The organism is Robinsoniella peoriensis, assembly GCF_000797495.1.
Classification (GTDB): domain Bacteria; phylum Bacillota; class Clostridia; order Lachnospirales; family Lachnospiraceae; genus Robinsoniella; species Robinsoniella peoriensis.
The window spans coordinates 115344-173014 of sequence record NZ_JTGN01000010.1; the positions used below are offsets into that span (position 1 = coordinate 115344).

Consider the following 57671-nt stretch of genomic DNA (forward strand, 5'->3'; position numbering starts at 1 on the left):
CGTTATAAACTGCCGGAGATACATGAAGATAAAGATATCTATGAGAAGATATTCGAGATATTAAACAGGCTGGAGATTGACAGCTTTATCTATATCGGCGGCAATGACTCCATGGATACCATTAAGAAGCTTTCCGACTATGCAATACTTACGGGACAGTCGCAGAAATTTGTAGGCGTGCCGAAAACCATTGACAATGACCTGGCACTTACTGATCATACTCCTGGTTTTGGCAGCGCGGCAAAATACATTGGAACATCCACAAAAGAAGTAATCCGGGACGGTCTTGGACTGTCATACAAGAAGGATATTGTTACAATCATCGAAATTATGGGAAGAAATGCAGGCTGGCTTACCGGCGCGGCAGCCCTTTCAAAAGGAGAGGACTGTGATGGACCGGACTTAATTTATCTGCCGGAGCTTCCATTCGATGTATCAAAGTTTTTAGATAAAATACGTTCCCTGATAAAGAAAAAACATTCCATAGTGGTAGCCGTTTCCGAGGGAATTAAATTAGCAGACGGAAGATATGTATGTGAACTTTCCCAGAATTCTGACTATATAGATGCATTTGGACATAAGCAGCTTAGCGGAACAGCGGATTATCTGGCGAACCTTATAGCAGCAGAGATTGGATGTAAGACAAGGGGCGTGGAATTCAGCACGCTGCAAAGAAGTGCATCCCATGTGGCATCCAGAGTGGATATTAACGAAGCGTTTATGGTAGGAGGTGCTGCCGTTAAAGCAGCTGACGAAGGAGATACGGGAAAGATGGTTGTCATTGACCGTGTATCGGATGATCCATATCAATGTGCTACCGGTATTTATGATGTGCATAAGATCGCAAATGATGAAAAACTGGTTCCAAGGGATTGGATATCCAAAGACGGAACGTATGTTACCAATGAATTTCTGGCATATGTGAAGCCGCTGGTACAGGGAGATTATCCTCCGGTAATGGTAGACGGTATCCCGAGACATCTGGTTTATAAATAAAAAAAGTGTAACATATTGTAATTAATATAAGCTCTGACGCGACAAAAAAACGCGGCAGGGCTTATATTTTTGCGGGATTACTGAAAAAAATACGTAATATAGGGTTATTAATGCGGTTTTTCACTTGACTAGACTAGGATATGTGTTAAAATAAAACTGTGCGCAAAGCTCGCAGATATGGTAGTTATGCAGGGATCAGATACTCTGTACTAACATATACAAATACATTTTAGGAGGAATTAGTAAAAATGGCAAAATGGGTTTACTTATTCAAAGAAGGAAACGCAAGTATGAAAAACCTTCTTGGTGGAAAAGGTGCTAACTTAGCTGAAATGACTAACTTAGGACTTCCAATCCCTCAAGGTTTCACCGTTACGACAGAAGCTTGTACTGACTATTACAATAGCGGCAAGAAAATTACAGAAGAAGTGCAGGATCAGATTTTCAAAGCAATCGGAGAACTGGAAAAAATTCAGGGCAAAACATTTGGTGATAATGAAGATCCATTATTAGTATCTGTACGTTCAGGAGCTAGAGCTTCTATGCCAGGTATGATGGATACAATTCTTAACTTAGGTTTAAATGATGTTGCAGTAGAAGGATTCGCTAAGAAAACTGGAAATCCAAGATTCGCATATGATTCTTATAGAAGATTTATCCAGATGTTCTCAGACGTAGTTATGGAAATGAGCAAAACTTTCTTTGAAGGTATCTTAACAGATGTCAAAGAAGAAAAAGGTGCTAAATTCGATACAGATCTTACAGCAGAAGATTTACAGGAAGTAATTGCAAAATATAAAGCAATCTACAAAGAAAAAATGGGCGAAGAATTCCCACAGGATCCTAAGATCCAGTTAATGGAAGCTGTTAAAGCGGTATTCCGTTCTTGGGACAACCCTCGTGCTATCGTATACCGTCGTATGAACGATATCCCTGGAAGCTGGGGAACAGCTGTAAACGTTCAGGCAATGGTATTTGGTAACATGGGCGAAACATCCGGAACAGGTGTTGCGTTTACACGTAATCCATCTACCGGTGACAATGGTATCTACGGTGAATACTTAATCAACGCTCAGGGTGAAGACGTTGTTGCCGGTATCCGTACACCACAGCCAATTTCTAAATTAGCAGAAGATTTACCGGAATGCTATGAAGAATTCATGGCAATCGCTAAAAAATTAGAGAATCATTACCGTGATATGCAGGATATGGAATTCACAATCCAGGAAGGTAAATTATACTTCTTACAGACACGTAACGGTAAGAGAACAGCTCCTGCAGCTCTGAAAATCGCTTGTGATTTAGTTGATGAAGGAAAGATCACAAGAGAAGAAGCAGTTTGCAGAATCGAAGCAAAATCCCTGGATCAGTTATTACATCCTACCTTTAATGCAGCAGCATTAAAAGCAGGCGAAGTAATCGGATCAGCTCTGCCGGCATCTCCAGGTGCAGCAGCAGGTAAAGTATACTTCACAGCAGACGAAGCAAAAGCAGCTCACGAAGCTGGTGAAAGAGTTATCTTAGTTCGTCTTGAGACATCTCCTGAAGATATCGAAGGTATGCATGCAGCAGAAGGTATCTTAACAGTTCGCGGCGGTATGACATCTCACGCAGCAGTAGTTGCACGTGGTATGGGTACAGCTTGTGTATCCGGTTGTGGAGAAATCAAAATTGATGAAGAAGCAAAATACTTCGAACTTGGCGGACACAAAATTGTAGAAGGAGATTACATTTCCTTAGACGGTTCTACAGGTAAGATCTATTTAGGCGACATCGCTACTGAAGAAGCATCCGTAAGCGGAGATTTCGGAAGAATTATGAGATGGGCTGATAAATTCAAAACATTGAAAGTTAGAACAAATGCAGATACTCCTGCAGATACAGCTAACGCTGTTAAATTAGGAGCTGAAGGTATCGGTCTTTGCCGTACAGAGCATATGTTCTTTGATGCTGACAGAATTCCTAAGATCCGTAAAATGATCCTTTCTGACAGTGTAGAAGCAAGAGAAGCAGCTCTTAACGAATTAATCCCATTCCAGAAAGCCGACTTCAAAGCAATGTATGAAGTTCTGGAAGGAAAACCAATGACAGTTCGTTATTTAGATCCTCCTCTTCATGAGTTCGTACCTACTGATGCAGAAGATATTGCTGCATTAGCGAAAGACATGGGCTTGACACCAGAAGAAGTAAAAGCTAAATGTGACGACTTACACGAGTTCAACCCAATGATGGGACACAGAGGATGCCGTCTTGCTGTAACTTACCCTGAAATCGCAAGAATGCAGACAAGAGCCGTAATGGAAGCAGCTATAGAAGTAAAAGCTGAAAAAGGTTACAACGTAGTTCCTGAAATCATGATCCCATTAGTTGGTGATAAAACAGAATTAAAATTCGTTAAAGATGTTGTTGTTGAAACAGCAGAAAAAGTAAAAGAAGAAAAAGGATCTGACATCGTTTACCACATCGGTACAATGATCGAAATCCCAAGAGCAGCTTTACTTGCTAACGAAATTGCTGAAGAAGCTGAATTCTTCTCATTTGGTACAAACGATTTAACACAGATGACATTTGGTTTCTCACGTGATGATGCCGGTAAGTTCTTAGATGCTTACTACAAAGCAAAAATCTACGAATCAGATCCATTTGCAAGATTAGATCAGAACGGTGTTGGCCAGTTAGTAGAAATGGCAGTTAAGAAAGGCCGTTCAACAAATGCAGGCATTAAACTTGGTATCTGTGGAGAACACGGTGGAGATCCTTCATCCGTAGAATTCTGCCATAAGATTGGTTTAAGCTATGTTTCCTGCTCACCATTCCGTGTGCCGATCGCTCGATTAGCAGCAGCACAGGCAGCTTTGAATAATAAATAGGAATTAATATAAGCTGAATACAGCCCTTATCATATATGATAAGGGCTGTACTTTAGTTTACAGAGAATTGTGAATCCCGGTTAAATCTACACCATCTCCCCGGTAATAATCTCCACCGGAATCTCATAAAACTGATCTTTTGGAGTCTGTTCCTTTACAAGAAAATCAAATAGTACCTTGATAAGCTGGTAGCCTTGTTCTTCTGCACTTTGACCCAGAACAAAATCAACAATGCCATTTTTTAATAAAGTACTTGACTCCGGAAGCAAATCGTGGCATATTAATTTTATACGACTCTTATTGTTAGATAATGACAGTGCGCTGGCAACGCCGGTGATCCCACCGCCAGCCAGGTAAATACCTTTCAGATTAGGGTATTTGTTGCAATATTCCAGTGTGATACGGAAGGCATCTTCTTTCCGATCCTGGTTCTCCTGAATATCGACAATGGAAAGGGGAATCTTACTTTCTGCAATTCGTGTTGTAAATCCCGATAAACGGTCCTGATGGCAGGACAGATTTTTTGTACTGATAATAACTCCGATGTCCCCCTCTTCCGGGACAATTTTTTCCATAAGTCCTGCGGCTATTCTTCCGCCTTTGTAATGGTCTTGTCCGATAAAGCAAATCTCATCAATGCCCCTTAATCTTGAATTAAAAGTTACGACTGCAGTGCCTTCTCCTGCTATTTGATTGATCTTAGCCTTTACCTGGGCATCGTCCATAGGAAGGATAGCCAGGCCGGAGATATGCATTGCCTGAAATTCATTCAGGATACTCATAAGTTCAACTGGCTCTAAAGATGTCAGCATTTTAACCGTAACATCTATTCCAAAGTGCGAAAATTCTTTTTCTGCTCTTCGGATTCCTTTGAGGGTATATTGTATGTAGGTGTTATATTCCGGTGTTAAAATAATCCCCAGTTTAAATGGATTTTTACTATTTACCAATGCCTTTCCGATCAGGTTAGGCTGATAATTTAATTCTTTCAGGATCGTCAGGATTCGTTCTTCTGTTTCTTTTTTTACACCCGGTCTGTGATGAATCACTTTATCTACAGTTGCACGTGACACATTAGCCAGGTCAGCGATTTCTTTGATCGTAACGGCCATAAACTTCTACTTCCTTTCGGTCAATCTCTTTTTTTCATATTATCATATAATTTCTGTGATGTCTATTCCTTTAGAAATCAAGAATATATGTACTTGAATTACAAATTCAATGACAAATTTTATCTTTGGTATATAGTTACAAATTCTAATATAAAAAATAGGTAAAATTAAACTATTGATATAAAATCTATTGCATGTTATGATTTATTTACCTAATGAGCACGAGCACAATTTGAAAGGAGATTGAAGAATGAAATTTGGAGTGTTATATTCCTACTGGGGAAATGAATGGAGATGCGATTATATCGAAACAGCTGGAAAGATTCAGAAAGCAGGTTTTGATATTATGGAAGTAGGGGCAGGACATCTGCTGGAGATGTCGGATTTACAGCTACTGGAACTGAAAAATACCTGTAGTGAACTGGGGCTGCAGATTACGGCGAATATAGGGCCGGCGAAGGAGAAAGATGTTGCTTCTAAAGATCCGTCAGTCCGGGAAGCCGGAATCTCTTATTTAACGGATATTATGAAAAATATGGTGAAGATAGGAGCGAAGAAAATTGTAGGAGTGATGTATACATATTGGCCTAATGATTTTTCGGACCTGAATAAAGATGAAATCTGGAGTAGAGGTGTTGAAAGTGTAGGAAAGATGGCTAAGACGGCAGAGGAACTGGGGATTGAGATGTGTCTGGAGGTAGTAAACCGATTTGAAACTCATATTCTCAACACCTGTGAAGAAGGAGTAAAATTCTGCAGGGAAGTCGGGTCACCTAACGTGAAGCTGCTGTTAGATACATTTCATATGAATATCGAAGAAGACAATATTGCAAAGGCTGTACGATGTGCCGGCAACTATATGGGAGAACTCCATGTAGGAGAAGGAAACCGTAAACTACCGGGGCAGGGAGCACTTCCCTGGGGAGAAATCGGCAAGGCACTTCAGGAGATTGGATATGAGGGAAGTGTTGTAATGGAGCCATTTGTGAAGATGGGCGGACAGATAGGTAAGGATATCAAAGTATGGAGGGATCTGAGCAATGGGGCTGATGAAGAGAGGCTCAGCAGAGAGCTTGCGGATTCTCTGGTCTTTCTGAAAAGTAAGTTCAAAAAGAAAACGATATAAAAGGAGGTTAAACGGATGGCAGATATATGGATTATGGGTGAGATGATTGTAGAGATTATGCGGATCGAAGAGGGGGTTTTGCTGGATCAGCCGGGTTTATTCAAAGGTCCGTTTCCAAGCGGGGCTCCGGCAATCTTCATTGATACGGCAGCAAGGCTGGGGCACAGCGCCGGGATAATCGGCGGAGTCGGAAAAGATGACTTTGGTAAAAATATTCTGAATCGTCTGAGAGGGGACGGAGTAGACTGTTCCTGTGTGATGGAAAGCGATACAGGGGCAACCGGAGTGGCATTTGTAACCTATTTTTCCGATGGATCCAGGAAGTTCATTTTTCATATGGGCAACACTCCTGCAGCCGAAGCTAAAATGCCCGGCAGGGAAGTAATGAATGGTGTCAGATTTTTTCATGTTATGGGATGCTCTCTTCTTTCTAATAAGAATTTTGCCAAAGAGATTCTTGATACCATGAAACTTGCAAAAAGCTTAGGGGCAAAGATTTCTTTTGATCCCAATATCCGCAAGGAATTAATGCATGACCAGGAAGTATCAGGGATTGTGGGAGAAGTCATGGCTAATACAAATATTTTTTTACCGGGCGTGGATGAGCTTCTCCAGATTACAGGGAAAAGCACAGTGGAGACGGCAGTAGAAGCCTGCTTTGAAAACCCGGAGCTGGAGATACTGGTGCTTAAAAACGGTTCCAGGGGATGCAGTATCCACACGAGGGAAGGAAAATCAGATATCTGTGCTTTTTCGATTGAACCGGTGGATGCAACCGGTGCCGGAGACTGTTTTGACGGAGCATTTATATGTGGTTTGCTGGAAGGCAGAGATTTAATTGAGGCTGCCCGGATGGCATCGGCCGCAGGAGCGTTGAATACAATGGCATTTGGTCCAATGGAAGGTAAGATCAGTCCGGATTCAGTAAAGGCGATGATGGAAGGGGTAAAGTAAGCAGGCAATTAGAACACACTGCGGAAAAGAGGAAGGAATGGAAAATAACGTAAAACTGGAATTAAGAAATATCTGTAAAAGCTTTCCCGGTGTCAAGGCACTGGATCACGTTAATATTTCATTGCGTAAGGGAACGGTACATGCCGTGATGGGAGAAAATGGTGCAGGAAAATCTACCCTGATGAAAATCATCAATGGTCTGTATCAAAGAGATTCCGGACAGATACTGCTGGATGGGAAAGAAGTGTTTTTTGCAAGCCCGCTGGAATCCTCGGCAGCGGGAATAGCAATGATTTATCAGGAATTAAATTTCTTTCCCGATCTTACCATTGAAGAGAATATTTTTATGGGAAAGCATCCCGGAAAGGCCGGAGTGGTTGATTGGAAGAAACTGCGTAATAATGTGAAATCTATTTTCCGGGAGAATGGTCTGGATTATGATCCGGGAATGAAAATTAAGGAGCTTTCCGTTTCTAATATTCAGATGCTTGAAATTGTAAAAGCAGTAGCATTTAAGGCGGAAGTAATTATTATGGATGAACCTACATCTTCCATCAGCAATCAGGAGGTGGAAGCTCTTTTTGAGACAATTAACCGTCTGCGCAGTAAGGGAATCAGTATTCTTTATATTTCACACAAAATGGAAGAAATTTTCCGGATAGCAGATGATATAACGGTGATTCGGGATGGACAATCGATTATCACAGGTCCGGCAGCTGATTTTAACAATGACACCCTGATTGCCCATATGGTAGGAAGACCAATTTCCAATATCTATCCCAAAGAGGAGGTTCCCCTTGGAAAAGTAATCTTTGAAGTTCGGGATTTATCCAGCAAGAATACCTTTGAAAAGGTAAATCTCACCTTAAGAAAAGGGGAAATTATTGGAATGGCAGGACTCGTGGGAGCGGGGCGGACGGAAGTCGCAAGGGCGATATTTGGACTGGACCCATATGATTCAGGGGAAATTATTTTAAATGATAAGAAAGTAGAGATTAAAAATGTTTCTCAGGCTATTCGTAACAAAATACTGATGGTATCAGAAGACCGCAAGAAAGAAGGGGTGGTGGGAATCAGAAGTATTCGGGAAAATATTGCGCTTGCCAGTCTCCGGGTAAGGAAGGGCGGTTTTCTGAACCTTAAAAAAGAAATGGAAGAAGCAAAATCAATGTCTTCCATGCTGAACGTGAGAGGCGCTGGTATAGAAACTGATCTGGGATCTTTAAGCGGAGGAAATCAGCAGAAAGTAATACTGGCAAGATGGCTCATGCTGGATGGTGAAGTACTGATACTGGATGAACCGACCCGTGGAATTGACGTGGGGGCAAAGCTGGAGATATATAATATCATGATGAAGCTGGTGAAAGAAAAAGGACTCAGTATCATTATGATATCTTCTGAGCTGCCGGAATTAATCGGAATGTGTGACCGCATATACGTTATGAATAAGGGGTATGTGACGGGTGTCATTGGAAGAGCTGAGTGTTCCCAGGAAAGAATTATGAAATTAGCTACAAAAACCGGGGGAAAAGGAGAAACGGGTGAAAGAAAATTTAAGATGGAAAGGTAGCCACACTGTGATACTTTCACCTTTACTATTTTGTGGCAGTATTGCAGACAGGCCTGCAATATGCAAGGGGTATAAAAATGAAAAGTAATGTAAAAACGAGAATACAAAAATTTTCTACATTTTTGATTTTGATTGTGATGGTGGTGATCTGTTCCTTTTTGTCACCGAAATTCATGACATCAACAAATCTAATGAACATATTAAAGCAAGTGAGCATTGTAACAATTTTGTCTTTTGCCCAGGGTATGGTAATTATCAGCGGTGAAATAGATCTTTCCATCGGAAGCCTTGCGGGAATGGCTGGAACTTATGCATGTATCTTATATGTGGCTACCGGCAATCTGTTCCTGGCTATTTTATTCGGACTTCTTCTGGGGGCTGTAGTTGGCGCTTTAAACGGGTTATTTGTAGCCCATTTTGGACTTCCTTCGTTTATCGTTACCCTGGCGATGCAGACGATAACCTTTGGCAGTATCTGTCTGTATACCGCTGGAAATAATGTCTATAAGATTGGCGATTTTAAGATTCTTGGACAGGGTACCGTATTTGGTGTAATTCCAATTACCGTAGTGTTTATGGCTGTTATGTGCCTGATCACCCATATTTTATTAAAATATACAAAGTTTGGAAGATACATATATGCAATTGGTGGAAATAAAGATGCAGCAAATGCAGCAGGTATTCAGGTTAGAAAGACAAAATGGGTCACCTTTATTATTTCAGGAGTTTTTGCAGCGATTGCCGGCATGATTTTAATGGGAAGATTAAATGCAGGAATTCCCAGTGAAGGAACAGGATATGAGACAGATGCCATAATGGCCACGGTTGTGGGAGGAACCAGTTTTGCCGGAGGTGTGGGTACGGCTTTTGGAACGCTGGTTGGTTCATTAATTATTGGAATATTAAATAATATTATGAATCTGTTAGGGGTAGAGTCTTATTCCCAGCAGATCATCAAAGGTTTTTTGATTATTATAGCGGTATTGTTTGATATTCGGTCGAAAAGAGGTAAACGGAAAATGAAGATTATGGAAACTACCTCTGAAATAGCTCAGAGTAGTAAATAAATATGAAATCAAGGAGGGTTTAAAATGAAAAGAAGAGTATTAAGCGTAATGTTAGCAGCGGTTATGATGGCGGCATTGTTTACAGGATGCAGCAGCGGCGGGGCAGAAGGAGCGGTAACGGAAAAAGAAGAAGCAAAAGAGACGGCAGAGACAGCAATGGAAGCAGTATCAAATGCTGCCAGTGATGCAAAGGGAGAGTTTGAAATTGCACTGCTTCCTACTGACATGTCAGCAACTTTTGCTGCCTGGCTGGCACAGGAACTTCAGATTGCAGTGAAACAATATCCCAATATGACCCTGACGATTCTGGATTCTAAGAATACATTATCTACCCAGCTGGCGAATCTGGAAAATTGTGTTACCCAGGGATATGATTATATTATTCTGCATCCATTGGAGCCCGATGCGGAAGCAGATCTGGTAGATCAGTATGTACAGGATGGAACACCGATTTTGATGGTTAACCAGAGCGACGGCGGTAGCCAGTACGCATCCAATGTAGATTGTGATCCCATAGAACAGGGGTCTATTGTAGCAGAAGTTGCAGCACAGAAAATCCCGCAAAATGGGAAAGTTGTAATCTTATTGGGACCATCCGGAAATTCTCATTCAATTGGAAGAAGAGAAGGTTTTCAAAAGACGTTGTTTGATGCAAGACCAGATATTGAGATTCTGGATGAGCAGATTGGAGACTGGGAAAAATCAAAGGGGATGAACTTTATGGAAGACTGGCTGCAGGCATATGATCAGATTGATGCAGTGGTTTCGATGAACGACGCCATGGCTCTTGGAGCCTTGGAAGCCGCGAAAGATGCGAAAAGGGCGGAAAATATGACCTTTTACGGTGTAGACGGATTGGCAGATGCAGTGTTGTCCATCAAAGATGGCGGGTTGACTGCTACCTGTGTCCAGAACGCAAAAGTAATGGCTGAAACTACATTTGGGATAATTGATAAAGTCCTTTCAGGCAAGGAAGAATTTGAAAAAACTTTAATTGAAGGACAGTTGATAGATGAGAAGAATGTAGATGAGTGGATTAAGATTCATACCGAAAACGGACAGATTAAATAGAACTGAAACTACTTATTATTGCAGTATCACAGGCGGGACCTGGGATATGTAGGAGGTATAAAGATGAAAATAGCAACATTGACAAATCCGGAAGAAATTTTAATTACAGAAACGACCAAACCTGCAGCAAAAGAAAATGAGATTGTGATTAAGGTGGATTATATAGGAATCTGTGGTTCTGATATTCATGCCTATTATGGGAAGCATCCTTTTATTACATGCCCGATTACTTTAGGACATGAATTCGTAGGCAGGGTGGTGGAAACCGGGAAAGAGGTCAAAGGGGTACTGCCCGGAGAACTGGTCACGGCAATGCCGCAGATTTTCTGTCACCAATGTGAGCCCTGCCGGAGCGGCAGATATAATATATGCGATACCCTGAAAGTAATAGGATGCCAGACTCCGGGAGCTGCGTGTGATTATTTTGCTTTTGATGCTTCTTTGGTGAAGAAAATACCGAAGGGAATGCCAAAAGAAATCGCAGCTACCATAGAACCTGCAGCAGTAGGTGTCCATGCGGTACATAGAGGCGCTGATGTTAAAGGAAAAAATGTAGTTGTTATGGGAGCTGGTACAATAGGGAATCTGACAGCGCAGGCAGCTCTTGCGGAAGGGGCTAAGCAGGTTCTGATTACGGATTTATCCGATTACCGGCTGGAGGTTGCCAGGGAATGTGGAATTTCGCAAATTGCAAATACGGGAAAAGTATCTGTGGAAATAGCAATGAAACAGGCATTCCAAGGGGACAAAGCAGATATATTTTTTGAATGCGTTGGCATTGGTGCTACCGTTAATCAGGCAATAGAACTGTCTAAAAAGGGACATGATATTGTTGTAGTGGGAGTATTTGGAAATCGACCGGAAATCAATATGAGTCTGGTGCAGGATAAAGAACTGCGGTTAATTGGGAGTCTTATGTACGTGGAAAAAGATTACGATCGAACGATTGATCTGATGAACAGAGGTATGATCCACACAAAGCCTCTAATTTCCAAAACTTTTGAATTAGCTGATTATGCAAAAGCTTTCCGGTATATCGAAGAACATAAAGACAGCAGCCTAAAGGTACTCATTCAGGTTTCTGAGTGATCATATTGGGGATCCGATAAGGAAGAGAGGTGTTTGAATGAATCCTGAGATAAGTTATAATAATATGAATGAAGACTTTACATTGGATGGAAAGAATGCGGTTATTACCGGTGCTTCCAGTGGCATAGGGTTGGAGATCGCTAAGATGTTCGCCAGAAAAGGTGCAGATATAATTGCATTTGATCTGGAAGATTCCCCGGAGTTGAAGGAATATGTATCCGGACAGGGAAAAAGATTTCTGTCTTGTTCCGGTGATATTACAAGTAAAGAAGTGGTTCAAGAGACGGTGAATGAAGCTATAGGAACATTTGGTAAGATTGATGTCCTTGTGAACTGCGCCGGCGTTGGCTATCTGGAATCTGCAGAGGAAAGTACGGAACATGTCTGGGATCTGACAATGGCAGTTAATTTAACAGGTGCTGTGCGCATGTCACTGACTGTTGGGAAAACAATGATAAGGAATGGCGGCGGAAGCATTATAAATATTGCTTCTCAGGCAGGAGTAGTGGCATTAGAACGTCATCTTGCATATGGAACCGCAAAGGCAGGTCTGATTCAGGCGACTAAGCAGCTTGCACTGGAATGGGGAAAATACAATGTGAGAGTGAATGCGATTTCCCCGACTATTATATTAACTCCTATGGGTTCCATGAATTGGAACAATGAGCAGGGAGATGCGTTTAAGCAGATGATTCCATCCAGACGTTTTGGTTATCCACGGGAAGTAGCAGCCTGTGCAGTTTATCTGGCAAGTGATGCCGCCAGTCTGTTTAATGGTGCCAATTTGATTCTGGATGGGGGATATACAATTGCTTAAACTATAATTAAAGAACTCTAAAATTACAAAAATAATGATAATTATAAATAATCAGACAGAATTAATTAGTTGAGAATATAAAACCAGTGCGAATGATAATCAGAAGAATCAGATCATGTGATGCTTCCGAATATCAACACTGGTTTTTTGTATATATTTTGTAAAAACATGAATAATTGTACTATAAATATCTTATGTTTAGCATGTACAAAAAGAAGAATTCATTGTATACTGATCTTCATGAGTATGAAAAAGGACAGGAGGGAAATGCATAAAATGAAGAAATTTTTAACGCTGACGACTGGCGGGACAATTGCATCTAAGGAGAGTGAGCATGGGCTGCTTCCGGCTCTGGGCGGCGATGAACTGCTTTCATATATACCGGATATCGAAGGGCTCTGCACGGTAGATACTTTAGAGATCTGCAATATCGACAGCACCAATATGAACTATAGTTACTGGTGTAAACTGGTAAGCTGTATCCAGGAAAATTATGATCGTTATGATGGATTTTTGATTGCTCATGGAACAGATACTCTGGCATATACGGCAGCTGCCATGTCCTATATGATACAGAATTCAAAAAAGCCTGTGATTTTAACCGGGGCACAAAAGCCGATCTCTTTCGAATCAACAGATGCAATGATGAATCTTCGTGACAGTTTCCATTATATGCTTCAGGATGATACCAGTGGTGTACAGGTAGTATTTGGACAGCGTGCAATTGCAGGAACCAGAGCTAAAAAAATAAATACGCTGAGCTATCAGGCTTTTTCAAGTATTAATTTTCCGGATATTGCAGTGATCCGCAATAGTCAGGTGATCCGTTACATTACCGCCCCCAGGGGAGGAAATGCCGTATTTGAATTAAACCTAAATCCCAAAGTATTTTTGCTGAAACTGACTCCCTGCAGCTCTCCGGAACTTATTGAAGAAATATACCGGCTGTATGATGTAATTATTATAGAAGGATTTGGTGTGGGAGGGATTCCGGATCAATTGCTGGATACTTTTTGTAAATGCCAGAACAGCTATAAGCCACAGGAGAAAGTGCTGGTAATTACAACCCAGGTTATGTCTGAGGGAAGCCATATTTCAGTCTATGAAGTAGGGAAACGACTGGAAGGAAAGATCCGCTATCTGGAAGCGAAGGACATGAATCTGGAGGCAGTTGTAACAAAATCAATGTGGATTATGGGCAAAAAGCCTGCGTCCTGGGAAGAAATAGAAACGTTATTTTACAGGACTATTAATTATGATATATTGGCAGGATCCGGAAGGTAGGCGCCAGAGCGTGTTTGAAAATTCATTCACCCATCTGCATGCCCGGCTTTGCGGCATATTTGCCCCGAATGCAGGTTACGTAGCCCGCTACGTGCCCTTCATCTTAGTACGTTAGTACGCTGAAATTAAATAAAGAATATTGGAGATGAATCCCCATGAATTTAATAGTTAAATATCTTAAAAATTACAAGAAAATGTTTTTATTAAACATTTTGTCTGTCTTTGGATTTGCACTGGTGGAACTTGGCATACCAACGATTGTAGCCAGGATGATTGACCAGGGTGTTTTGACAGGAGACAAGAATTACATTTTTAAAATGGGTGGCATTATACTGGTGATTTCCCTGTTAGGGGTTGCGGGTACCATACTGCTGGGATATTGCTGTGCTTATTTATCCACTGCCATTACCCGTGATATCCGTACAGAGATGTTCCGGAAGGTGCAGGGATTTTCACACAGTGAATATCACCAGTTTGGTGCAGCATCCCTGATCACAAGGACAAACAATGATGCATTCCAGATACAGATGTTTATGAATGTGCTGTTTCGTACAGCGCTTATGACACCGGTTATGATTTTTGTCAGCTTTAGTCTGGTACTGCGTACGTCACTGCCATTATCGCTGATCATTATTTCTACGGTCCCGGTCATTATAGTGGGTGTAATCGCAGTTGCTAAGATTTCTGAGCCGATCAGTGAAAATCAGCAGATGGCAATGGAGGCAATTAACCGTGTTTCCAAAGAAAATCTAAGCGGAATACGTGTGATCCGGGCATTTAATAACGATACACATGAGCAGCAGCGTTTTAATGAAGAAAACAATCAGTATATGAAATATTCCAAAAAGCTCTTTAAGCTAATGTCTATGACCCAGCCGACTTTCTTCCTGTTAATGAATATTGCAGGAATGGCTATTTTTGCAGTTGCAGCTAAAATGATTGACAAAGGAAATCTGGAAATCGGAATGCTGGTGGCATTTATGGATTACCTGTTTCATGCTATGTTTTCCGTTATGCTGTTTTGTCTAGTCTTCATGATGTATCCCAGGGCAAGAGTCAGTGCAAAACGTATTGAAAAAGTAATAAAGCAGGATGTAAAGGTAAAAAATCCGGAGAATGGAAAACAGATGGAGTGCGAGGTAGAGGAAATCAACTTTGATCATGTGACTTTTGTGTATCCGGACGGAGAGGAAGCAGTATTAAAAGATGTCTCATTTTCAGCTAAAAAGGGGGAAAAGGTTGCCTTTATTGGCAGTACCGGTTCCGGAAAAAGTACCCTTGTAAATCTGATACCCAGAGCATACGATGTGACTGCGGGCAGGATCACCATGAATGGCACAGACATTCGGGAATACGATCTGAAAAGTCTGCGTAATACGATCGGATTTATTCCACAAAAAGCAATGCTTTTCCGCGGTACGATTGCTGACAATATCCGCTTTGGAAACCCGGAAGCTACCATGACGGAGGTGGAAAAGGCAGCAAGAACTGCTCAGGCTTATGAATTTATTATGGAAAAGGGAGGATTTTCCGAAAACATTACGGAAAATGCAACGAATGTATCGGGAGGACAAAAGCAAAGGCTTTCTATTGCCCGGGCATTAGCAAAAAGGCCAAGAATCTACATATTTGATGATTCATTTTCTGCACTGGATTTTAAAACCGATGCAAAATTGAGGGAGGATCTGAAAAAAGAAACCGGAAATGCAATTGTCCTTGTGGTGGCACAGCGTATTGCAAGTATTATGGATGCGGACAGGATTATTGTATTAAATGAAGGAAAAGTTGTTGGCAGGGGAACCCACAGACAGCTTTTAAAGGAATGCCCGATTTATCATGAAATAGCAGCTTCTCAGCTGAGTGAGGAGGAATTGGATCATGAGTAGTAATAAAAAAGGCAAGTTTATTAAAAATCTGAAGCAGATGAAAAGGTATATTGCTCCGTATAAATGGAAATTTATCGGTGCTGTACTGATGGTTATTGTATCGGTAGCTGCCATGACGGTGGCTCCCAGAGTAGAAGGTATGATCACCACACAGCTTTCAAAAGATGCAATGGATATTATGAAAAAGCTGCCGGATGCAGGTGTTCACTTTGAGATAGTAACTAAAATTCTGGTTCTGCTGGCTGTAATTTATCTGATTAAAACATTTTCTCAGATCATCAGTGTATATTTGCTGACCGATTCTATTCAGAATGCCATGCATGACCTGAGAAATGATGTTCAGGACAAGATACGCAGACTCCCGGTACGCTATTTTGATACGAATAGTTTTGGGGATGTTTTAAGCCGGATAACTAATGATATCGACACCGTATCCGGAGCATTGCAGCAGAGTTTTAGTCAGGTCATCAGCGGGGTTCTGACATTGATTCTGGCGATTACAATGATGTTCACCATACAGCCGGTAATGGCATGTATGGCAATCTGCATTATACCATTGGCACTTCTGGTTACCAGATTTATTGTAGGAAAAAGCCAGAAGCAGTTCCGGGCGCAGCAGGATTCCGTGGGAGAACTAAACGGTACGATTACAGAAATGTATACCGGTTTTCAGGAGATATTATTTTTCAATAAGCAGGAATCTTCAGTGGAAGAATTTGTAAATATAAATGAGGATCTGCGTAAACATGCATTTAAAGCACAATTTATGTCCTCTGTCATGTCACCGCTGATATCCCTGATTACTTATCTGACAATCGGCAGTGTTGCAGTAGTGGGATCTGTTTTTGCCATCAGTGGAGGCATTTCAATAGGTAATCTGCAGGCGTTCATTCGTTATATCTGGCAGATTAATGACCCATTGTCCCAGGTTTCCCAGCTTTCTTCCCAGATTCAGGCTGCATTTGCAGCAATGGACCGTATATTTGAGATACTTGGTGAAGAAGAAGAGGTTAAAGAAGCAGATCCGGCTGTAGAGCTTCCGGATGTTCAGGGCAAGGTGGTATTTGACCATGTATATTTCGGATATGGGAAAAAGCCTGTTATCAAAGATTTTACGGTAGAGGTACATTCCGGACAGATGGTTGCCATCGTCGGTCCAACCGGTGCAGGAAAAACAACACTGATTAACCTGCTGATGCGCTTTTATGATGTAAACAAGGGCAGGATTTTAATCGATGGTGTAGATATCCGCCAGATGAAGCGCAGCAGCCTGCGTTCCATATTCGGCATGGTATTGCAGGATACCTGGCTCTTCTCCGGAAGTATTTTTGAAAATATTAAATATGGTAGACTGGATGCCAGAAAAGATGAAGTCATCGATGCAGCAAAGGCGGCAAATGTCCATCATTTTATCAAAACTCTGCCCGGGGGCTATAATATGGTCATTGATGAGGAAGGCGGAAACATTTCCCAGGGAGAGAAACAGCTTCTGACCATAGCCAGGGCAATTTTAAAAGATCCTGATATATTAATACTGGATGAGGCAACTTCTTCTGTGGATACCAGAATTGAAAAAATGCTGCAGGACGCAATGAAGAAGGTAATGGTAGGAAGAACCAGTTTCGTTATTGCACATCGTTTATCAACAATTAAAAATGCAGATTTGATTCTTGTCGTAAAAGATGGTAATATTGTAGAGCAGGGTACGCACAATTCTCTGTTGGAGAAAAAAGGTTTCTACGAACAGTTGTATCATTCTCAGTTTGCAGGGCAGCAGGCATAAACTAATTTAAATAATAGAAAGCTCTGGTAAGTTTTCTGTTATTTCGTTATGGAGGTAATGTAATGAAAAAATTCAAAGAATGGTTATCAGATAATTTAAGGTATTTCGTATTGGGGATTGCAGTAATTGCAGTGATTTGTATTTTATTTTTCGGTTATAAGCTGCTTGGGAATATGATGACAAACGGCGATGGCAGCAAAAAACAGACAGAAGAAACAAAGCCCGGCACAGAAAATGGAACTGAGAATAAGAAAGAAACAGAAAAGCAGCCAGAAACACAAAAGCAGACACAGAAATCAGAAACCAATAAATCAACAGAAAAAACAACGGAGAAAACAACAGAGAAATCAACAGAAACTCCCGGGGAATCTACAAAATCATCGGAGTCAGTAAACGGTGGGGGATCCACAAATGCCGGGGCTCAGGCTAATGCACAGACGAATGCACAGACGGAAGCAACAGATGCGGCAACAGCACAGACGCAGGCACCGCAGACAGATGCACCACCTCAGACAGAAGCTACAGAGGCACCCGTACCCCAGACAATTTACATGAATGCAGCAGCTTACATACGTGAAGCACCAAGTTATGACGGAGCCATCCTGGATACACTGCAGGCAGGACAGGCAGTTACATTTTTAGAAGATGTAGGCGGATGGTATAAAGTAGAAGCAAACGGACTTGTTGGTTATGTAGGAGCCAGATTTTTTAACTAAGAAAGGCAGCAGCTAAAGAAAAGGCAGGGAACAGCGCAAATAATCTGTTCCCTGCCTTTCTATGCATTGAATACAGTGCTAATCAGGCAATCCAGTTAATTCTTATATAATTATCAAGTATATTTGAAATGATAAAAGAACTGATAAGTGCCATAAAAAACAAAAAGATAAAGTTTTTATAGCCTTCATCACGGCTTCTTCGCAGACGCATAAGCAGCTTGATAAAACAGAGGAGAGATATAAAAACGGAAAGAATCGCAGGAACGTAGAGAAGGGAAGGATTACCTGTTGCTGTGACAAGCGCAGTTCCGGTATTCAATTCATCAATTCTTACTGACTGCCCGACAAAGACAGGAAGCAAAAGAGAAGCACCCCATGCTATAATTCTCAGACAGGAATTACAAAGAGCCAGTGCCAGAATGATCATTTTGGTAAAAGGGTTTTTAAAACGGATTTTGCAAAACAGTAAGGTGAATATGACTGCCAGCGTAAGTGTCAGCAGAACACTAAAATCCATAAGTGTCTTAATATCCAGATCCAGATTCATGCGGAAACCGGAATCTCTGGGGTAGAGATACACATTGCCAATTCGTCTGAAACCTGTACTTACAGACTGACCAAGCCGTGCCATGCTAAAACCGTGAATACATTCATGGAGAAATGTAGATAGTAGAAAAATAATATTGCAAATGGCAAACCATATGTATTTTCTCTTTGACATGGATTTCACCTCCTTTTTTCGTTACTGTTATTTTACATCTGCCATAGAATAGAAGCAAGTTATATTTCTGTTACAAGTTTATGGGAAAAATTAAAAAAGTTTGAAGATATATATGGAAAAATGATTAATTTTGTTGAAATATACCTACAATTTTGTTAAACTGATTTTAACTCTGTTCTTTTAAGCAGAGGGTAAGACAATCTTAATTGGAGGGCAAAATGGAGAAAAAAGGACAATGGGCATCTAGCCTGGGTTTTATCCTGGCAACTGCGGGAGCAGCGGTTGGGCTAGGAAATCTGTGGAAGTTCCCGTATTTGATGGGAAAGAACGGTGGATTTCAGTTTTTAATTACGTATTTAATTTTTATAGCGGTATTAGGGCTTCCGGTTATGATTACGGAGATGAGTATTGGAAGAATGACAGGAAAAGGTCCGGTTCAGGCATATGAGAATTTAAATCCCAAATCAAAAATCATTGGTATTATGGGGATTTTATGTGCGTTTATTATATTATCTTACTACAGTGTTATCGGTGGCTGGATCTTAAAATATATTGCAAGTTATGTTACAAGCATGAATGCACCGGCAGATTTCGCAGCTTATATCGCAGAGCCGGCATCACCTGTAATCTGGCATCTGGTATTTATGGCATGTACAGGATTTGTGTGTTACAGAGGAACAAAAGGGATAGAGAAAGCATCGCGGTTTATGATGCCGGCACTGTTAATTTTGCTGGTCATCATTGTTATACGTTCCCTGACACTTCCGGGGGCTAAACAAGGTGTGGATTTCGTTTTTAAATTGAACGGAGGATTTGACCTGAAATCTGTACCGGCTGCGCTGGGACAGGTATTTTACTCACTGAGTTTGTGTATGGGAATCACGATCACTTATGGCAGTTATTTGAACAGAAAAGAAAATATACCGAAAAATGCCCTTATTGTAGCAGGTCTTGACACCTTTGTTGCAATCTTAGCGGGGCTTGCAATCTTTCCGGCAGTATTTGCATTTGGGCTGGAGCCGGCACAGGGACCGAGCCTTACATTCGGAACGCTTCCGAAAGTATTTGAAAGTATGTCCGGCGGCTGGATTTTTGCGTTGCTGTTTTTCGGATTGATGTTTTTTGCAGCATTAACTTCCGCTATAGCACTTCTGGAATGTGTGGTATCTTCCGTATTGGATCACTTTAAGTGCAAAAGGAGAACGGCTGTGTTTTTCGTGGCATTGGGTGTATTTCTGTTAGGAATCCCAAGTGCCTTATCATTCGGGGTACTGGGTGACGTAACCATATTGAATTATTCTGTATTTGATTTTATGGGTATGCTGACGGATAATATTCTGATGCCGATAGGCGGAATTCTCATGTGTATCTTCGTTGGATGGATATGGGGACCAAAGCGCATTTTGCAGCATGTGGAATCAGACGGGATTTCTTTCAAACTGAAAAAGGCATGGCTGATCTGTATTCGATTTATTACACCGATTCTGGTAGTGATTGTTACCGTTATGGGATTCATGGATGTTTACCGGACGATTATGAAATAGCTGATATAAAATCAGTCGGGTTTAGAAACTATAGCTTTACTCCCTTAACTATTTGTGGTATTCTTATCAAAGATAAAGAAGGATGTGTATTTCATTGAGCTTACAAAAGGATTTGAAAAAAACTAAATATTATTTTCGGAATATAAGCAGGTTTAGCAGGTTACTTAGTAACCTGCTTTTTTTGTGCTTTACTGTAGTAATATAACAGAATCCTTTATAAATGTAGTTTATTGCTTTTAAGATATAAACGTCAGTCTTTAAAGGATATTTAGTTAAAATGAATTAACAAAAATCAAGAAACAAGAGAAGAAAAGAATTTTAGAAAGAGGGGATCTTATGTTATCGCAGTTATCAAAAATGAAAAATGTTCTCTATGTATTTTTAGGGAATACGATTTATGCACTTGGAATCACCATATTTATTCTTCCAAATCAAATGATTACGGGAGGCACCACGGGGCTGGCATTATCTTTTCATCATTATTTTCAAATTCCGATATCAGCATTTGTATTTTGTTTTAATGCCGTTATGTTTATTGTGGGAGCCTGTATCCTGGGCAGGCGTTTCGCGCTTACGACGCTGATCAGTACCTTTTACTATCCGATTATTCTGGGTGTGTTTCAGAAAATCCCCATATTAGGGCAGGTCACCAATGACCGGATGTTATCTACCATCTGCGGTGGAATTATGATCGGTTTTGCAATCGGAATTGTGATTCGTGCAGGGGCTTCCACCGGAGGTATGGATATCCCGCCGCTGGTATTGAATAAGAAATTCGGGCTGCCGGTTTCGGCAATGCTCTATGTTTTTGATTTTACGATTCTGATACTGCAGATGCTGTTTTCGGATTCGGAACAGATTGTATATGGAATTCTCCTTGTACTGATCTATTCGGTAGTTCTGGATAAAATCCTTTTTATGGGAACCTCTCAGACCCAGGTGAAAATTATAAGCGAAAAATATGAGGAGATCAACCGGGAGATATTAAAGCGCCTGGATCGGGGAACCACCTTTATTCATGCGCAGACTGGATATATGCAAAATGAACAGCCGATAATTCTGACTGTTATTTCAAACCGGGAACTGGTGAAGCTGAATCAACTGGTTATGGAGGAAGATCCCAAAGCATTTATGGTGATCAGCCATGTAAATGAAGTACGGGGAAGAGGCTTTTCCGCTAAAAAAATTTATAAATAATGAAATCTACCTTGACAGCTGCGTTTAAAGTGCTATAATAGCCTCAATATAAGAAAAGCTATGAAGGAAACAGTAACTGTCAGGAAGCAGTCAGAGAGAGAAACAGATTGGTGGAAGTTTCTCATGTGAAATGTCAGCGAAGACCATTCCCGAGCAGCGGTGCGAAGTCGAGAGAATAAGCATTGCCGTATGCCTGCGTTAAAGGCTTGGATTTGTTAGAATCTGAAAGAGAAAAATTAAGGTGGAACCGTGCATTCTGATTAGTATGCACCCTTAAACGTGTTGGCAGTTATACTGCTGTACGTTTGAGGGTGCTTTTCTTATGTTACTGCAATTTGGCCAAATTGTTATAGGATTTTCAGCAGAAGTTTATTCCCTATCATAAAAAGGTAAAGGAGCATGGAGCAGATGAAAGAAAAAATTGATAAGAGTGTGTTTTATCATACAACGGCACATATTTTAGCACAGGCAGTGAAACGGTTGTTTCCGGAGACAAAACTGGCAATCGGTCCTGCAATTGAAAATGGATTTTATTATGATTTTGACTGTAAGATCCCTTTGACAGGAGAAGACCTGGATAAGATTGAAAAAGAAATGAGAAATATCGCAGAGGAAGGTTATGAGATAGAATCCTTGGAATTATCCAGAGAAGAAGCGATTTCTTTTATGAAGGAAAAGGAGGAACCTTACAAACTGGAACTGATGAATGACATGCCGGCAGAAGAGAAATTTCGTTTTTACCGGCAGGGTGAGTTTTGTGATTTGTGCAAAGGGCCTCATTTAAAGAATACAAAATGTGTTGGTGCAGTGAAGCTGACGGCACTTGCAGGAGCTTATTGGAGAGGCTGTGAGAAAAACAAAATGCTTACCAGAATCTATGGTATTTCTTTTGAAAAACCATCTCAGCTAAAAGCATATCTGCTGCAGATGGAGGAAGCAAAGAAAAGAGACCACAGAAAGCTCGGGAAAGAACTGGGGCTGTTTACCATGATGGATGAAGGACCTGGATTCCCGTTCTTCCTGCCAAAGGGAATGGTGCTTAAAAATCAGTTAATTGAGTATTGGAGAAGAATTCATCAAAGGGAAGGCTATGTAGAAATTTCCACTCCTGTCATGTTGAACCGGAAACTCTGGGAGACATCCGGGCATTGGGATCATTACAAAGAAAATATGTACACGACTTCTATTGATGGAGAAGATTTTGCCATCAAGCCAATGAACTGTCCGGGTGGGATGCTGGTCTACCAGTCAGAGCCGCATTCATACAGGGAGCTGCCCATGCGCATTGGGGAATTGGGCGTAGTACACCGTCATGAAAAATCAGGTTCCCTTCATGGATTGATGCGGGTGCGCAGTTTTACGCAGGATGATGCCCATATTTTTATGACAAAAGAACAGATCACGGAGGAAATAAAAGGTGTTGTCCGATTAATTGATGAAGTGTACCAGAAGTTTGGATTTACGTATCATGTGGAATTATCTACAAAACCGGAAAACAGCATCGGAAGTGATGAGGATTGGAATTTGGCTACAAACGGCCTTAAGAATGCTTTAAATGAACTTGGTATGTCCTACGATGTAAATGAAGGGGATGGAGCTTTTTATGGACCGAAGATCGATTTTCATTTAAGGGATTCCATTGGCAGGACATGGCAGTGCGGAACAATACAGCTTGATTTCCAGCTGCCCCTTCGATTTGGAGCAGAATATATCGGGGCAGACAGAGAAAAGCACCGGCCGATCATGATTCACCGGGTAGTATTTGGCTCTATTGAGCGTTTTATCGGAATCCTGATTGAGCATTATGCAGGAAAATTTCCGGTATGGCTTGCACCGGTTCAGGTCAAGATATTACCGGTATCGGAAAAGTCCAACGCATATGCCATGAAAATCACAGAACAGTTAAAAATAGCAGGTATTCGTTGCGAGATGGACCAAAGAGATGAAAAAGTAGGATATAAAATCAGAGAGGCCCAGTTGGAAAAAGTGCCTTATATGCTGATACTGGGCCGGAAGGAAGAAGAAGAAGGCACAATTTCACTGCGTGGCCGTGACAGCCAGAGCACCGGTCAGATGTCTTTGGATGCATTTATAGAATTCATCCAAAAAGAAATCGCATGTTGATTGCCGGTATCTTTTCTTGTGACAAGTTCTTTTCGGATTTGTCCCGGGGTACATCCGTAGATATCATAAAACATTTTACGGAAAAGTTTATAATTGGTAAATCCATGCATTTCCAGGAGAGTAAGCAGAGGTGTATCCGTGCTGCCGAGGTCCTGATAAATACAGTTGAATCGATATTGATTTAAGTATTCCACAAAGGTGATGCCAATGTGCTTTTTGAAGAAACGGCAAAAATATTCCGGAGTAAATCCCGCATAGGCAGAAATCTCGTTTAAGAGTATTTTTTCACTGTAATGCTCTTTCACATAATCCAGGATTGGTTTCAAACGTTCCAGATTCCGGGTGTCTTTTTCCATTGTTTCAGGATCAATCGGCACCTGGAAATTATGGTAGAGAAGATAAAGCATCTCAAACAGCAGGCTGGTGAATTTCAAATGGGAACCCAGAGGCTTCACATCAAACAGAACCAGCATCTGCTGTATAATTTCTTTGATTTGGCGCAGCTTCGTCTGGATAATTGGATTTACTGCGGGATTATTGATTTCAAATCGAATCGTATCAATATCCGGAATATAGTTTTTGAGCATAGGGTATGGAATCTGGAGAAGGATATAGTCACAGTAACTAAGGCATCTGGTGCTGTGTAAATCCCGTGGATTTACCAGGATAAAGTCATCCTTTTTAAGTATAAAAGTCTGATTCTTAATGATCGTTTCCAGACATCCGTCTTTCATATAAAGTATCTCAATACTTTCATGCCAGTGACCTGGAATGTACATTTTAGAAATCAGAATACGCTCGAAATTCACATGAAGATCTGAAACCAAACGGGTTTGCTCATAGTAATAATTATCCATGGTAAAAATGATGCCTTTCTTTAATAGAAGTAATCGTCGTGTTTGTATTAAGAATAGCATAGGAGAGAAGAGGGGTCAAGAAATACGCACTTCAAATTAAACTGATTTTCTAAGCAGAGTCCCGGAGATTGCAGCAGGATGTACGCTGTTGGCAGTAATATTATATGTTATGCTGAGTATAAATAACAGAGCCAACACAAACCAGATTTTCTATAGTAGTATCCTGATGATATAATTTTGGAATGATGATTTTTTCTCCCTTGAGTTCTGCCAGGTCAACATAAAGTGTTTCGTCCGGCTGAATTTCTTTTTGGATGGTTTCCGCTGACGTTTTCAGTGTCAGATAATAAGAATCGGAAGCGGAGTGATAATATCCGGGTTTGTCTGTAGGAACGATTGAAAATGCTATGGAGTTGTTATTCTCATCCATATTACTTTGCAGTACAGGTCCTTTAGAAATACAGGTCTTCTGGGAATGAACGGCATCAGCAAGTTCCTGGGAGGTATTCCCATCTTTCCTGCCGGGTATAAAGGTGGCAAACTGTCCGCCCATGTCCCATTTTCCATGGAGATCCATGCCACAGGTCATAGCTAACCGGTGTCCGTCCAGAACCAGGGATTCCCACCACAGCAGTCCCCGTTCATTCACTTCGTGCAGCGGTTCCGGATTATTAAAGATTTCAATAAAATCCAGAGAAGAAAAGTCCGTAATTTTCATGTCAAAGCGGCATCCTCTGGCAAATGGGTGTCCATAGGAGAAGGGATGTGCAACCCCCGTCAGAGCCCCTTTTTCTTTGGCAGCCTCAAACAGCAATTCCGGTTTATGAAGATTGATATTCTCCCAGGGGACATATTCGTGAAGGTTCAGGCAGAGAATGTGCCCATAATAGGTGGTATATTCCATTCCGTAAATGCAATCGATGGGATATCCCCGATTTTCTAACAGCCTGCGGATTTTGCCATGTCCGGAAATGGTATTATGATCGGTAATTGCAAAAGCATCGGCTTTGTCCTTTACCATCAGGTCAATCAGTTCTTCACAGGTAATGCTGCTGTCAGATTCCGTGGTATGATTGTGCAGTTCTAAACGTTTGTACATGTTGTGTTCCTCCCTCCTGCAAATACGGATAATTCATAGTGTGTATCGTTTTGTATTACATTAAACACCAGCAGAGTCACTTTTAAAACACCTTCAAAGCAGGGCATGGCAATGCAGCCTTCTGTCGCTGTCAGCGGGGTAAAGTGCATATGGCGAGCGGTAAGCTGGCGGTGTACGCATCCGATAAATGTATCATTTAATGTAGCAAGCGTATGTATTTCCGTTTTCATATCATTTTTGATTACCCTTATAATTTCTTCTTCAGAAGAAGCAGTAATGCCATATTCCTTTTCCACTAGAGATTTCATTTCCTCTTTTAATGCATCCGTGATATCGGTATAGTGTTGTTTGTCAAAGGTAAATTCGATATCCAGTTCATCGTAAGTTTTATCCAGGCAGACCGTATATGAAATCTGTCCAACAAAGCCTTCATTCAGCGTACCCGAAACATGATATAATTCCTTCATAAGTACCTCCGGTTGTGTATTTTGATAAACTATACTACATTTAAATATCAGTTACAAGTGGAAAAAACTATAATTATGAATGGATATAATGTGAAAATAATGTGGAAAATAGAAGATTTTATGATATACTGTTAACTAGTTATTTAAAGTTGAAAGAAAATATCTAAGAGAAAGGATGCCACGCTGCAGATCTTTCAGCTTTTGTAAGGTAGTGGCTGTATTGCAGGCAAACCTGTGATATACAATGGGAATTATTATGATAGTTGGAGTGCCAAAAGAGATTAAAAATAATGAAAATCGAGTTTCAATTACGCCGGCAGGTGCATATACGCTGGTGAATGCGGGACATCAGGTGATCGTGGAGACAAAGGCAGGAGAAGGAAGCGGATTTATGGATGAGGAATACATAAGTGCGGGAGCCGAACTTGCAGCAAATGCCGCAGATGTATTTGCAAAAGCGAATATGATTGTAAAGGTAAAGGAATATGTGGAGTCAGAATATCAATATTTAAGAGAAGACCAGTTGGTATTTACCTATCTGCATATAGCAAATGATGCCTCTCTGGCAGATGCATTACTGGAATCCAAAACCACAGGAATAGCTTATGAAACCATCCGCGGCAAAAACGGAGGACTTCCGCTGCTGGCTCCTATGAGTGAGGTTGCAGGCAGAATGTCCGTACAGGTTGGAGCTTATATGCTACAGAATTATAATGGAGGAAGCGGGGTCCTTCTCGGTGGAGTTCCCGGAGTTATGCCTGGAAAGGTAGTTGTTGTAGGCGGCGGAGTTGTAGGGTTAAATGCTGCGAAAGTGGCCACAGGCATGGGAGCAGATGTCACTGTATTTGATATCAATGCTGAAAGAATGGCATATATTGATGACATCAGCGGAGGCAGAATCCATACCCAGTTTAATAATCCTTATAACTTAAAAGAAGCAGTAAAAGATGCTGATCTGGTAATCGGAGCGGTATTAATACCGGGTGCAAAAGCGCCGAAAGTGGTAACAGAGGATATGGTTAAGGAAATGAAAAAAGGCAGTGTCATTGTAGATGTTGCAATTGATCAGGGCGGCTGTGTGGAAACTTCGACCAAGATTACAACGCATGACAATCCGTGTTTTGAAAAGCATGGTGTAATACATTATTCCGTTGCAAATATGCCGGGTGCGGTCTCCAGAACCTCTACCATTGCCCTTTCAAGCAGTACCCTTCCTTATGTCTTAAAGCTGGCGGATAAAGGTGTGGATGCGTTAAGAGAAGATGCTGATTTTATGGCCGGTCTTAACACGTATAAGGGCAAGGTTACCTTCAAAGGTGTTGCAGATGCTCTTGGCAGAGAATATACAGACCCAAAGGCTGCTTTGCAGGAAGCATAACGGTTAAGTGTGTTCGACATCAAGAGAACGTCTTTTTAAAAAAAGTCAATATTGACCTATAAAGAAGCCAGAATCTCTCTTTTTTTGACTTATAAAATGTAATATAATACGTTCATACAGGCAATATCCAGTAGATAATTTTTAATCAGGAGGATTGATTATGAACGTAAAAGAATTAATAGGTCAGATGACAGTAGAAGAAAAAGCCGGGTTATGTTCCGGTCAGGATTTTTGGCATACAAAGGCGGTAGAGCGTCTGGGAATCCCGGCAATTATGGTAAGCGACGGACCTCACGGACTGCGCAAACAGGATCAGGAAGCAGACCATCTTGGAATCAATGACAGCATCAAGTCAGTTTGTTTTCCTGCTGGCTGTGCATTGGCAGCTTCCTTTGACCGCCAGATGACAACCAGGCTGGGAGAAGCCCTGGGAGAAGAGTGTCAGGCAGAAAACGTTGCAGTAATTTTAGGACCGGCAGTGAACATCAAACGTTCCCCGCTGTGCGGAAGAAATTTTGAATACTACTCAGAAGATCCTTATCTGGCATCTGAAATTGCAGCAAGCCATATCAAAGGAGTCCAGAGCAAAAATGTAGGAACCAGCATCAAGCATTTTCTGGCTAATAACCAGGAACACCGAAGAATGTCCTCCAGCTCTGAGATGGATGAACGTACTGCGAGGGAAATCTATCTGGCTGCATTTGAAGGAGCAGTAAAGCAGTCTAAGCCGTGGACTGTGATGTGTTCTTATAACCGGATTAACGGTACATATGCATGTGAAAATAAAAAATACCTCACGGATATCCTGAGAGATGAATGGGGATTTGACGGCTTCGTAGTCAGTGACTGGGGCGCTGTAAATGACAGAGTTGACAGTCTGAAGGCTGGATTGGAACTGGAAATGCCATCTTCCTTTGGTATTAATGATAAAAAAATTGCAGAGGCAGTAAAAGCAGGTACACTTTCAGAAGAATGCCTGGATGAAGCGGTGGAGAGAGTATTAAATATTGTATATAAATTTGTTGAGAACCGTAACGAAAACGCGGTATTCGATAAAGAAGCAGACCATAAGCTTTCAAAGGAAATAGCAGCAGAATGCATGGTTCTTTTAAAAAATGACCAGATTCTTCCATTGGATGAGAAGGCAAATACCGTATTTATCGGTGCATTTGCCAAAAAACCAAGATATCAGGGTGGAGGAAGTTCTCATATAAATTCATTTAAGGTGGAATCCGCGCTGGATGCAGTAGCAGGAATGGAGCATATAACATATTCACCGGGATTTATCACAGAAAAAGATGTGATAGATGAAGCGCTGATAAAGGAAGCGGTAGAAGCAGCGAAAAAAGCAGAGACAGCAGTTGTATTTGCCGGCTTGCCGGATTCCTTTGAATCCGAAGGATTTGACCGCAAGCACATGAGACTTCCGGACTGCCAGAATGAGCTGATCCGTCAGGTAGCAGCTGTGAATAAAAATACCGTGGTTGTACTTCATAATGGATCTCCGGTAGAAATGCCATGGATTCAGGATGTGAAAGCCGTATTAGAAGCTTACCTGGGTGGCCAGGCAGTAGGCGCTGCAACCGTGGATATTCTGTTCGGAAAAGCAAATCCCTGCGGAAGACTTGCGGAAACATTTCCCATTCGCTTAGAGGATAATCCTTCTTATCTGTACTATCTGGGAGAAGGCGACAAGGTAGAGTACAGAGAGGGTGTATTTGTAGGATACCGCTATTATGATAATAAAAAGATGGATGTTCTCTTCCCATTTGGTCATGGACTGAGTTATACCAGCTTTGTATACAGTAATCTGGTGCTGGATAAGGAGAATATGAAGGATACCGAGACCCTCAGAGTTACGGTAGATGTAACAAATGCAGGAACAATCAAAGGCAAAGAAGTTGTTCAGTTGTATGTGGCTCCGTTAAATGGCAGTATCATCCGTCCGGTACGGGAATTAAAAGGATTTGATAAAATTGAATTAAATCCGGGCGAAACGAAGACAGTCAGCTTTGAACTTGAAAAACGTGCATTTGCTTACTTTGATATGGAAGCAGGAGACTGGAAAGTAGAAAATGCAGACTATGAGATCCAGATTGGAAAATCATCCCGGGATATCGTTGCTGCAGCATCTGTTCATGTGGAAAGCACAAGTAAAAAAACCAGATCATATAATCGCAATACGACCTTTGGTGATTTAATGAAGGATGAAAAAGCGATGGAGATTGCAGGATATCTTCTGAAAGAAGTGGCAGTTTTAGGGGATGCAGCAGATGATGCACTGGGTGAAAGTACGACGGCCATGAATGAAGCGATGATGATGTATATGCCAATCCGCGGAGTAATTACTTTTGCACAGGGTAAAGTAAGTGAAGAAGAACTGGATGCATTGTTAGAGAAAATTAATCAGATCACCGAATAGATCCAATTTGAAAATCATACGTGAACAGAGACACAAGTTTTGATTCATGCATTGTTTAGAAAGCAAATAGCACAAGGCCATTCACATTTATGCTGTGAATGGCCCTGTTTTTTATTCGTAACCCTGAAAAATTTTGGCAATAGGGGAATCTTCCGAGAGAATCACGGTTTTGTCATCTCCGGTCATGGAAGCTTTTAAAGCATCCAGGCTTCTTACATATGAGTAAAAATCTGTTTTCCCTTCATCTGCATAAGCGGCTGACAGAATTTTCATATATTCAGCTTCGCCTTCTGCTATGAGGATTTCCGCCTGCTTTTCAGCTTCGGATATCTTAATGGCAATTTCTTTATCGGTTGTGTTTCTGATAACCTTAGCTTCTGATTTACCTTCTGCTGTATAAGTGGCGGCTATGTTGTTTCGCTCTGAGATCATACGTTCAAATACAGCTTCCTTGTTATCATTGGGCAGATCCAGCTGCTTCGTTTCGAAAACCAGAAGTTCGATACCATACTGTTCCATATTATTACCGATATTTTTCATAACGTTTGTAGAAAGTACACCGTCACGGCTGGTAATTACCTCATCCTGGGTCATACTGCTGATTACATTTTTCGTTGCGTTATAAACGGCAGTGTTAATTCTGTTTTCCGCATTAGTCTGGGAAGAGTTTAAGGTTTGTGCAAATTTTAAAGGATCTACAATTTTCCATAATACATAACTGTCGCTGATCATAGTTTTTTTATCTTTAGTAATTACATCAGACGGTACTAAATCAGAAAGCAGAGTTTCTTTTGGCAAAGTATCTGCAGTCTGGATAAAAGGAATCTTTAAATGGATTCCGGGGTCAGCAATTACACGGCTGACCTTACCGAACTGGCGTACCAGCTTATATTCATTTTGTCTGGAAATCACCACGGAAGAAGCCAGTGTAACCACAACAACTACCGCAGCAAAACAACCTATAACAACTTTTTTCTTCATAATTCATAGTCCTCCTTATTGTGCATCCGTTTGTGGCGTTTCCGGGTTTGTAGTTTCGGCAGTTGGATTTTCGGCGTTATTGGTCTTGTTTTCCTTTGGCGCATCACTCTCTTGGGTATCGTCTTTTTCTGGTTTCTGCCCATTAGCTGCTGATGTATCGTTTTCTGTAAATGGTGCTAAAGGCAGTACCTTCTGGACGCCGTTACCGCTGTCAATTACTATTTTCAATCCCGGAAGTACACTTTCCATTGTTTCGTAGAACATACGCTGTTTTGTTACAACAGGATTTTTCTGATATTCTTCATACATGGCTTTGAATCTGGATGTCTGTGCAGTTGCTTCGTTAATTCTGGTCTGTTTCTGGGCTTGTGCATCTTTGATAATCTGGTCTACTTTTGCATCAGCTTCCGGTGTTTTTTCATTCCGGTATTTGTTGGCATTATTGATTGCGGTTTCTTTTCCCTGCTTTGCAGTTTCCACAGCTTTAAACGCCTGCATCACTTCCTGGGTAGGGGGAGCGGAGTCCTGTATGGTAATATTCACCAGCTGGAGACCGAGGTTCTGTTCTTCAATTTTGGTTATGATCATTTCTTTGATCTTAGCCTGAATTTCGCTTTTCCCGGTAGTTAATACATCATCTACTTTATAGCTTCCGATCACAGTACGGATACAGCTTTGGGAGATACTTTTTAAGATATCCTCCGGACGCTGAGAAGCATATAAATACTGGACCGGTTCTGCAATACGGTATTCCACGAAAAAGTCTACATTTATAAAGTTATAATCAGAAGTTATCATAATGCCTTCGGTATCTACAGTCTGGTTATTTTCAATCGTATAGCCGATCGGAAAACCCTGAATTGTGGTATTTACTTTTTTTACCTGCTGAATTCCAGGAATTTTAAAATGAAGACCAGTCTCAGTGACAGCTTTGGGTTTTCCAAGGGTGGTAAGTACAGCCTGCTCCTGTTCCTGAATCTGATAAAAGGATCCGGATACAATGAAGACGGCTGCCACAGCCGCTGCGACGATAATAACTACTTTTTTTACACCTTTGGCTGTTTTCTTAACGTTTTTCTGGAAATTCTTTTTTGATTCATTAAATATGTTATTGTTCATGTTCGGGTTCCACATACAAATCCTCCTCGTAATTGTCCGGCAGATAAATAACTTCCATGGCAGAAATTTATGTGCCGTTCCCTCTAAGAGTATGCCTTATAAATGATCATTTTTAAGACAAACTCAAGTTACAAAAGAAAAAGGTATTAAAAAAAGACTTTTACCCCAGACTGACTGCTGGAATAAAAGTCTTGCTAATTACTTACATGACGCGGATATCGCTATCGTTCTGACGCCTTCATGTACCATCTGATTAATAATTACGATGGTAGCTACTCCCTTTTCTTTGTTAAAAGATTATCACAAATTGTCGAAAAAAGCAAGTACTTTTTTAAAATTTCAGATTATTATGCCATTTAGCAGGTAGCGCCGCCTACCAGATGTAGTTTGGCATCCAGAATTTCCTGTTTACGTTCTAACAGATCGTTTGCCAAAAGCTGTGATTCTGCATTTTCAAAGCCCAAACGTTCTATTGTTGTGGAGAAACGTTCACCTGTTTTTCCCTGTTCACGGAAAAGGAGGATTGCTTTTTCAATAACATCCAGTGCTTCTTCTTTGGAAGTAAATACTTTATTTAATGCTTTGCCTATAGCAATACGTTTTCCCCATCTGCCTCCGATATAGATTTTAAATCCTGGTACACCTTCTTCAATGGCATCAAAGCGGCATTTTCCGATACAGCGGCCACAGTTATTGCAGGCTTCTTCATCAATTTCCAGGATGCCGTCAACTACTTTGGCAGCACCCACCGGACAGGCTGTTTCTACGGAACATTTTTTACATCCGTTGCAGCAGTCTTCTTCGAAGACAGGAGTCATCTGACCGATGATTCCGATATCGTTCAGATCCGGTTTTACACAGTTATTGGGACATCCCCCAACGGCAATTTTAAATTTGTGCGGCAGTTTTACCGTATTGTAGCCCACATAGAAGCGCTCATGAATTTCTTCGGAGATTGCAAAGGCATCTAACAGGCCGTATTGACAGGTGGTTCCTTTACAGGCTACTACCGGACGTACTTTAGATCCGGTGCCGCCGGTTACTAATCCGGATTTGGAAAGATAGGTACGAAAGTCTTCGATTTTATCAAAGGGAATGCCCTGTACTTCTATGGTAAGTCTGGTGGTCAGGGTTACTATCCCGTTTCCATATAGATTTGCGGCTTCCGAGATACACTGCATTTGCTGCGCTGAAATTTTACCGTTTATCGTAATGATTCTGCCGGAAAAATTATCCGTTCCTTTGTTGCTTAAAAATCCTAAAGCTTTTACTCTTTTTTCTTCTTCTGGGCTGATTGTTAAAGTTGCCATTTCTTTCCTCCTGAGTTATGTAATTATATTTGTTTGTTCTGAGTTACTTCTTTATAGCTGCTGATATCCGGTTATCGCTTATCCTTCTATTTCATTAAATGCTGTTCCGCCTTCTAAGACTCTGGTATTGGTATATCCATAGTATTTCATGCGGTTCTGAAGCATATAGGCGCGTTTTCCTTTGCTGCAGACGAGCAACAGCTTGTCATCTGTATTTAATTCCGGTACAGGACCATTTACGGATGAAAGGTCTATATATCGTGCGCCGTCAATCTGAGGGGTTATGGAAGCATCAATGAGCCGATATCCTTCTGCTTTGCCTTCCTGGTATTCAACCGGTGTGAAAGTTTCAAATTCTCCGCTCAGTTTATTTAGTAATATGTTGACAGTCGAAGAGAATGGATGGATAGCTGTGGAAAATGGAGGCGCATAGGCAAGATCCATATTTTCAACATCCTCTAACGCTGCATGCAGGGAAATGGCGGCAGCTGCAATATCTACCATTTTATCAACTGCACCTTTTCCGGCAGCCTGTAATCCCAGCAGTTTATGCGTTTTTTTATCTGCAATCATTTTTACGATAAAAGCAGAGGCTCCGGGATAGTAGTGAGCTTTGTCGTCGACTACGGAAATAACACTGACGGCATCAAATCCGGCAGCAATGGCAGCAGCCTCACTCAATCCGGTTTTGCCTACATTTAAATCCGGTAGTTTGCAGACCCCTGTACCGAGAACGCCATTGTAGGAGAGATTTTTCCCACCTATATTTTTTGCTGCAATACGGCCTTCAATATTTGCGGAAGACCCCATTGGTGACCAGGCAGGTTCTTTTGTTATGGCATTTATGACGCAGGCACAGTCACCAATGGCATAAATATCCTGGTCATTGGTCTGTAAGTGCTCATTTACTTTTACGGTTCTGTTTGGCATTAGCTCGATACCTGTGTCAGCCAGAAATTCTGTGTTTGCACGGATACCGATAGAGAGAATAACGGCATCTGCTTTCATAGCACGCCTGGAAGTCTGAACCTTTTCCACTGTGTCTGTTCCGAGAATGGCTTCTAAACGTGTTCCGGTAAAGGACATTATGCCGTGATCAGCCAGGTGGTTTTCGATATATGCGGCAAATTCGGTATCGAATCCGGGTAAAATCTGATCCGCCATATCAATGACAGAAACGCGCACACCTTTAGATGCCAGATTTTCTGCAACCTCAAGGCCGATGAAACCTGCCCCTGCAATAACCGCACGTTTGATACCGGATGTTTCCAGCGTTTCCCTTAAAGAAATTGCATCTTCGGGTGTTCTCATATAGAAGACATTTTTTAAATGAATACCATCGATTGGAGGTATAACGGGACTTGCCCCGGAAGCGACAATTAATTTGTCATAAGAATAAACAGTAGATTCTTTGGTCTTCAGGTTTAAAGCGGTTACTGTTTTTTCGGACCGGTCGATATGGGTTACTTCGGTTTCAGTGGATACCATGACACCGGTCTGTTTAGCAAAACTCTCCGGTGTATTCACGATTAGTTCTTCCTTATCCTCAATGATGCTTCCCACATAATAAGGAAGACCGCATCCGGCATAGGAGATCTCAGCACTTTTTGTCAGAATCTGTACCTCATATCCTTGGTTTTCACGTTTCAATTTAGCAGCAGCTTTGGTGCCGGCAGCGACGCCTCCAATGATTAATACTTTCATATGTACAAAACCTCTTTTCCTGTTATATGTATTACTATAACACTTGTTTATTAATAATAAAAATGATATTATCTTATTATAAACATAGGTAAAACCTATAGATAAATTTGGAAGAAGGAATGGATATGACAATCAGGCATCTGAGGATTTTTGTGATGGTAGCAGATTGCGGGACAATGAGTCTGGCAGCGGAAAAAATGTTCCTGTCCCAGCCTACGGTGAGTCAGGCGATACGGGAATTAGAGGAACATTATGGGGGACTGTTGTTTGAACGGTTGTCAAAACATCTTTACATAACGGATCTGGGAGAAAAGCTTTTAGGGCATGCAAGGGATGTCCTTCGTCAGTTTGAATATCTGGAAGAGCAGATGCTGAGCAAAAAGCAGATGAAAATACTGCGAGTAGGAACCTCTATGACAGTAGGCACCTGCCTTTTACCGGACATGGTTCAGCGGTTTAAGCAGATGCAGGAGGACGTGGATATTTTCGCCTGTGTGAATAATACAAAAGTGATAGAACAAAAGCTCATGGATGCGGAACTGGATATAGCGGTGGTTGAAGGACAGGTTAAGAGTCCGGATCTGTTGATTAAACCGATGATTGAAGATGAACTGGTTTTGGTATGTGCAAAAGAACATCCTTTCGCTGGAATGAAAAGGCTCTATTTCTGTCAGCTGGAAGGTCAGAAGTTTGTGATGCGTGAAAAAGGAAGCGGAACAAGGGAGCTTTTTGAAAAAGACCTGGAAAAACACGGGGTTAGTGTAAATGTTGCCTGGGAAGTAGTGGGAACGGAGGCAATTAAGCATGCGATAATTAAGGATAATTGTCTGAGTGTGATCGCTTACAGACTTGTGGAAGAAGAAGTGCGTTCCGGTGAGATGTACATGTTCCGGGAAGATACAAACAGGTGGAAACGCAGTTTTGATTTGGTTTACCATAAGGATAAGTTTATCAATGTGGGGATAAATTCTTTTATTGAATGTCTGAAGTTTTTCGGGAGTAGAGAGGGGTTTGAAGGAATACAGATCGGAAAGCTGTCAGAGGGGTGAATACATAAAATGAGAAGAACAGGATTTCTTTTATTTTTTTTTATATCTGTTATAGTATTGGGATCAGGAGAACTGCCGGTCCAGGCTGCAAAGCGTCCCGGAATTCAAAATGAAATGGTGAACGCGGAAGAATACACTGTTTCCGGTAGTGTAAAGAAATACAGAATGGTTTTATCACCATATATGGATCCGGTTATTACTTTGAATAATTCGGCTATGGAGCAGGTAAAGATTCCCGGAGAAATAGAGGTTTTGCTCTATGAGAAAAATGAAATGGATGGACAGGATTCTGCGCAGCCTGCTTTGCATGCAAGCTTACCGGTTGTGTGGTCCGAGGAAAGTTTTCAAAAAGGCCTGGCAGTGGGGCGGGATTTTATTCTGGAAGGTGAATTTGTATTAACGGATGGCCAGAAGGCAGGCATTGAGAACTGGGAAGAGGTAAAGCCCCAGCTTGCGATCCGCATGACTACAGCTGCAAATGCCAGACGTCTGAAAGTGAAATGGAATCAGAAGAATCTGATTATTAGTTATGATAAACCATGGGGTGCAGGACAGCTTTGGCTTGAGTATTCCAATGACCTGGTAAACTGGACCTCCCGTAACGTTACGGATTCCATGAAGAATGATTATTATGATGTGGGAACATGCATGTTGTATGTGTCTCTGGATCAGGTCTATTATGTGCGGCTTAAAATTATGGATTTTGTCTATGAGGGATATACAGATATCTGGAAGGCGGAGTATGCTACGGGTATATGCAGCAAGTACCAGCCGTCAGAAAGTGTAAACCCACCGGATACCGATGAAACTACCGGTAATAATACCTCGAATGGAAGCGGTTCTGGTACGGAGACGGAAACAGATCCTAAGGAAACAGAACTGGCAGACGGAGGCAGCGGAGGCGACCGGGGCGGCGGGGGAACGAAAGAGCCGGACCGACGCCCCAATACCCCTTCGGGGGGCGGCAGTCTTTCTTCCGGATCAGGGAACAAGCAGAAACCGGATAAAGGAAATAACGGGTCTGGAGATAGCGGGCAAGAAGATAAAAATGAGAGCCAAGGCAAGGCAGATCAGGAAGTATGGAACGGGAGCCAAGGCAAGGCGGATCAGGAAGTATGGAACGGGAGCGAAAGCAAAGCAGATCAGGAAGATTTGAATGGAAATAGCGGCAAAACGGATCAGGGAGTTACTGCTGATCCGGCTGCGCAGCCATTTAGTGGCAGGCAGAAGGGAACCGGCAGCATAGAAACGGATCTTACGCAGGGAGCAGTAAGCACCCCGGAAGATGGAGAAACATTGGAGGAAAAAAGTGAAGATACAGGCATTCAGGGTGAGTCATCCACGGAACTATCCTCAGAAGCGAAAGTGAATGCTGCGGAATTTATAAAGAGCAATAATGAGGATTCTACTTTGGAGCAAACAGACGGAAAATCCCACCGGAAATCAGGTGGAGCTGCGGCCTTTACCGAGCCCAAGCCGGTGAATGAAGCGGGAAAGTCCAATAAAAGAATAGTAGCAGCAGTTTTTTTCCTTTTGGCGGGGAGCGGTATGGTAATTAACCATAAAGTTACAAAACATTAAATTAGTGAGATAGAAAAGGAAATGATTCGTATATAAGATTAATAGAAATAATCCAGAGCATATCGTAATGTACATCGAAATTGGGCAATTGTAAAACACCACGCTCTATCTTGCTCTGGGAGTTAAAAAGGAGAATAGATAAATATATGTATCGAATTCTAATCGTTGAAGATGACCGTGCGCTGCGCACTGTAAATAAAATTTATTTTGAACAGGCAGGATTCCAGGTCTGCGAGGCAGAAAATGTGGAACAGGCATACAGTATGATGGAGCAGTCAGAAGCAGACTGTGTTGTTCTGGATATATCCCTTCCGGATGGGAATGGATTTGAAGTCTGCAGTAAGATGAAAGAGAAGAGAGACATACCGATTATATTTGTATCCAATCATCTGGAGGAAGAGAATCGGATTAATGGATTTTTGGCTGGAGGGGATGATTACCTTACAAAGCCATACAGTCTTAAGGAGTTAGAGCTGCGCATTTATGCCAGGCTGAAGCCCTATGGTACACAGGAGGCCGCGGATCGCATTTTACATTTTCCGCCCATTGAAATCTATGTTTCTACAAGAACGGTTTTATGCGGGGATAAAAAAATCACTTTTACTGCCGCGGAATTTAATATCATCTATTTTTTGGCAAGGCATCCGGACAAGGTGTTTTCAGCCGCAGAGATCTATGATAATGTCTGGAACCAGCCAAACCTTGGCGACGCACATACCGTCCAGGTTCATCTTGCACAGGCACGCAAGAAAATGAACAGTCTGAGGGAGGGACACAATTACATTGAAACGATTTGGGGAAGAGGATATAAGTTCAATTCATAATTATAAAAAGATCATTTCCGGGTTGTTAATGGTTTGTGCCATTGGAATCCTTATATTGGCGGTGTTTGGCATTTTGGATAAGCTGGATAATAAATATTCCCATTTTTCTGCACAGCCGGTAAAAGGAGTACTGACTATTGATGGGGATACTTTTGCGAATGGAAGTTATCTGTGCCCGATTGATGATTGGGAATTTTATAAAGAAACGCTTTTTTATAGTGGTTCCGGGGAAAGGGTAAAACCCCGGTATATATTTATCGGACAATATTCCGACTATTCCATGCGTCAGAAAAATGAAAGTGCATTTGGGAGTGCTTCCTACCGTCTGAAGATTGTGAACCTGGGGGAACCGGTGATTTTAAGCATGGAGGTGCCGGAGCTTTTCAGCGCTTCCAGGATCTATATCAACGGAAAATCTGTGGCTGAGCTTGGTGACTTGGATAAGGATACTTACCGTGGTGTTGTTCAAAATCAGGTGGTGAGTTTTGAAGCCGGAAAAGAAACGGAGCTGGTGTTGGAAATCACCAATTACGAACATTATTACAGCGGCATGTTTTATCCGGTGATTCTTGGAACTACAGGAACCGTAACGGGGATTGTGTTTGCACGCCTGATTGTTTATGGAATTCTGTGTATTGCAGCATTAACTATGGCACTGTTTTCTCTGGTGGTCTGGAGAAATGGAAACAAGAAAATATATGTCCTCTATGGTGTATTATGTCTGGCTTATGGGATACATGTAAGTTATCCTTTTGTACGCTGGATCGGGGTTTTGAATGTGAATTTCCTGTATGCGCTGGAAGACAGCAGTGAGTATATCATGATCGCCTGTGCAGCAGCGATAAGTGCTTTGGTTGCAGGGGAGGACAAAAAACTTTATTTTAAGAAGGGTATGCTGCCCTTATGTATCGGAATGTGTCTTTTTTCTTTTTTTGTTCCATTATTAATATTAACAAAAGCGCCCAGTCTGAATGGAATTTACGGCAGTGTAATAGACGGATATCAGATTTTTATCAGCTGCTATATGCTGTTGATGGCATTTAAAGGGATTCTCATGGGAAAACGTGGATTCTACCTGATGCTTGCCGGCAATGTGATATATGGAATCGGAATCCTCTGGGATGTATTTACCAGTAATCTGTTCGAACCGGTCCGGGGAGCCTGGCCAAAGGAATACGCGGGTTTCTGCCTGATCATTGTGTTTTCGGTTATGTTGCAGTTTTATATCCGTGAGATTCAGGAAGAGAACGAGAGGCTGACCAGGCATCTGGAGCAGGAGGTCAATGTGCGTACCCGGGAATTGACCGGGCTTCTTCATGAAAGAAAGAAACTGCTCTCAGAGGTTGCTCACGACCTGAAGGCACCGGTATCTTCCATTCAGACTTTTATTGAATTTATGAAAATCAGTAATGTACGAATTGACGACGAGACGCGGGCCTATCTGACAGCCATTGAACAAAAGTCGGAAGAGGTACAAAGCAGAGTTGCAAATCTGCAGGAGCTTTCTGTGGACGACAGAATTATATTTAAGAAAAAAAGGCAGCTTCTCAACGATTTTTTACAGCAACTCTATGAAAATCATCTTCCGGATGCACAGGCATATGGAATTTATTTTAATATCAGCCTTCCGGAACAGAAGATCTATATGGAACTGGATGAGAATTTATTGGCCAGGGCGTTTGGAAATATTATTTATAATGCGTTTGATTTCACCCCCTTTGAAGGTAAGATTCATATCCGGATGGATATAAAAAAAGAAATACGGATTACAATCAGTGACACTGGAAAAGGTGTTGCACCGGAGGATCTGCCACATATTTTCGAAGCAAATTATTCGAAGAGAGCTTCCGGCGAACCAAAAGGAAAGGGACTGGGACTTCATATCGCAAAGACAATTATTGATGGACATGGCGGTTGGATAGAAGCAGAATCCCATCTGGGAAATGGAACAACATTTACAATTTATTTTAATGTCAGACAAAGGGGTAAAAGTCATGAGTAATCATGGCTTTTTTTCTTTCCTTATAGATTTCTTATAATTGGGCTGTATGATACTGGTATCAATTAAAAGAGAGGAAACAGTATTACAGGATTGCCTGTAATGAATAATAGGTGAGAAAATGAATGTTATTTTAGGCACAAGTAATTTATGTAAAAATTTCGGGGCACAGAAAGCGGTTAGCAATGTATGTATAAAGATACCGGAAAATTCCGTATATGGGCTGTTGGGCGCCAATGGGGCAGGAAAGTCTACCATATTAAAAATGCTGACCGGTATGCTGCGGCCTACTTCAGGAGAGATCTATTTTGAAGGACATCAGTGGCAGAGGAAGGATCTTGCCAGGATTGGGGCGCTTATTGAATCGGCACCTCTATATGAAAATCTGACGGCAAGAGAAAATCTGCTGGTCAGGACAACCGCTCTTCAGATTCCGGAAAAAAGAATTGAGGAAGTATTGCAGACGGTAGAATTAACGGGTACGGGTAAGAAAAAGGCAGGACAGTTTTCTATGGGGATGAAGCAGCGTCTGGGGATTGCCATTGCACTCTTAAATCATCCGAAGCTACTAATACTGGATGAACCTACTAACGGACTGGATCCTTTTGGAATCCAGGAATTAAGGGAACTGATCTGCTCGTTCCCGGGAAAGGGAATTACCGTTATCATTTCCAGTCATATACTCAGCGAAGTGAATCAGATGGCAGATTATGTGGGAATTATTTCAGGTGGAATTCTGGGATACCAGGGTAAATTCAATAAAGAAGATGACCTGGAAGCTTTATTTATGGAAGTGGCGGGAACATACCGCAGAGAGGGGGAAATCTAATGTACAATTGTATCATTTCAGAAAGAATAAAAATAAGACATACGTTTTTGAAAGTATTGTTTTTTGCGGCACCGCTAGTCACTTCCTTTATTTCCCTGTTCCTCGCCTCTAATTATGCACAGATTGATAATTTTAACTGGTGGTATGGAATGATTATGCCCGGTATGCTGACGATTGCCTGTACGCTAAGTGCCGGAATTGACAAGAAATTAAAAGACCAGGCAGTATTGGTTATGCCGGTTAAAATGAAACATATATGGTATGCGAAGACGGCTGTTATGGCAGAACGGTTTGCCATTTCCTGCCTGCTGATTCTAATTGTTTCATTTGCGGAGGGAATATTATTTAAAGATACCGGATACCCCCTTGTTTCCAATTTATCTATGCTGGCTGGAACGGCACTGATGATCATAACTTCTCTGTGGCAGATTCCACTGTGTATGTTTCTGGGGTATAAGATTGGTATATTCCCAACCTTTATTATAAATCTGGCGGCATATATTGTATTTAGTGCAACGGTTTCCTTAAGTAATTGGTGGATGGCAGTACCTTATACTTATACGGCAAGGCTGATGATACCTGCTATTGGAATTCTGCCCAACGGACTTATGGCTGAACCGGGAAGTTATACCTTTACACCGGAACTCCTTTCAAAGGGTGTTCTTTTGCCGGGAATTATATTATCTTTACTGCTGTTTGCCGTAATTACTTATCTTACAGGCAGATGGTATAAAAACAGGGAGGCGCAGAATTAATGAGAAGCTTATGGTATTTGTTAAAGGCAGATTTTATGAAGATGAGACATACGGCATTTTTTCCGGTGCATATTCTGGTGCCATTGCTTGGGAATGTTCTCTTTCTGGCATATTTTGTGATTTCTCCCTGGGAGCCGGCAGGTAAAGTACAGGCATATTTAGAAGTAGTGGCAATTGCGTTTCCACTGATTGGAGCAGTAGTAACCGCTATGGCGGCAGAGCAGGAGGCAATGGCAGGGGGATTTAAAGAAATGCTGTCACAGCAGTATCCAAGATGGAAAGTCTGGATCAGTAAATTTATTATGCTGTTTTTATCCGGTATGGCAGTAGCTGTTTTTACAATTGGAACCTTCTGGCTGGGATTTCGTTCTCTGCCGGGAACAGGTCAGGTTGATTTTTCTCTATTTGCATGGGCGGCGGTAATCATAATTTGCTGTCAGGTAATAATGTATACGATTCATCTTATGGTGGGGATACGTTTTGGGAGAGGCGCACTTATGGGGCTTGCAGTGGTAGAATGCCTTGTGACAGCGCTGATGCTTACCGGGCTTGGTGATGAAATATGGGGCTTTTTACCTTGTTCCTGGGGGGCTAGACTGTGTGATTATTTTTTGTTATACTACCCACAGGGGCAGATGGAAATGTTTCTGGACGCTGGAAAACCGGCAGGGATGTTCATTGCCACTATGGTTGTATTTCTGATATCACTGGTGTTTATTTCCCGTTTTGAAGGCAGAAAGAGTACATCTTAGAGGAGCAGGTATGGCAGAAATTTTAGCAGTGGATGACGAAAAAGGAATCCTTATGATTATTAAAAGTGCGCTGGAAAAATCCGGTCACCATGTCACGGCATATGACCGTGCGGATGAAGTATTGAAAATAAAAAAATATAATTTTGATTTGATATTACTGGATGTAATGATGCCGGGAACAGATGGTTTTACCCTGTGCCGGGAAATACGGGACAAAGTGGACTGTCCAATCTTGTTTCTGACGGCTAAGACCATGGAGTCCGACCTCATGACCGGGCTTAGCATCGGAGGCGATGATTACATTACGAAACCTTTTGGCATTGGAGAACTGAGGGCTAGGGTGGAAGCACATATTAGAAGGGATCACAGGCAGAAGAAAAATGCCTTTCATCTGTCGGGGCTGACATTCCAGCTGAAGGCAAAAGAAGTCTGGTTTCAGGAAAACCAGATTCTTTTCACGAAAAGTGAATATGAGATTTGTGAATACCTTGCGTTGAACCACGGACAGGTTTTTTCCAAAGAGCGGATATACGAAGCGGTCTTTGGTTACGATAAAGAGAGTGACATTGCGGTAATAGTGGAGCATATTAAGAATATCAGAGGCAAGCTGTCTAAATATGACTGCTGTCCGATTGAAACGGTATGGGGTATGGGATATAAATGGAGAGATTAAAAAAGAAGACGACAATTACAAATATATTTACAAGATATGTGGTCTTTCTCGGGTTTGGAATACTGGCGGCGGCAGGAATTGTGATACTGATTCTGCAGGCATTGGCATACAGCGCAAGTGTGCTTCCGGCAAACTATTATGAACGCCAGATAGAGGCGTACAGGGACCAGATTGCAGAGAGTACAGATGTATCCGCTTTTATTCCCAGGGGATGCCTCTATGGCATATATGATGAAGATGGCATTTTCAGAAAGGGAAGTATAGAGGAAGACTTAAAGGATGAGGCTTATGACAACGCTGTAAAGGGAGCGAATACCATTCGGGATTATTTTATTAAAACGGTACCTGTCACGGGAGGAACCTGCGTTATCTTATATAAGATAGCCATGAGCTTTACCAATCCGGTGCTTCAAAAATATCTTCCAAACCCGCTGGTGTGTCTTGCAATTATATTTATACTGTTGACTTTGGGGATCATTATCTGGCTCTCCAGGCGGTTTGGAAAATTATTGTCCCGTGAGATTGCCGTACTGGAGCGGACCACGGAACAAATAAGGATGGAAGAACTTAATTTTGAGATGGAGAGTTCTGATATTAAAGAAATCAGCAATGTTCTGGATTCTTTTGCAAAACTGCGGAAAAATCTGAAAGATTCTTTGGAACAGCAGTGGAAACTGGAAGAGAGCAGAAGAGATCAGGTGGCGGCATTAAGCCATGACTTAAAAACACCGCTCACTGTTTTGCGGGGAAATGCAGAGCTTTTATCCGAGACAGACCTGGATGAGGAACAGCAGATGTATAGTGGTAATATACTGCATAGTGCAGCAGAGATGCAGGGTTATATCCGTATGCTGCTGGATATTAACAGTGCCCGCAGGGAGTTTGAAATTTTTCGAAAAGAGACCAATCCGCAGGTTTTGATGGAAGAAGTGGTATCTCAGGCAAAAATACTGGTTTTGGAGAAATCCATAGGGATAGAAGTGGACCTGAGGAATCTGCCGGAGCAAATGGCTTTGGATGAGTCTGCTTTTTGCAGGGCAGTCATGAATGCATTTGCCAATGCAGTGGAATACACACCGGATGGGGGAAAAATAAAGATCAGTGGATTTGAAGAAGACAATCATCTGGCAGTCTGCATTGAGGATTCAGGCAGAGGATTTACAGAGGAGGAGATCAAACGGGCTTTTGAACAATTTTACCAGGGTGATAAGAGCAGAAATTCAAAACTTCATTATGGGATGGGACTGTTTATTGCAAAAAGTGTTACCGAGGCACACGGGGGCCGGATTGAACTGGGTAATTCCAGGGGACTTGGGGGTGCAAGGGTGTTAATGGTGTTCTGATGAACGTAATTGCTGCATCCAGTTTTTTTGACATTTGCCGGTTTGGGAAGTATAATAACTACACAGGAAAAAGGAGGGCATTGGATGCGTATATTACACACCGCCGACTGGCATCTGGGTAAAAATCTGGAGGGCAGAAGCCGGCTGGATGAACAGGAACTGTTCCTGGAAGACTTTGTGAAAATAGTAGAAGAAAATAACCCGGATCTTGTGTTGATTGCGGGTGATATCTATGATTCCGCCAACCCGTCCGCCCGTGCTGAGAAGCTTTTTTACGATACCTTGAAAAGGATATCAGGTCAGGGTAAAAGGATAACGGTGGTCATTGCAGGAAACCATGATAATCCACAGCGGCTTGTAGCAGCGACGCCTCTGGCTATGGATCATGGTATTATTATGGTGGGTACGCCAAAAACGGTGATTTCTCCGGGGCGGTATGGACAACATCAGGTGACGGAATCCAATGAGGGATATGTAGAGATCGATCTGGGTGCGGAAAGGGCGGTAATACTGACGATTCCGTTTCCAAGTGAAAAGAGATTAAATGAAGTGCTCTATGGAGATATGGATACGGATGAGCAGCGGCTGCTTACCTATGGGGATCGGATGAAGCAGCTTTTCACCTCTCTGGAAGGACATTTTCGGGAAGATACGGTAAATCTTATCGTATCTCATTTGTTTGTCATGAACAGTGTGGAAGGCGGGTCAGAGCGAAGCATTCAATTGGGCGGCAGTTATATCGTAGGCGGGGATATTTTCCCTGAAAAGGCCCAGTACATTGCGCTGGGACATATTCACAAACCGCAGGTAGTGCCGGGAAACCACATTGCACGTTACAGCGGGGCACCCCTCCAATATCACAGAGGGGAAGAGATCTATCAGAAGCAGGTGCTTTTGGTGGATGTAAGTGCCCATGGAGAAGCAAAGATCACGTCGATTCCTCTGAAACAGTATAAGCCCATTGAAGTATGGCGCTGCAAAAGTGTAACGGATGCGATTTCCCTGTGCCAGGATAATGCAGAGAAAGTCTGCTGGGTTTATCTGGAGATTGAAACGGGACGGGCGATTCTGGAAGATGAGATCAAACAGATGAAACAGTTAAAGGAAGATATCCTGGAGATACATCCCATTTTTCCGGAGACCCAAAGAGAAGAGGGTGAATACCGGTTTCGGGAGAGGCCGTTTCATGAGCTGTTCCAGGAATTTTATCTCCATGAACGGGGTGTTCCGGCTCCGGAGGAAACCATGGAGGTATTGCTGGGGTTATTGGGAAAGGATGTGGAACATGAGACCGATCAGACTTAAGATACGGGGACTGAACAGCTTTGTTGAAGAACAGACAATTGATTTTACGGAGCTTGCCAAGCGTGGCTTCTTTGGAATCTTCGGTCCTACGGGAAGCGGAAAATCTACCATACTGGACGGGATGATTATGGCATTGTACGGAATAAAAGCCATGTCCCGGGGAACAAATGAATTTATTAACAAGAACTGCCAGAGCGCTTCTGTCAGCTATGAATTCCAGGTTACCGGTGTCAGGGCAAAGCGCTACCGGGTAGAACGGGAATTTAAGCTGACTACCCAGGGAACGAAAGCCGGGAAATGTAAACTGGTGGATGTTACAGAGGAAGAATTAATATTAGAGGATACCGTGAAAGGAGTGGATCGTGCCTGTGCGGATATTATCGGACTGACTGCTGATGATTTTATGCGGACAGTTGTACTTCCACAGGGGAAATTCAGTGAATTCCTAAAAGTCAGCGGGAAGGACAGAAGAGAAATTCTGGAGCGCCTGTTCCGTCTGGAAGAATACGGTAAAGGGTTGGAGGAAAAGCTGAACAGTGCCTTGAATGAGGAGAGGGCAAAACGGTCGAATATCCAGGGGCAGATGGAGGCCTATGTTCTTGCCAGTGAAGAACTGCTGGAGCAGCGCAGCAGGCAGCTGGAAGAGGGAAAGCAGCTTCTGGCTAAGACAGAACAGGAGTTTCGGATTACGGGGGAAACGTACCAGGAATTTCTGACAGTCCGTTTTTTAATGAAAGAGCGGGAGGTGCATGAACAAAGGCTTGGTGAACTGACAAAACAGTCAGAAAAAATAGCCCTGCGGGAAGAAAAACTGAAAGCTGCAGACCGAGCCGGGGGTATAGCGCCCATGCTGGTATCTTATGAGGAACTGGCAAGACAGGAAAGAATGCTGCAGGATCAGATCCGGGAGTGGGAGCTCCGGCTGGAAGAGACGAATGCAAGGAAAAAGGAGAAAGAATTATCATTTCAGAATATTGCAAGGCAGAGGGAAGAGCAGGAAAGCGGCATCCGCTTAAAGCTGCAGAGTGCCAAAGAGGCATGGGAGCAGTGGAAAGAACTTCCGGGCATGCAGCAGCAGCAGCAGGAGCTTCAAAAGAAGTTGTCTATGCAGCAGGAACAGTTGAAAGATCTTGAAAAGAAACAGGAACATCTGATTCAGGAGGAAATAACAGAAAGCCAGAATATTCATAAACTGGAAACGAGCCTTCTGGAGTTAAAAGTAACGGCAGATTACCGGGATCAGATTGAATATGGTATTCATCAGAGTGAATCCGTAAATAAATCTAAAAAGGATCTGAACAGCCAGGAAAATAAGCGGACAGCCGGCATCAAAAAACTTCAGAAAGAAGAAGTTACTGCAAATGAATTCTCCGAAAAATTAGAGGAAAAATTCAGGGAAAGACAGCAGATTACGGAACAGTTAACAAAATTAAAGCAAGGTATCAGAGACAGGCAGATAGCACTTCTTCGCAAAGAACTGAAGGAAGGAGAGCCCTGTCCTGTATGCGGTGGGAGACACCATGAGTGGGGAAAAGACACTGAACAGACAGATGGCTTTCAGCCGGGTGAAGAAAACCAGGTAGAAAATCTGGAGGAAATGCTGGAAACATGCAATGCTGAAATCCAAATGCTGGAGCGGAAAAAGGACAGCCAGGCAGGTATTATAAATCTTCTGTCCCGCCAGCAGGAGGAACTGCAGGCAGAGATTAAAATAGCCGGGACTGACTGGGAAAATCAGAATGCCTTATTACTGGATTTGCAGTCACAAACGGGGATACTGGATTTTAAAGAGGAAAAGAAAAGGATTCAGAGCCTTGACAAAGACAGGGAAGAAAGAGAAGAACAGCTGCAAAGGGCAAGGCAGTCACTGAGTGATAACCGGGATTTACAGAAGAATATCCTGGCAAATATCAGTACAGGTAAAGAAGCTGCAAATAAAATACAGCTGGAGCTGATACCTCTTGAGAGCAGTATTCGGGAGAAGAAAAGGCAGGTTGCAGAAAAAATCGGAAATGAAATGAATCCGGAAGCCTGTGTAACATTACTGGAAAAAGAACTTTCTTCACTGCTGGAGAAATACGAGAGATACAGACTGGAATTTCAACAGGCAACGGAGGAAAGCCAGTCGATAAAGCAGCAGTCAGATCAATTGCTTGGGCAGCTTGAAGGTAATAAGAATGCCCGTGTGAAATCGGAGGAGAGCTTAAAGCAAGAGATGACCCGTCTGAACTTTGCAGATATGGAAGAAGTGAAAAATGCTGTTTTAGACAAAAAGCAATATCAGGAGTTTGAAAAGTCTATTGATAATCATTATAATGAATTAAGAGAGTGTTCTTTGAAGATAAAGGAAACCGGTGAAAAGCTGGGTGGAAGAGCTGTATCGGAAGCAGAAATAAAAAAATTAAATGTGAAGTGCCAGGGGCTTGAAGCTGCGCTGAACAAACAAAAGGAGCAGCTGGGTGAATGGAAACAACAGGTGAAAAGTATTAAGGGCAATCTGGAGAAAAAGAAGAAGCTCAGGGAAGAACTGGATGCCGTGGAGCATCAGATCAGTATTCTGGAGGATTTAAAAGGGGTCAGCCGGGGAAAACGGTTTGTAGAATATATGGCGGCAGAGCGCCTGAAGTATATTTCCAGAAGTGCATCCAGACGGCTGTCAGAGATTACAAACGGTAATTATGAGCTGGAAACGAATCTGGAAGGAGAATTTGTGATTCGGGACAATAAAAACGGTGGGGTGTTAAGAGCTCCGGCAACCCTTTCCGGCGGAGAGACATTTGTGACTTCTTTAGCGCTTGCCTTATCCCTGTCCGAAGAAATCCAGCTTAAGGGAACAGCGCCGCTGGAACTGTTTTTCCTGGATGAAGGATTTGGTTCCCTGGACGAGAATCTTCTGGATGTAGTTATGACATCCCTGGAGCGGATTCACAATGAACATCTGAAAGTAGGAATCATCTCTCATGTGGAATCAGTAAAGGCAAGGGTTCCGGTACGGCTGATTGTCAGTCCGGCACAAAGCGGTATCAGCGGAACTAAAGTGGAGATAGAGCATGTGTAAAGGAAGAAGGAGCATAGTATGAAGGCATATTTAAGAAGACACTGGCTTATCATTACTATCATAGCCATTATTTTATATCTCGTAATCGGAATGCTGGCACCTTTTCTGGAAATGAAAAAGGTCAGTGCAGACTATAAGGCGGGATCCAGTGCAGATAAATATTATTCCGATACCCTGTCGGTAGACCGGGCATATATTGTGGAAGACAGTATGGATGCTCTGGATGAGCGGATCAGGATGATTGAGCAGGCAAAGGAGCGGATTATTTTATCCACCTTTGATATGCGTCCGGGATACAGCACAAGAGATATACTGGCGATGATCTTAAATGCGGCAGACCGTGGGGTGAAAGTTCAGATTCTGGTAGATGGAATCAGCGGCTTAATCCGAATGGAGGGAAAAGAGCTTTTTTATGCGGTTTCCAGTCATCCCAACATTGAGGTGCGCATTTATAATATGCCAAACCCGGTAAAGCCCTGGACATTTCATGGAAGAATGCATGATAAATATTTGATTGTTGACGATCAGTATTACCTTTTAGGCGGCAGAAATACATTTGACTATTTCCTTGGAAGCTATATCGAAGATGACAAGAGCCTGGATCGGGAAGTTTTTATTTATAATACAGCGGCAGGGACGGACCGGACTAAGGAAAGTTCCCTGTTTGAACTGGAGTCCTATTTTAATGAAATGTGGGATTACAAGTACTGCAGAGTCTTTCATTCCGACAGCAGGCTTCAGGAAAAAGACAGTGTAAAAGCCGAGGTGGATTCCTTAAAACAGCATTACCGGGAAATAAAAAAAGAAAAACCGGAGTTATTTGTTAAAGATGATTATTTTGATAAGGTGACGGTTCCAACTAATAAGGCAACACTGGTTTCCAACCCCAAAGATATCTATGGAAAAGAACCCACTGCATGGTATGAAATGCAGCAATTGATGGCACATGCAAAAGAGCGGGTGGTATTACATACCCCATACGCTGTCTTAAGTAACGATATGTACCAGGGAATGAAAGAAATCAGTGAAACCGGCGTTGATTTCACCATGCTGATCAATTCGGTGGAAAACGGTGATAATATTGTTGCTTCATCGGATTATCTGAAAAATAAAGGAAAGATCATTGATACCGGAGTGCAGATCTATGAATATGACGGGGGTGAGTCTTATCATGGGAAATCCATCTTAATTGATGATGATATTTCGATTGTAGGATCTTATAATCTGGATCTTCGAAGCACTTATGTGGATACGGAATTGATGCTGGTTGTAGACAGCAAAGAGCTAAACAAACAATTAGAGGGTTATATGGACAAACTGCAGCAGGATGCCAGAAAAGTCATAGATGAAGATACTTATGAGACACCCGCACATGTAAAAGTGGCGGAGGTTCCTTTTATTAAGAAAGTGATCTGGAAGGTGCTGGGAGTAGTGCTGGGACCCTTCCGCGTGATGATCTGATGCAGGACAAATAAGGAGCTGGGTCATAGATGGTTTCCCATCTGTGATTCAGCTCCCTTTCTGCTTAAAAAGCGATTATGATAACTCTACGATCGATACTGCACCATGTGGAGCGGTAGCTGTCAGAGAGGAATTAAATAAAAAGCTCAGTGTTGTAGCTGCAGTGGCGTTAATAAGGAAAGTTCCCGATACGCCAGGGTTTGTCGCAGATAGTGTGGAGGTGCTGTTTGTCACAAAGTCGGCCTGTGCAGCGCCGTTTACCTGTGGTGTTACTCCAATAAATCCAGCTAAAGTTACGGTGGCATTCACAATATAGGATACGGAATAAACATGACCTGCTGCTAACTGAAACGTAGTAGTTGTAGGTGCGGTGATGTTGGTGCCGTTATTGAAAACAACACCAAAAGCAATCGCTGCATTATTTGTTAAGGATGAAGAGGTTACCGTATATCTTGCATTTGTCTGGGTAGGAGAAGGTCCGGTAGCACCCGTAGCACCAGTTGCGCCTGCAGCGCCGGTAGCTCCGGTATTACCATTTGTTCCTGCGGTTCCGGTTGGCCCTGTGGCACCAACGGCGCCCGTCGGTCCGGTGGCCCCGTTTGCTCCGTTTGCTCCGGTAGCCCCGGTAGCGCCTGCAGGACCGTCTGCCCCGGTTGGCCCTGTGGGACCTACTGCCCCGGTAGCCCCGGTACTTCCCGTAGCTCCTGCCTGGCCTGCAGCGCCGGTAGGCCCAGTGATTCCATTAGCGCCGGTAGCACCTGTTGCTCCCGTAGCACCGGTGGTGCCATCAGCCCCGGTCGGTCCGGTGGCACCAATAGGCCCGGTAGCCCCGGTGATTCCATTAGCGCCGGTAGCCCCGGTAGCGCCGGTCGGTCCGTCCGCTCCGTCAGCGCCGGTAGCCCCGGTAGTGCCCGTAACACCGGTAACCCCATCAGCCCCGGTAGCGCCGGTAGGTCCGACTGCGCCGGTAGCGCCTGTATCGCCGGTAATTCCAGTGGCCCCGGTACTTCCGGTAGCGCCGGTAACTCCGGTGGCTCCGCCAGCGCCTGTGGCTCCGGTAGGTCCTGTGGCGCCAGTTTCGCCTGCAGGTCCTGTATTTCCGGTCGGTCCGGTAGCGCCCACAGCGCCATCAGCGCCGGTGGCCCCGGCAGCTCCTGTGGGTCCGGTAGCTCCGTCTGCGCCCGTATTACCAGTAGGCCCGGTAGGTACTCCCGGATTTGTACAACACAATCAAAAATAATTGAATTCAACAGATACGATTTCATTTTTTTGGTTCACATTAATTTTTTTAATAATATGATGCCAGAAACGCTGCTTTCCCTGCCTGCCCAGCCTTCTATAGATTTCATGAAAACCGCAGTTTATAACAGTTTCTAATTCGGACAGATCCTTTTTTTGTTGCGTTTTAGTGGAGACGGACTCTGTTTCATGCAGTTGCCGGGTCAGATCGCTATATTCATTTTCATATTTTTCCAGACTGATTCGGCTTTTTTGAAAGAGAAAATTTAATCGTTCTATTTCCTTTTTTATTTTATCCGGAGTACCAATTGGTTTTGATTTTTTTACTTCATCAATTCTAATACATCTGGTTTTGTATCCGGCATATCCCTTAAGTAAGTGTTCCAGTAAATAATTTTCTATTTTAATTTCATTCAGCGGGTTAATCTTGTGCAGTTTATTATTTGTTCCATAGGAGCAGCGGTAGTAAATATATGTTTTTCTGGCACCAGTTTTTTTATACAGAACTCTAGTAGAATAGGATGCAGACAATGATCTTCCGCAATAGGGGCATTTAATCAATCCAGTAAAAAGGTATACTCTTTCTCCGGTTGGCTTTCTTACATTCCGGTTTGCTGCTTTCTGAATCATATCCCATGTTTGGGAAGAAAAGTAGGGTTCACAGTATGTGGTGTTATCCCTGTATTTACCAATATAGAATTCACTTTTCAACATACTGTTCATGATATCATAGGTAAAGGTTTCATCAAAATTTGTGCGGATGTGTTCAGCCGTGGAGCGTTTGCTTTGCGACATCAGAAAAAATCGTGCCCATTCATGGACAATTGCCTCTTTTTCTTTATCAATTACCATTTTCTTAATTCCATTTATGTTTTGTGATGTATATCCATAGGGCATGGAGTTTTTTCCAAATATTAATCTGCCCTGGGAGATGGAAGCTTCATTTACAAATTTTATTCTTTCGGATGTGGTATCCACCTCATTTTGACCGATAGATAGCATAATATTCAGATTTAAACGTCCATCCCGGGTATCCAGGTTCATGTTTGGTTCGGCAACTGCAAACCATTTCACATGGTGTTGGTCTAAAACCTCCTGTACTTTATAAAAGTCGGATACGTTTCGGAACCATCTGTCCATTTTCCAGAATAATATTACATCGATCTCGTCTCTTTTTACCGATTCCAGCAGGGCATGGATCGCTTTTCTTTTTTTTAATTCCTTCCTGGCTGTTTTCCCCTCATCCGCATATATACCTGCAATTTTATAAGAATTTTTTACGGCATGTTCTTCCAGATACATTCTTTGGGCTTCCAGGGATTTTCCGTGCATTGCCTGTTCGGATGAAGATACCCGGATATAAAGTGCGCAGCGTGTGACAGGCTGGGATGAGTATTCTAATATTTCTGGCAACATTTTGTATCCCTCCTTATGTTAAGCAATTTATGAGAAATGGCAGTGGATTATGAGCCCTGATGTGATGTAGCAGGATAAAGGGTGAAGCATAGTTTATATGGATGAGGTACAGAAAGGCTGCAGGAATATGGAAAAACCGGAATATAGAAAACTGGAAGAGGAAGTGACTGGAGCAGAAATGCAAGGAGCAGACCGTTCGGACGAAGAATGGTCTGCTGCAGGTAGGCAGAAAATAAAACTGCCGGAAGCAGAGAGCGTCTTTCAACTATTGATTGCGCTTCTGGAAGAGCAGGAGCAGGTAAAGATAGATTATGAACTTCTAAATTAGAATACCGATACATAAAATGGATGGGATAAGCATATAAGCTGAGATATAGCGATTTTTTTCTTTTAAGTTTCATCAATGTGCACAATAAATTAATTGTATTTTAGGTCGAAATTTGTTATAATCAATAACAAGATAATTCAGTAAAAAGAAGATCAGGAGGATTTAATATGTACCGTATTTCGAATTTAACAGAAAATGATGATATTAACACACTGGAATCTATGGGACCTTTTACCGTAATAGAGTATGAACGTGATTTAAGCGTAATGCCTTCAGACGCACAGAGAGCATATTTCTGCAATGCAATGAATATTCGCAAGAGACAGGTAATCTGTGATATGACCAAAGCCAATATTACACTTCAGGCAGGAGCAATGCAGTGGATGGTTGGTAATGTAAATGCCACAACCGGAATTAAAGGCGTGGGTGATTTGTTCAGTAAAGCCGTACGTGGAAAAGTTACCGGTGAATCAGCAATTAAGCCGGAATATACCGGAGACGGCACCTTAGTGCTGGAGCCGACTTACAAACATATTTTGCTGATCGATGTGCAGGATTGGAATGGTTCTATTGTATTGGATGACGGTTTATTCCTTGCCTGCGACTCTAATTTAAAACATAAGGCGGTAATGCGGTCAAATCTTTCTTCAGCGGTAGCCGGCAATGAAGGGCTTTTTAACCTCAGTGTGAATGGTGCCGGTGTGTTATGCCTGGAATCTCCGTCTCCCCGGGAAGAACTGATTGAGATTACTTTAAATAATGATGTACTGAAAATTGACGGGAACATGGCGATAGCATGGAGCGGCAGCCTGGATTTTACAGTTGAGCGTTCCGGAAAAACACTGATCGGTTCAGCTGCATCAGGTGAAGGACTTGTGAATGTTTACCGTGGCACGGGAAAAGTACTCATGGCACCTGTGGATAAGGGAATTGCTTAAAGCAAAATGAAAATGAATGAAGAATAAGAAACATTTTTTAGAAAGCACGTCTGAGCGGATGTGCTTTTTACTTTGCAGCAATTTACCGGACCTTACCATTACGTTGTCCGTGGAAATTAAAATTGATACGCGTTATAGAAACGTTATTTTTATATGCTAAGATCATTTCTGTAATAGACAGGAACATGACTTGGAACTATTACAGGAAAGGATGGTTAGATATGGGAAAAATGATATTGGAAACAAAAAATTTATCAAAAAGATTTGGAGAGCAAATGGCAGCCAACCAAATTTCGCTGCAAATTGAGCAAAATAGTATCTATGGGCTTCTTGGTCCCAATGGTGCAGGGAAATCCACAACCCTTAAAATGATTGTTGGGCTTCTCAGACCTACGGAAGGGCAGATTATCTTTAAGGGAAAACCCTGGAAACGGGAATCTCTTGCAAAAATAGGTTCTTTGATAGAGGCACCCGCTCTATATGGAAATCTTACAGCAGAGGAAAATTTACTGGTGCATACAAGGCTTCTGGGAATCCCAAATGAAAGAATTCCCGAAGTACTGAAAACGGTTGATCTTAAAGATACCAAAAAAAAGAAAGCATCACAGTTTTCAATGGGAATGAAACAGCGGCTCGGAATCGCGATAGCCCTGCTTAATAATCCGGAATTACTCATTCTGGATGAACCTACCAATGGGCTTGACCCTTTTGGCATTCAGGAATTACGTGAATTTATTTCTTCTTTGCCGGAAAAGGGAATTACGGTAATTCTATCCAGTCATATCTTATCGGAAGTTGCCCAGGTTGTTGATGAAATCGGGATTATCAGCGGAGGAAGGCTTTTATTTCAGGGTGTGCCTAATCCCAATGAAGATCTGGAAGCGTTTTTTACGGAAGTAATTATCAAAGGGGGAAAAGCAGGATGAATGGTTTAAAATCGGAAATGTTAAAATACAAAAGAACATTTATGAGAAAACTGATTGTATGGATTCCTTTGTTTTTTGCACTCTATTCCTTAGTGATCAGAATGCTGGTCCCGACCCTTTCCAACTCATGGAGAGGTATTATGGTTTTAGTATTTAACTGGTGGCCATTGATATTCCTGCCCCTTGGTATGGGACTGTTTGCCGGCATGGCAGCCGCTCAGGAAAAGAAAGCCGGAGATTACCGCGCACTTCTGGTACATGATATCTCGCCGAAGGCTGTCTGGGTACATAAGGTGGCAGCCATGGCAATTCACAGCCTGTTATCAGCACTGGTTCTGTTTTTTTCCATTATAATTTCCGGACTGTTCTCCTCAAAAGGTGAGATACCCATATACCAGATGATAACCGGTTGTCTGGTATGCTGGCTGGTATCTCTTGTGCTGATTCCCATACAGCTATGGGCGGCTGCCTGGAAGGGAATCCTTTTCAGCATGGGAGTTGCGTTTGCAGGGATGATAGCAGGGGTAATGGCAGCACCGCAGTCTTACTGGTTTCTGGTACCCTGGTCCTGGGCAACGAGGTTAATGTGTCCGATTATTGGGGTTCATCCCAACGGTACTGAATTGAAATCCGGTAATCCGCTGCTGAACAGCTCTGTAATCCCTGTTGGAATTGCTGTGTCCGTAATTCTGTTAATTATCATAACTGCAATTTCAGGCGTTTGGTTTAGAAGGAGGGAAATACATTGATCAGATTATTATTATCAGAATGGTTGAAAACAAAACGAACAGCGATTCGATGGATTACTTTTTGTATGCCTGTAATCGTTGCCCTTTGCATAGTTGCCTATCTGTCAATCCGCAGTGGCGTTACATCTGAGTTTGTTTATGAAGGTTTTTTTGTTGTGTGGACGGCAATGATTATTCCGGTAGGGGCGGGTGTTCTGTCAGGATTTATGATACAAGAGGAAGAACTGGCAGGAAGTTTTACCGGGTTTTTGAACAATCATATTTCCAGAATGAAGTTGTATATGGGGAAGTTTCTGATGTTAATTTTCTGCCTGACGTGCTGCACATTTATTGCGATACTTATTCTCTGTATCGGAATGAAGGTGGTTATATCTGATGGAGGTAATATTTTTTTATTTATATCTGCGGCACTTCTTGCTGTAGTTGGTGCACTTCCTGTACTGTCCATACATTTGTGGGTAAGCCTGCTGTGGGGAATGGGGGCATCTATCGGAATCAGCATGGGTGGAATCCTGATGGCTGCTTTGATCGGGGCAACCGGTCTTGGAGGGAAAATTTGGATGATCATTCCCTGGTCCTGGCCGGTAAAAATGGCAATGCTGCCGGCAGTTTGTTTTCAGACCGGGTCTTCAACTGCAAATATTTCCGGGAGCGGAATATTAATATTAGAACTTATCCTGACCGCATTCGGGCTTTTTATTTTTCTGGCTGGCGGAATTATCTGGTTTAATAGATGGGAAGGCAGAGAATTAAGGGAATAACTGCCAAATACGGTAAGTAGTGATTACCAACTTTTTCATAAACTTGACCAATAGGGAAAATTGGCGGATACTATATGGGCAGGCTTTTAAAAGCCTGTCCTAAACGTTTTGGAATGGGAGGCGATGTAAAATTGAGTAAAATATTAATTATTGATGATGAAAGAGAATTGACTGCTTTATTAGAGAAAAAACTAAAGTCAAAAGGGCATGAAGTACTGATTGCAGATGACGGCAGGAGAGGTATTGAACTGGCAAAGAGACAGCCGGATCTTATTATACTGGACATTATGATGCCGGAAGCGGACGGTTTTGAAGTCTGCCATGCCATACGAAACGATGTGTTATGTCCGATTATATTTTTAAGTGCCAAACAATCGGAAACTGATAAAATCAAGGGGTTGACTCTTGGCGGGGATGATTA

At 42.2% G+C, this 57671-nt stretch carries 48 protein-coding genes (2 of these 48 cut by a window edge); 37 read left to right on the plus strand and 11 right to left on the minus strand.

What is annotated here, in order from left to right:
* Positions 1 to 996, plus strand: partial view of a 6-phosphofructokinase gene (locus QR40_RS19810; protein WP_138003522.1) — the 3' portion only. The gene continues 240 nt to the left of window position 1, outside the view; 996 of the gene's 1236 nt are visible here — the last part of the coding sequence; the start codon falls outside the window, past its left edge; its stop codon occupies positions 994 to 996.
* A 248-nt stretch (positions 997 to 1244) separates the two neighbouring features.
* Complete coding sequence (gene ppdK / locus QR40_RS19815) at positions 1245 to 3866, plus strand: pyruvate, phosphate dikinase (RefSeq protein WP_027296645.1); 2622 nt, start codon at positions 1245 to 1247, stop codon at positions 3864 to 3866.
* Between the two features lie 86 nt (positions 3867 to 3952).
* Here ppdK and QR40_RS19820 read toward each other — a convergent pair whose 3' ends face one another.
* Positions 3953 to 4978 carry a LacI family DNA-binding transcriptional regulator gene (locus QR40_RS19820; protein ID WP_027296646.1) on the minus strand — a complete coding sequence of 342 codons (1026 nt, stop codon included), beginning with the start codon at positions 4976 to 4978 and terminating at the stop codon, positions 3953 to 3955.
* A 250-nt stretch (positions 4979 to 5228) separates the two neighbouring features.
* On the opposite strand from QR40_RS19820, the gene QR40_RS19825 reads away from it, so the two are divergent.
* The 12 genes from QR40_RS19825 (at position 5229) to QR40_RS19875 (ending at position 18341) form a co-directional block, all read left to right on the plus strand.
* A complete protein-coding gene (locus QR40_RS19825; RefSeq protein ID WP_027296647.1) occupies positions 5229 to 6104 on the plus strand; it encodes a D-psicose 3-epimerase in 876 nt (291 codons plus the stop codon).
* Between the two features lie 15 nt (positions 6105 to 6119).
* Positions 6120 to 7058: a sugar kinase gene (locus tag QR40_RS19830; RefSeq protein ID WP_044296493.1), complete on the plus strand. Its 939-nt coding sequence runs from the start codon at positions 6120 to 6122 to the stop codon at positions 7056 to 7058.
* A gap of 37 nt (positions 7059 to 7095) precedes the next feature.
* Positions 7096 to 8628, plus strand: a complete 1533-nt coding sequence (locus tag QR40_RS19835) for a sugar ABC transporter ATP-binding protein (protein ID WP_044296494.1) — start codon at positions 7096 to 7098, stop codon at positions 8626 to 8628.
* Positions 8629 to 8705: 77 nt separating this feature from the next.
* Positions 8706 to 9695 (plus strand): ABC transporter permease, encoded by a 990-nt coding sequence (locus QR40_RS19840; RefSeq protein WP_052430958.1) that lies wholly within the window; start codon positions 8706 to 8708, stop codon positions 9693 to 9695.
* A gap of 24 nt (positions 9696 to 9719) precedes the next feature.
* Entirely contained in the window at positions 9720 to 10766 is a 1047-nt protein-coding gene (locus QR40_RS19845) for a sugar ABC transporter substrate-binding protein (RefSeq protein ID WP_052378040.1), read from the plus strand.
* Positions 10767 to 10829: 63 nt separating this feature from the next.
* Positions 10830 to 11855: a zinc-dependent alcohol dehydrogenase gene (locus QR40_RS19850; protein ID WP_044296495.1), complete on the plus strand. Its 1026-nt coding sequence runs from the start codon at positions 10830 to 10832 to the stop codon at positions 11853 to 11855.
* A 37-nt stretch (positions 11856 to 11892) separates the two neighbouring features.
* Positions 11893 to 12672, plus strand: coding sequence for a GolD/DthD family dehydrogenase (locus QR40_RS19855; protein WP_044296496.1), 780 nt, complete (start codon positions 11893 to 11895; stop codon positions 12670 to 12672).
* A gap of 276 nt (positions 12673 to 12948) precedes the next feature.
* The gene (locus tag QR40_RS19860; protein ID WP_044296497.1) at positions 12949 to 13956 is read left to right on the plus strand and encodes an asparaginase; all 1008 of its coding nucleotides are present in this window, start codon (positions 12949 to 12951) and stop codon (positions 13954 to 13956) included.
* The gene (locus QR40_RS33830; RefSeq protein ID WP_377139881.1) at positions 13928 to 14071 is read left to right on the plus strand and encodes a DUF6783 domain-containing protein; all 144 of its coding nucleotides are present in this window, start codon (positions 13928 to 13930) and stop codon (positions 14069 to 14071) included. Before QR40_RS19860 ends, QR40_RS33830 begins: the two co-directional genes overlap by 29 nt.
* Positions 14072 to 14111: 40 nt before the next feature.
* Complete coding sequence (locus QR40_RS19865) at positions 14112 to 15842, plus strand: ABC transporter ATP-binding protein (RefSeq protein WP_044296498.1); 1731 nt, start codon at positions 14112 to 14114, stop codon at positions 15840 to 15842.
* Entirely contained in the window at positions 15835 to 17625 is a 1791-nt protein-coding gene (locus QR40_RS19870; protein WP_044289750.1) for an ABC transporter ATP-binding protein, read from the plus strand. Before QR40_RS19865 ends, QR40_RS19870 begins: the two co-directional genes overlap by 8 nt.
* Positions 17626 to 17687: 62 nt before the next feature.
* Positions 17688 to 18341: an SH3 domain-containing protein gene (locus QR40_RS19875; protein WP_044296499.1), complete on the plus strand. Its 654-nt coding sequence runs from the start codon at positions 17688 to 17690 to the stop codon at positions 18339 to 18341.
* Positions 18342 to 18423: 82 nt separating this feature from the next.
* Here QR40_RS19875 and QR40_RS19880 read toward each other — a convergent pair whose 3' ends face one another.
* Complete coding sequence (locus tag QR40_RS19880; protein ID WP_027296656.1) at positions 18424 to 19062, minus strand: hypothetical protein; 639 nt, start codon at positions 19060 to 19062, stop codon at positions 18424 to 18426.
* Between the two features lie 218 nt (positions 19063 to 19280).
* Between QR40_RS19880 and QR40_RS19885 the strand changes: the two genes are divergently transcribed.
* The 3 genes from QR40_RS19885 to thrS all read left to right on the plus strand — a co-directional run bounded on the left by QR40_RS19885 (position 19281) and on the right by thrS (position 23927).
* A complete protein-coding gene (locus QR40_RS19885) occupies positions 19281 to 20606 on the plus strand; it encodes a sodium-dependent transporter (protein ID WP_027296657.1) in 1326 nt (441 codons plus the stop codon).
* Between the two features lie 336 nt (positions 20607 to 20942).
* Complete coding sequence (locus QR40_RS19890) at positions 20943 to 21803, plus strand: YitT family protein (protein WP_044296500.1); 861 nt, start codon at positions 20943 to 20945, stop codon at positions 21801 to 21803.
* A gap of 408 nt (positions 21804 to 22211) precedes the next feature.
* Entirely contained in the window at positions 22212 to 23927 is a 1716-nt protein-coding gene (gene thrS / locus QR40_RS19895; RefSeq protein WP_242858566.1) for a threonine--tRNA ligase, read from the plus strand.
* Here the strand turns inward: thrS and QR40_RS19900 are convergent.
* From QR40_RS19900 to QR40_RS19910, 3 genes are all read right to left on the minus strand, one after another.
* Positions 23873 to 24784, minus strand: a complete 912-nt coding sequence (locus QR40_RS19900) for an AraC family transcriptional regulator (protein ID WP_052430960.1) — start codon at positions 24782 to 24784, stop codon at positions 23873 to 23875. The genes thrS and QR40_RS19900 overlap by 55 nt on opposite strands.
* Before the next feature lie 160 nt (positions 24785 to 24944).
* Positions 24945 to 25883, minus strand: a complete 939-nt coding sequence (locus tag QR40_RS19905; protein ID WP_044296502.1) for a CehA/McbA family metallohydrolase — start codon at positions 25881 to 25883, stop codon at positions 24945 to 24947.
* On the minus strand, positions 25868 to 26350 hold the full coding sequence (locus QR40_RS19910) for a DUF6669 family protein (protein WP_044296503.1): 483 nt from the start codon (positions 26348 to 26350) through the stop codon (positions 25868 to 25870). The genes QR40_RS19905 and QR40_RS19910 overlap by 16 nt, the downstream gene beginning before the upstream one ends.
* Positions 26351 to 26594: 244 nt before the next feature.
* Between QR40_RS19910 and ald the strand changes: the two genes are divergently transcribed.
* Entirely contained in the window at positions 26595 to 27728 is a 1134-nt protein-coding gene (ald, locus tag QR40_RS19915) for an alanine dehydrogenase (RefSeq protein ID WP_330373822.1), read from the plus strand.
* Positions 27729 to 27888: 160 nt separating this feature from the next.
* Entirely contained in the window at positions 27889 to 30150 is a 2262-nt protein-coding gene (locus tag QR40_RS19920) for a glycoside hydrolase family 3 C-terminal domain-containing protein (protein ID WP_044296504.1), read from the plus strand.
* Between the two features lie 111 nt (positions 30151 to 30261).
* Here QR40_RS19920 and hflC read toward each other — a convergent pair whose 3' ends face one another.
* The 4 genes from hflC to QR40_RS32330 form a co-directional block, all read right to left on the minus strand.
* Positions 30262 to 31131, minus strand: coding sequence for a protease modulator HflC (gene hflC / locus QR40_RS19925; protein ID WP_044296505.1), 870 nt, complete (start codon positions 31129 to 31131; stop codon positions 30262 to 30264).
* A 15-nt stretch (positions 31132 to 31146) separates the two neighbouring features.
* Entirely contained in the window at positions 31147 to 32265 is a 1119-nt protein-coding gene (gene hflK / locus QR40_RS19930) for an FtsH protease activity modulator HflK (RefSeq protein ID WP_242858567.1), read from the minus strand.
* Positions 32266 to 32606: 341 nt separating this feature from the next.
* Complete coding sequence (locus QR40_RS32325) at positions 32607 to 33560, minus strand: 4Fe-4S binding protein (protein ID WP_044296506.1); 954 nt, start codon at positions 33558 to 33560, stop codon at positions 32607 to 32609.
* 78 nt (positions 33561 to 33638) lie between these two features.
* The gene (locus QR40_RS32330) at positions 33639 to 35264 is read right to left on the minus strand and encodes an FAD-dependent oxidoreductase (RefSeq protein WP_044296507.1); all 1626 of its coding nucleotides are present in this window, start codon (positions 35262 to 35264) and stop codon (positions 33639 to 33641) included.
* 125 nt (positions 35265 to 35389) lie between these two features.
* Between QR40_RS32330 and QR40_RS19945 the strand changes: the two genes are divergently transcribed.
* The 12 genes from QR40_RS19945 (at position 35390) to QR40_RS20000 (ending at position 50893) form a co-directional block, all read left to right on the plus strand.
* The gene (locus QR40_RS19945; RefSeq protein ID WP_044296508.1) at positions 35390 to 36313 is read left to right on the plus strand and encodes a LysR family transcriptional regulator; all 924 of its coding nucleotides are present in this window, start codon (positions 35390 to 35392) and stop codon (positions 36311 to 36313) included.
* 9 nt (positions 36314 to 36322) lie between these two features.
* Positions 36323 to 37894, plus strand: coding sequence for a hypothetical protein (locus tag QR40_RS19950; RefSeq protein WP_044296509.1), 1572 nt, complete (start codon positions 36323 to 36325; stop codon positions 37892 to 37894).
* Between the two features lie 146 nt (positions 37895 to 38040).
* Positions 38041 to 38718, plus strand: a complete 678-nt coding sequence (locus QR40_RS19955) for a response regulator transcription factor (protein ID WP_044296510.1) — start codon at positions 38041 to 38043, stop codon at positions 38716 to 38718.
* Positions 38678 to 40720, plus strand: a complete 2043-nt coding sequence (locus QR40_RS19960; RefSeq protein ID WP_052430961.1) for a sensor histidine kinase — start codon at positions 38678 to 38680, stop codon at positions 40718 to 40720. The genes QR40_RS19955 and QR40_RS19960 overlap by 41 nt, the downstream gene beginning before the upstream one ends.
* 118 nt (positions 40721 to 40838) lie before the next feature.
* Complete coding sequence (locus QR40_RS19965; RefSeq protein WP_044296511.1) at positions 40839 to 41546, plus strand: lantibiotic protection ABC transporter ATP-binding protein; 708 nt, start codon at positions 40839 to 40841, stop codon at positions 41544 to 41546.
* Positions 41546 to 42301: a lantibiotic immunity ABC transporter MutE/EpiE family permease subunit gene (locus QR40_RS19970; RefSeq protein ID WP_044296512.1), complete on the plus strand. Its 756-nt coding sequence runs from the start codon at positions 41546 to 41548 to the stop codon at positions 42299 to 42301. Before QR40_RS19965 ends, QR40_RS19970 begins: the two co-directional genes overlap by 1 nt.
* Positions 42301 to 43053 (plus strand): lantibiotic immunity ABC transporter MutG family permease subunit, encoded by a 753-nt coding sequence (locus tag QR40_RS19975; RefSeq protein ID WP_044296513.1) that lies wholly within the window; start codon positions 42301 to 42303, stop codon positions 43051 to 43053. The genes QR40_RS19970 and QR40_RS19975 overlap by 1 nt, the downstream gene beginning before the upstream one ends.
* Before the next feature lie 10 nt (positions 43054 to 43063).
* A complete protein-coding gene (locus tag QR40_RS19980) occupies positions 43064 to 43726 on the plus strand; it encodes a response regulator transcription factor (protein ID WP_044296514.1) in 663 nt (220 codons plus the stop codon).
* Positions 43714 to 45069: a HAMP domain-containing sensor histidine kinase gene (locus tag QR40_RS19985; RefSeq protein ID WP_044296515.1), complete on the plus strand. Its 1356-nt coding sequence runs from the start codon at positions 43714 to 43716 to the stop codon at positions 45067 to 45069. The genes QR40_RS19980 and QR40_RS19985 overlap by 13 nt, the downstream gene beginning before the upstream one ends.
* 84 nt (positions 45070 to 45153) lie before the next feature.
* The gene (locus tag QR40_RS19990; protein WP_027296675.1) at positions 45154 to 46374 is read left to right on the plus strand and encodes an exonuclease SbcCD subunit D; all 1221 of its coding nucleotides are present in this window, start codon (positions 45154 to 45156) and stop codon (positions 46372 to 46374) included.
* The gene (locus QR40_RS19995; protein ID WP_044296516.1) at positions 46355 to 49432 is read left to right on the plus strand and encodes an AAA family ATPase; all 3078 of its coding nucleotides are present in this window, start codon (positions 46355 to 46357) and stop codon (positions 49430 to 49432) included. Before QR40_RS19990 ends, QR40_RS19995 begins: the two co-directional genes overlap by 20 nt.
* An 18-nt stretch (positions 49433 to 49450) precedes the next feature.
* Positions 49451 to 50893: a phospholipase D family protein gene (locus QR40_RS20000; RefSeq protein WP_044296517.1), complete on the plus strand. Its 1443-nt coding sequence runs from the start codon at positions 49451 to 49453 to the stop codon at positions 50891 to 50893.
* A 75-nt stretch (positions 50894 to 50968) separates the two neighbouring features.
* Here the strand turns inward: QR40_RS20000 and QR40_RS20005 are convergent, their stop codons facing one another.
* Together QR40_RS20005 and QR40_RS20010 are read right to left on the minus strand one after the other, a co-directional pair.
* Positions 50969 to 52123 carry a collagen-like domain-containing protein gene (locus QR40_RS20005; protein ID WP_052430962.1) on the minus strand — a complete coding sequence of 385 codons (1155 nt, stop codon included), beginning with the start codon at positions 52121 to 52123 and terminating at the stop codon, positions 50969 to 50971.
* On the minus strand, positions 52124 to 53548 hold the full coding sequence (locus QR40_RS20010; RefSeq protein ID WP_044296518.1) for a recombinase family protein: 1425 nt from the start codon (positions 53546 to 53548) through the stop codon (positions 52124 to 52126).
* A gap of 97 nt (positions 53549 to 53645) precedes the next feature.
* On the opposite strand from QR40_RS20010, the gene QR40_RS20015 reads away from it, so the two are divergent.
* The 6 genes from QR40_RS20015 to QR40_RS20040 all read left to right on the plus strand — a co-directional run.
* Complete coding sequence (locus QR40_RS20015) at positions 53646 to 53876, plus strand: hypothetical protein (RefSeq protein WP_044296519.1); 231 nt, start codon at positions 53646 to 53648, stop codon at positions 53874 to 53876.
* Between the two features lie 167 nt (positions 53877 to 54043).
* The gene (locus tag QR40_RS20020) at positions 54044 to 54814 is read left to right on the plus strand and encodes an AIM24 family protein (RefSeq protein ID WP_027296679.1); all 771 of its coding nucleotides are present in this window, start codon (positions 54044 to 54046) and stop codon (positions 54812 to 54814) included.
* Positions 54815 to 55035: 221 nt separating this feature from the next.
* Positions 55036 to 55740, plus strand: a complete 705-nt coding sequence (locus tag QR40_RS20025; protein WP_044296520.1) for a lantibiotic protection ABC transporter ATP-binding protein — start codon at positions 55036 to 55038, stop codon at positions 55738 to 55740.
* Entirely contained in the window at positions 55737 to 56489 is a 753-nt protein-coding gene (locus QR40_RS20030) for a lantibiotic immunity ABC transporter MutE/EpiE family permease subunit (RefSeq protein ID WP_027296681.1), read from the plus strand. The genes QR40_RS20025 and QR40_RS20030 overlap by 4 nt, the downstream gene beginning before the upstream one ends.
* Complete coding sequence (locus QR40_RS20035; RefSeq protein ID WP_027296682.1) at positions 56486 to 57250, plus strand: lantibiotic immunity ABC transporter MutG family permease subunit; 765 nt, start codon at positions 56486 to 56488, stop codon at positions 57248 to 57250. Before QR40_RS20030 ends, QR40_RS20035 begins: the two co-directional genes overlap by 4 nt.
* A 131-nt stretch (positions 57251 to 57381) precedes the next feature.
* Positions 57382 to 57671, plus strand: the 5' portion of a protein-coding gene (locus QR40_RS20040) for a response regulator transcription factor (RefSeq protein ID WP_044296580.1). Its footprint extends 403 nt past the window's final position; 290 of the gene's 693 nt are visible here — the first part of the coding sequence; its start codon is at positions 57382 to 57384; its stop codon lies beyond the right edge, outside the window.

Coding starts and splice junctions, on each gene's coding strand:
- ppdK (WP_027296645.1), top strand. CDS start 1,245: ATGGCAAAATGGGTTTACTTATTCAAAGAAGGAAACGCAAGTATGAAA.
- QR40_RS19820 (WP_027296646.1), bottom strand. CDS start 4,978: ATGGCCGTTACGATCAAAGAAATCGCTGACCTGGCTAATGTGTCACGT.
- QR40_RS19825 (WP_027296647.1), top strand. CDS start 5,229: ATGAAATTTGGAGTGTTATATTCCTACTGGGGAAATGAATGGAGATGC.
- QR40_RS19830 (WP_044296493.1), top strand. CDS start 6,120: ATGGCAGATATATGGATTATGGGTGAGATGATTGTAGAGATTATGCGG.
- QR40_RS19835 (WP_044296494.1), top strand. CDS start 7,096: ATGGAAAATAACGTAAAACTGGAATTAAGAAATATCTGTAAAAGCTTT.
- QR40_RS19840 (WP_052430958.1), top strand. CDS start 8,706: ATGAAAAGTAATGTAAAAACGAGAATACAAAAATTTTCTACATTTTTG.
- QR40_RS19845 (WP_052378040.1), top strand. CDS start 9,720: ATGAAAAGAAGAGTATTAAGCGTAATGTTAGCAGCGGTTATGATGGCG.
- QR40_RS19850 (WP_044296495.1), top strand. CDS start 10,830: ATGAAAATAGCAACATTGACAAATCCGGAAGAAATTTTAATTACAGAA.
- QR40_RS19855 (WP_044296496.1), top strand. CDS start 11,893: ATGAATCCTGAGATAAGTTATAATAATATGAATGAAGACTTTACATTG.
- QR40_RS19860 (WP_044296497.1), top strand. CDS start 12,949: ATGAAGAAATTTTTAACGCTGACGACTGGCGGGACAATTGCATCTAAG.
- QR40_RS33830 (WP_377139881.1), top strand. CDS start 13,928: ATGATATATTGGCAGGATCCGGAAGGTAGGCGCCAGAGCGTGTTTGAA.
- QR40_RS19865 (WP_044296498.1), top strand. CDS start 14,112: ATGAATTTAATAGTTAAATATCTTAAAAATTACAAGAAAATGTTTTTA.
- QR40_RS19870 (WP_044289750.1), top strand. CDS start 15,835: ATGAGTAGTAATAAAAAAGGCAAGTTTATTAAAAATCTGAAGCAGATG.
- QR40_RS19875 (WP_044296499.1), top strand. CDS start 17,688: ATGAAAAAATTCAAAGAATGGTTATCAGATAATTTAAGGTATTTCGTA.
- QR40_RS19880 (WP_027296656.1), bottom strand. CDS start 19,062: ATGTCAAAGAGAAAATACATATGGTTTGCCATTTGCAATATTATTTTT.
- QR40_RS19885 (WP_027296657.1), top strand. CDS start 19,281: ATGGAGAAAAAAGGACAATGGGCATCTAGCCTGGGTTTTATCCTGGCA.
- QR40_RS19890 (WP_044296500.1), top strand. CDS start 20,943: ATGTTATCGCAGTTATCAAAAATGAAAAATGTTCTCTATGTATTTTTA.
- thrS (WP_242858566.1), top strand. CDS start 22,212: ATGAAAGAAAAAATTGATAAGAGTGTGTTTTATCATACAACGGCACAT.
- QR40_RS19900 (WP_052430960.1), bottom strand. CDS start 24,784: ATGGATAATTATTACTATGAGCAAACCCGTTTGGTTTCAGATCTTCAT.
- QR40_RS19905 (WP_044296502.1), bottom strand. CDS start 25,883: ATGTACAAACGTTTAGAACTGCACAATCATACCACGGAATCTGACAGC.
- QR40_RS19910 (WP_044296503.1), bottom strand. CDS start 26,350: ATGAAGGAATTATATCATGTTTCGGGTACGCTGAATGAAGGCTTTGTT.
- ald (WP_330373822.1), top strand. CDS start 26,595: ATGGGAATTATTATGATAGTTGGAGTGCCAAAAGAGATTAAAAATAAT.
- QR40_RS19920 (WP_044296504.1), top strand. CDS start 27,889: ATGAACGTAAAAGAATTAATAGGTCAGATGACAGTAGAAGAAAAAGCC.
- hflC (WP_044296505.1), bottom strand. CDS start 31,131: ATGAAGAAAAAAGTTGTTATAGGTTGTTTTGCTGCGGTAGTTGTTGTG.
- hflK (WP_242858567.1), bottom strand. CDS start 32,265: ATGTGGAACCCGAACATGAACAATAACATATTTAATGAATCAAAAAAG.
- QR40_RS32325 (WP_044296506.1), bottom strand. CDS start 33,560: ATGGCAACTTTAACAATCAGCCCAGAAGAAGAAAAAAGAGTAAAAGCT.
- QR40_RS32330 (WP_044296507.1), bottom strand. CDS start 35,264: ATGAAAGTATTAATCATTGGAGGCGTCGCTGCCGGCACCAAAGCTGCT.
- QR40_RS19945 (WP_044296508.1), top strand. CDS start 35,390: ATGACAATCAGGCATCTGAGGATTTTTGTGATGGTAGCAGATTGCGGG.
- QR40_RS19950 (WP_044296509.1), top strand. CDS start 36,323: ATGAGAAGAACAGGATTTCTTTTATTTTTTTTTATATCTGTTATAGTA.
- QR40_RS19955 (WP_044296510.1), top strand. CDS start 38,041: ATGTATCGAATTCTAATCGTTGAAGATGACCGTGCGCTGCGCACTGTA.
- QR40_RS19965 (WP_044296511.1), top strand. CDS start 40,839: ATGAATGTTATTTTAGGCACAAGTAATTTATGTAAAAATTTCGGGGCA.
- QR40_RS19970 (WP_044296512.1), top strand. CDS start 41,546: ATGTACAATTGTATCATTTCAGAAAGAATAAAAATAAGACATACGTTT.
- QR40_RS19975 (WP_044296513.1), top strand. CDS start 42,301: ATGAGAAGCTTATGGTATTTGTTAAAGGCAGATTTTATGAAGATGAGA.
- QR40_RS19980 (WP_044296514.1), top strand. CDS start 43,064: ATGGCAGAAATTTTAGCAGTGGATGACGAAAAAGGAATCCTTATGATT.
- QR40_RS19985 (WP_044296515.1), top strand. CDS start 43,714: ATGGAGAGATTAAAAAAGAAGACGACAATTACAAATATATTTACAAGA.
- QR40_RS19990 (WP_027296675.1), top strand. CDS start 45,154: ATGCGTATATTACACACCGCCGACTGGCATCTGGGTAAAAATCTGGAG.
- QR40_RS19995 (WP_044296516.1), top strand. CDS start 46,355: ATGAGACCGATCAGACTTAAGATACGGGGACTGAACAGCTTTGTTGAA.
- QR40_RS20000 (WP_044296517.1), top strand. CDS start 49,451: ATGAAGGCATATTTAAGAAGACACTGGCTTATCATTACTATCATAGCC.
- QR40_RS20010 (WP_044296518.1), bottom strand. CDS start 53,548: ATGTTGCCAGAAATATTAGAATACTCATCCCAGCCTGTCACACGCTGC.
- QR40_RS20015 (WP_044296519.1), top strand. CDS start 53,646: ATGGATGAGGTACAGAAAGGCTGCAGGAATATGGAAAAACCGGAATAT.
- QR40_RS20020 (WP_027296679.1), top strand. CDS start 54,044: ATGTACCGTATTTCGAATTTAACAGAAAATGATGATATTAACACACTG.
- QR40_RS20025 (WP_044296520.1), top strand. CDS start 55,036: ATGGGAAAAATGATATTGGAAACAAAAAATTTATCAAAAAGATTTGGA.
- QR40_RS20030 (WP_027296681.1), top strand. CDS start 55,737: ATGAATGGTTTAAAATCGGAAATGTTAAAATACAAAAGAACATTTATG.